Annotated in this window: 43 protein-coding genes, 4 tRNA genes and 1 pseudogene; 24 read left to right on the top strand and 24 right to left on the bottom strand. The window is 73.9% G+C overall.

Going from position 1 to position 53,529, the window contains the following annotated elements; all coding sequences use genetic code 11:
* A partial coding sequence (locus KSNIM_RS24325) for a hypothetical protein (RefSeq protein ID WP_263105274.1) occupies nucleotides 1-210 on the top strand: 210 nt, incomplete at its 5' end.
* Nucleotides 211-257: 47 nt separating this feature from the next.
* On the opposite strand, the gene KSNIM_RS24320 is transcribed toward KSNIM_RS24325, so the two are convergent.
* Entirely contained in the window at nucleotides 258-1,157 is a 900-nt protein-coding gene (locus tag KSNIM_RS24320; protein ID WP_263105273.1) for a spermidine synthase, read from the bottom strand.
* Between the two features lie 96 nt (nucleotides 1,158-1,253).
* Nucleotides 1,254-1,748 carry a hypothetical protein gene (locus KSNIM_RS24315; protein ID WP_263105272.1) on the bottom strand — a complete coding sequence of 165 codons (495 nt, stop codon included), beginning with the start codon at nucleotides 1,746-1,748 and terminating at the stop codon, nucleotides 1,254-1,256.
* A 316-nt stretch (nucleotides 1,749-2,064) separates the two neighbouring features.
* On the opposite strand from KSNIM_RS24315, the gene KSNIM_RS24310 reads away from it, so the two are divergent.
* Nucleotides 2,065-3,453, top strand: coding sequence for a tetratricopeptide repeat protein (locus tag KSNIM_RS24310; RefSeq protein ID WP_263105271.1), 1,389 nt, complete (start codon nucleotides 2,065-2,067; stop codon nucleotides 3,451-3,453).
* A gap of 34 nt (nucleotides 3,454-3,487) precedes the next feature.
* Here the strand turns inward: KSNIM_RS24310 and KSNIM_RS24305 are convergent, their stop codons facing one another.
* Complete coding sequence (locus tag KSNIM_RS24305; RefSeq protein ID WP_263105270.1) at nucleotides 3,488-4,126, bottom strand: histidine phosphatase family protein; 639 nt, start codon at nucleotides 4,124-4,126, stop codon at nucleotides 3,488-3,490.
* Nucleotides 4,127-4,313: 187 nt separating this feature from the next.
* Between KSNIM_RS24305 and KSNIM_RS24300 the strand changes: the two genes are divergently transcribed.
* From KSNIM_RS24300 to KSNIM_RS24270, 7 genes are all read left to right on the top strand, one after another.
* The gene (locus tag KSNIM_RS24300) at nucleotides 4,314-5,513 is read left to right on the top strand and encodes a hypothetical protein (protein ID WP_263105269.1); all 1,200 of its coding nucleotides are present in this window, start codon (nucleotides 4,314-4,316) and stop codon (nucleotides 5,511-5,513) included.
* A gap of 28 nt (nucleotides 5,514-5,541) precedes the next feature.
* Nucleotides 5,542-7,125, top strand: coding sequence for a hypothetical protein (locus KSNIM_RS24295; protein WP_263105268.1), 1,584 nt, complete (start codon nucleotides 5,542-5,544; stop codon nucleotides 7,123-7,125).
* 8 nt (nucleotides 7,126-7,133) lie between these two features.
* Nucleotides 7,134-8,486, top strand: coding sequence for an AAA family ATPase (locus tag KSNIM_RS24290; RefSeq protein ID WP_263105267.1), 1,353 nt, complete (start codon nucleotides 7,134-7,136; stop codon nucleotides 8,484-8,486).
* Nucleotides 8,487-8,643: 157 nt separating this feature from the next.
* A complete protein-coding gene (locus KSNIM_RS24285) occupies nucleotides 8,644-9,042 on the top strand; it encodes a hypothetical protein (protein ID WP_263105266.1) in 399 nt (132 codons plus the stop codon).
* Nucleotides 9,043-9,173: 131 nt separating this feature from the next.
* Nucleotides 9,174-9,770: a bifunctional DNA primase/polymerase gene (locus tag KSNIM_RS24280; protein ID WP_263105265.1), complete on the top strand. Its 597-nt coding sequence runs from the start codon at nucleotides 9,174-9,176 to the stop codon at nucleotides 9,768-9,770.
* 66 nt (nucleotides 9,771-9,836) lie between these two features.
* Nucleotides 9,837-9,910 (top strand) — tRNA-Lys (locus KSNIM_RS24275).
* Nucleotides 9,911-9,990: 80 nt separating this feature from the next.
* Nucleotides 9,991-10,332 (top strand): hypothetical protein, encoded by a 342-nt coding sequence (locus tag KSNIM_RS24270; protein ID WP_263105264.1) that lies wholly within the window; start codon nucleotides 9,991-9,993, stop codon nucleotides 10,330-10,332.
* A gap of 234 nt (nucleotides 10,333-10,566) precedes the next feature.
* Here KSNIM_RS24270 and pgi read toward each other — a convergent pair.
* Nucleotides 10,567-12,225: pseudogene (gene pgi / locus KSNIM_RS24265) on the bottom strand (glucose-6-phosphate isomerase); the annotation flags it as partial.
* Between the two features lie 139 nt (nucleotides 12,226-12,364).
* Nucleotides 12,365-13,945, bottom strand: a complete 1,581-nt coding sequence (locus KSNIM_RS24260) for a Na+/H+ antiporter (protein WP_263105263.1) — start codon at nucleotides 13,943-13,945, stop codon at nucleotides 12,365-12,367.
* 142 nt (nucleotides 13,946-14,087) lie between these two features.
* On the opposite strand from KSNIM_RS24260, the gene KSNIM_RS24255 reads away from it, so the two are divergent.
* From KSNIM_RS24255 to KSNIM_RS24245, 3 genes are all read left to right on the top strand, one after another.
* Nucleotides 14,088-14,798: an alcohol dehydrogenase catalytic domain-containing protein gene (locus tag KSNIM_RS24255; RefSeq protein WP_263105262.1), complete on the top strand. Its 711-nt coding sequence runs from the start codon at nucleotides 14,088-14,090 to the stop codon at nucleotides 14,796-14,798.
* A 40-nt stretch (nucleotides 14,799-14,838) separates the two neighbouring features.
* Nucleotides 14,839-15,411, top strand: coding sequence for a YdeI/OmpD-associated family protein (locus KSNIM_RS24250; protein ID WP_263105261.1), 573 nt, complete (start codon nucleotides 14,839-14,841; stop codon nucleotides 15,409-15,411).
* Nucleotides 15,412-15,475: 64 nt separating this feature from the next.
* Nucleotides 15,476-15,549: transfer RNA gene (locus tag KSNIM_RS24245), tRNA-Lys, on the top strand.
* Between the two features lie 110 nt (nucleotides 15,550-15,659).
* Here KSNIM_RS24245 and KSNIM_RS24240 read toward each other — a convergent pair.
* Nucleotides 15,660-16,619 carry an N-acetylglucosamine kinase gene (locus tag KSNIM_RS24240; RefSeq protein ID WP_263105260.1) on the bottom strand — a complete coding sequence of 320 codons (960 nt, stop codon included), beginning with the start codon at nucleotides 16,617-16,619 and terminating at the stop codon, nucleotides 15,660-15,662.
* 111 nt (nucleotides 16,620-16,730) lie between these two features.
* The gene (locus tag KSNIM_RS24235; protein ID WP_263105259.1) at nucleotides 16,731-18,407 is read right to left on the bottom strand and encodes a chitinase; all 1,677 of its coding nucleotides are present in this window, start codon (nucleotides 18,405-18,407) and stop codon (nucleotides 16,731-16,733) included.
* 247 nt (nucleotides 18,408-18,654) lie between these two features.
* Here KSNIM_RS24235 and KSNIM_RS24230 point away from each other — a divergent pair, with 247 nt between their 5' ends.
* Nucleotides 18,655-21,870, top strand: coding sequence for a S41 family peptidase (locus KSNIM_RS24230; RefSeq protein ID WP_263105258.1), 3,216 nt, complete (start codon nucleotides 18,655-18,657; stop codon nucleotides 21,868-21,870).
* 85 nt (nucleotides 21,871-21,955) lie between these two features.
* Here the strand turns inward: KSNIM_RS24230 and KSNIM_RS24225 are convergent, their stop codons facing one another.
* Both KSNIM_RS24225 and KSNIM_RS24220 read right to left on the bottom strand, forming a co-directional pair.
* Nucleotides 21,956-22,162: a hypothetical protein gene (locus KSNIM_RS24225; protein WP_263105257.1), complete on the bottom strand. Its 207-nt coding sequence runs from the start codon at nucleotides 22,160-22,162 to the stop codon at nucleotides 21,956-21,958.
* Between the two features lie 120 nt (nucleotides 22,163-22,282).
* On the bottom strand, nucleotides 22,283-24,334 hold the full coding sequence (locus KSNIM_RS24220) for a phosphocholine-specific phospholipase C (RefSeq protein ID WP_263105256.1): 2,052 nt from the start codon (nucleotides 24,332-24,334) through the stop codon (nucleotides 22,283-22,285).
* Between the two features lie 185 nt (nucleotides 24,335-24,519).
* On the opposite strand from KSNIM_RS24220, the gene KSNIM_RS24215 reads away from it, so the two are divergent.
* Nucleotides 24,520-25,176 carry an NAD(P)H-binding protein gene (locus KSNIM_RS24215; protein ID WP_263105255.1) on the top strand — a complete coding sequence of 219 codons (657 nt, stop codon included), beginning with the start codon at nucleotides 24,520-24,522 and terminating at the stop codon, nucleotides 25,174-25,176.
* 25 nt (nucleotides 25,177-25,201) lie between these two features.
* On the opposite strand, the gene KSNIM_RS24210 is transcribed toward KSNIM_RS24215, so the two are convergent.
* Nucleotides 25,202-25,852, bottom strand: a complete 651-nt coding sequence (locus KSNIM_RS24210) for a pentapeptide repeat-containing protein (RefSeq protein ID WP_263105254.1) — start codon at nucleotides 25,850-25,852, stop codon at nucleotides 25,202-25,204.
* Nucleotides 25,853-25,982: 130 nt separating this feature from the next.
* Nucleotides 25,983-27,206: a low temperature requirement protein A gene (locus KSNIM_RS24205; protein WP_263105253.1), complete on the bottom strand. Its 1,224-nt coding sequence runs from the start codon at nucleotides 27,204-27,206 to the stop codon at nucleotides 25,983-25,985.
* 476 nt (nucleotides 27,207-27,682) lie between these two features.
* On the opposite strand from KSNIM_RS24205, the gene KSNIM_RS24200 reads away from it, so the two are divergent.
* Nucleotides 27,683-27,756 (top strand) — tRNA-Lys (locus KSNIM_RS24200).
* A gap of 132 nt (nucleotides 27,757-27,888) precedes the next feature.
* Nucleotides 27,889-27,962: transfer RNA gene (locus KSNIM_RS24195), tRNA-Lys, on the top strand.
* 103 nt (nucleotides 27,963-28,065) lie between these two features.
* On the opposite strand, the gene KSNIM_RS24190 is transcribed toward KSNIM_RS24195, so the two are convergent.
* On the bottom strand, nucleotides 28,066-28,890 hold the full coding sequence (locus KSNIM_RS24190) for a hypothetical protein (RefSeq protein WP_263105252.1): 825 nt from the start codon (nucleotides 28,888-28,890) through the stop codon (nucleotides 28,066-28,068).
* A gap of 242 nt (nucleotides 28,891-29,132) precedes the next feature.
* Here KSNIM_RS24190 and KSNIM_RS24185 point away from each other — a divergent pair, with 242 nt between their 5' ends.
* Complete coding sequence (locus tag KSNIM_RS24185) at nucleotides 29,133-31,532, top strand: transglycosylase domain-containing protein (RefSeq protein ID WP_263105251.1); 2,400 nt, start codon at nucleotides 29,133-29,135, stop codon at nucleotides 31,530-31,532.
* A 180-nt stretch (nucleotides 31,533-31,712) separates the two neighbouring features.
* Nucleotides 31,713-32,786: an EamA family transporter gene (locus KSNIM_RS24180; protein WP_263105250.1), complete on the top strand. Its 1,074-nt coding sequence runs from the start codon at nucleotides 31,713-31,715 to the stop codon at nucleotides 32,784-32,786.
* A 64-nt stretch (nucleotides 32,787-32,850) separates the two neighbouring features.
* Here KSNIM_RS24180 and lepB read toward each other — a convergent pair whose 3' ends face one another.
* Together lepB and KSNIM_RS24170 are read right to left on the bottom strand one after the other, a co-directional pair.
* Nucleotides 32,851-33,645 (bottom strand): signal peptidase I, encoded by a 795-nt coding sequence (gene lepB / locus KSNIM_RS24175; protein ID WP_263105249.1) that lies wholly within the window; start codon nucleotides 33,643-33,645, stop codon nucleotides 32,851-32,853.
* Between the two features lie 261 nt (nucleotides 33,646-33,906).
* Complete coding sequence (locus KSNIM_RS24170) at nucleotides 33,907-34,281, bottom strand: chorismate mutase (protein ID WP_411543766.1); 375 nt, start codon at nucleotides 34,279-34,281, stop codon at nucleotides 33,907-33,909.
* A 259-nt stretch (nucleotides 34,282-34,540) separates the two neighbouring features.
* Between KSNIM_RS24170 and KSNIM_RS24165 the strand changes: the two genes are divergently transcribed.
* Both KSNIM_RS24165 and KSNIM_RS24160 read left to right on the top strand, forming a co-directional pair.
* A complete protein-coding gene (locus KSNIM_RS24165) occupies nucleotides 34,541-34,966 on the top strand; it encodes an OsmC family protein (protein ID WP_263105248.1) in 426 nt (141 codons plus the stop codon).
* A gap of 593 nt (nucleotides 34,967-35,559) precedes the next feature.
* The gene (locus KSNIM_RS24160) at nucleotides 35,560-37,935 is read left to right on the top strand and encodes a putative bifunctional diguanylate cyclase/phosphodiesterase (protein ID WP_263105247.1); all 2,376 of its coding nucleotides are present in this window, start codon (nucleotides 35,560-35,562) and stop codon (nucleotides 37,933-37,935) included.
* A gap of 58 nt (nucleotides 37,936-37,993) precedes the next feature.
* On the opposite strand, the gene KSNIM_RS24155 is transcribed toward KSNIM_RS24160, so the two are convergent.
* Nucleotides 37,994-39,091 (bottom strand): LLM class flavin-dependent oxidoreductase, encoded by a 1,098-nt coding sequence (locus KSNIM_RS24155; protein WP_263105246.1) that lies wholly within the window; start codon nucleotides 39,089-39,091, stop codon nucleotides 37,994-37,996.
* Between the two features lie 483 nt (nucleotides 39,092-39,574).
* Between KSNIM_RS24155 and KSNIM_RS24150 the strand changes: the two genes are divergently transcribed.
* Both KSNIM_RS24150 and KSNIM_RS24145 read left to right on the top strand, forming a co-directional pair.
* Nucleotides 39,575-40,174 carry a DedA family protein gene (locus KSNIM_RS24150; protein ID WP_263105245.1) on the top strand — a complete coding sequence of 200 codons (600 nt, stop codon included), beginning with the start codon at nucleotides 39,575-39,577 and terminating at the stop codon, nucleotides 40,172-40,174.
* A 423-nt stretch (nucleotides 40,175-40,597) separates the two neighbouring features.
* Nucleotides 40,598-41,863, top strand: coding sequence for a hypothetical protein (locus KSNIM_RS24145; protein ID WP_263105244.1), 1,266 nt, complete (start codon nucleotides 40,598-40,600; stop codon nucleotides 41,861-41,863).
* Between the two features lie 104 nt (nucleotides 41,864-41,967).
* Here KSNIM_RS24145 and KSNIM_RS24140 read toward each other — a convergent pair whose 3' ends face one another.
* The 6 genes from KSNIM_RS24140 to KSNIM_RS24115 form a co-directional block, all read right to left on the bottom strand.
* On the bottom strand, nucleotides 41,968-42,873 hold the full coding sequence (locus KSNIM_RS24140) for an alpha/beta fold hydrolase (RefSeq protein WP_263105243.1): 906 nt from the start codon (nucleotides 42,871-42,873) through the stop codon (nucleotides 41,968-41,970).
* Nucleotides 42,870-43,976 carry a branched-chain amino acid ABC transporter permease gene (locus KSNIM_RS24135; RefSeq protein WP_263108089.1) on the bottom strand — a complete coding sequence of 369 codons (1,107 nt, stop codon included), beginning with the start codon at nucleotides 43,974-43,976 and terminating at the stop codon, nucleotides 42,870-42,872. The genes KSNIM_RS24140 and KSNIM_RS24135 overlap by 4 nt, the downstream gene beginning before the upstream one ends.
* Nucleotides 43,977-44,083: 107 nt before the next feature.
* Complete coding sequence (locus tag KSNIM_RS24130) at nucleotides 44,084-44,950, bottom strand: branched-chain amino acid ABC transporter permease (protein ID WP_263105242.1); 867 nt, start codon at nucleotides 44,948-44,950, stop codon at nucleotides 44,084-44,086.
* Nucleotides 44,947-45,747: an ABC transporter ATP-binding protein gene (locus KSNIM_RS24125; RefSeq protein ID WP_263105241.1), complete on the bottom strand. Its 801-nt coding sequence runs from the start codon at nucleotides 45,745-45,747 to the stop codon at nucleotides 44,947-44,949. The genes KSNIM_RS24130 and KSNIM_RS24125 overlap by 4 nt, the downstream gene beginning before the upstream one ends.
* 50 nt (nucleotides 45,748-45,797) lie before the next feature.
* A complete protein-coding gene (locus tag KSNIM_RS24120) occupies nucleotides 45,798-46,559 on the bottom strand; it encodes an ABC transporter ATP-binding protein (protein WP_263105240.1) in 762 nt (253 codons plus the stop codon).
* A gap of 188 nt (nucleotides 46,560-46,747) precedes the next feature.
* Complete coding sequence (locus KSNIM_RS24115) at nucleotides 46,748-48,073, bottom strand: substrate-binding domain-containing protein (RefSeq protein ID WP_263105239.1); 1,326 nt, start codon at nucleotides 48,071-48,073, stop codon at nucleotides 46,748-46,750.
* A 546-nt stretch (nucleotides 48,074-48,619) separates the two neighbouring features.
* Between KSNIM_RS24115 and KSNIM_RS24110 the strand changes: the two genes are divergently transcribed.
* Both KSNIM_RS24110 and KSNIM_RS24105 read left to right on the top strand, forming a co-directional pair.
* Nucleotides 48,620-49,381, top strand: coding sequence for a CoA transferase subunit A (locus KSNIM_RS24110; RefSeq protein ID WP_263105238.1), 762 nt, complete (start codon nucleotides 48,620-48,622; stop codon nucleotides 49,379-49,381).
* 2 nt (nucleotides 49,382-49,383) lie between these two features.
* Nucleotides 49,384-50,172 (top strand): 3-oxoacid CoA-transferase subunit B, encoded by a 789-nt coding sequence (locus KSNIM_RS24105; protein ID WP_263105237.1) that lies wholly within the window; start codon nucleotides 49,384-49,386, stop codon nucleotides 50,170-50,172.
* Nucleotides 50,173-50,303: 131 nt separating this feature from the next.
* On the opposite strand, the gene KSNIM_RS24100 is transcribed toward KSNIM_RS24105, so the two are convergent.
* The 3 genes from KSNIM_RS24100 to KSNIM_RS24090 all read right to left on the bottom strand — a co-directional run bounded on the left by KSNIM_RS24100 (nucleotide 50,304) and on the right by KSNIM_RS24090 (nucleotide 53,308).
* Nucleotides 50,304-51,014, bottom strand: coding sequence for a uracil-DNA glycosylase (locus KSNIM_RS24100; protein ID WP_263105236.1), 711 nt, complete (start codon nucleotides 51,012-51,014; stop codon nucleotides 50,304-50,306).
* Nucleotides 51,015-51,185: 171 nt separating this feature from the next.
* Nucleotides 51,186-52,406: a low temperature requirement protein A gene (locus KSNIM_RS24095; protein ID WP_263105235.1), complete on the bottom strand. Its 1,221-nt coding sequence runs from the start codon at nucleotides 52,404-52,406 to the stop codon at nucleotides 51,186-51,188.
* Between the two features lie 122 nt (nucleotides 52,407-52,528).
* Complete coding sequence (locus KSNIM_RS24090; protein WP_030275764.1) at nucleotides 52,529-53,308, bottom strand: HAD-IIA family hydrolase; 780 nt, start codon at nucleotides 53,306-53,308, stop codon at nucleotides 52,529-52,531.
* Nucleotides 53,309-53,529 lie beyond the last annotated feature (221 nt).

Below are 53,529 nucleotides of genomic sequence, written 5' to 3'. Positions count from 1 at the left end.
CCTGCGGCACGGCCGGCAGCCGCCGCCGACGCCCGCGGGACCTCCGCCGAGCGGCCCCGGCCCGCCGCGGGCGAGGACGCCTTCGGTGCCGCGCCCACCGTCCGGGCCGAGGGCGCGGACGCCGTCGCGGTGGCCGTCCCGATCCTGGCGGGGCTGCTGCTCACCGCGCTCGCCACCTACAAGCACCGCGGACTGCCCAGCGGGCACTGACGGACGCGGGCACAAAAGGCCCCCAGGGTCCAGAGGGTGCGGCCGGATCAGTGGAAGACGCCCGGCGGGGGCGCCGGGGAGGGGACGGCCGAGGCGTCCGTGACCGCAGCGGCTCCGGCCGTGAAGTCGGTCAGGGCGCGACCGTGCTCGACCCGGCCCAGGGCCGCGTCCGAGGCGACCTTGCGGCCCAGCTCCTCCAACGGCAGCGGCGCCGTCCCGGCCACCAGGATCAGGTTCCCGAACCGGCGCCCGCGCAGCACCGCCGGGTCCGCCACCAGGCACACCTCCGGGAACACCGCCAGCAGGGTCGCGGTCTGGGCCCGGGCGAAGGCCAGTGACGAACCGTCGGTGAGGTTCACCACCAGCCGCCCGCCGGGGGCGAGCGCCCGGGCGGCGAGCGCGGCGAACTCCACGGTGGCGCAGTGCGCCGGCACCCGCGCGCCGGAGAACACGTCGGCGACGACCAGATCGGCGCCGCCCTCCGGGGCGCGCTCCAGCACCGCCCGGGCGTCCGCGCCGCGCACCTTGATCTGCCAGCCGCGCTCCAGCGGGAGTTCGGTGCGGACGAGCCCGGTCAGCGCGGTGTCGATCTCCGCCACCTGCTGACGGGAGCGCGGGCGGGTCACCGCCACGTACCGGGGCAGCGTGAGGGCGCCGCCGCCCAGGTGCAGGGCGGTGATCGGGCGGCCGGGCGGCGCGGCGAGGTCGATCAGGTGGCCGATCCGGCGCTGGTACTCGAAGCCGAGGTGGGTCGGGTCCGCCAGATCGACCAGGGACTGCGGGGCTCCGTCCAGCAGCAGCTGCCAGGCCCGCGGCCGGTCCCGGTCGGGCCGCAGCTCGGCCGTCCCGGAGTCCACCCGAACCGTCAGCGGCCCCTGCCGGTGGCTCCGCCCGTCCGCCCCCGTCGTCTCCGGCGCCGCCTCGGCTCTGCCCCTGCCACGTCCCATGCACCCATTATCGACGTGCACCTCCGGCTCGGGGCACGCCACCGGGGCGCGGGCGGCGCGGTGCACCACCGAAGCCGCCCCGCGCGTCGGCTCGCCTCAGAAGGGGCCGAGGCCGCCCGCGGTGAGGGTGCAGGCGGCTTCGCAGAGGGCCGAGCGCAGCACCCACGCGTCCGTCGGCCGGGCCAGCGCCTGCGGTCCCGCCGGTGCCATGATCCAGCGGGGGTCGGTGGCGGGCAGCAGGACAGCGCCGGGGCTGCAGGAGCTGCCGGGGAGGTGCCAGGCGCGTGAGGTGCCGGCGGGGACGAGGAAGGAGACGGCGGCGCCGCCGCGGCTCTGCAGGACGGCGCCGCAGGCACCGCGGAGCCGCAGGATGTCGACGGCCTCCAGCCCGTGCCGCACCGAAACGGTGACGGTGTCGTAGCCGACCCCGGCCGCGCCCCGGGCGGCCGGCTGCCCGGGGCGGGCGCCCGTGGTGCCGCCCCCGCCGGCCGACCGGGTGCCGTCCGTGCCCTCCGGCAGCAGGGCCGGGGCCACTCCGGCGGGCAGCCCGGGGACGCTCGGCCTGCGGTGCTGCGGTGCTCGGGCGGCCATTGGGGACCTCCTGTCGTCAGGTCGGACGCCCCGGCCCGATCGCGTGGGGGGACGGGATGCGGGGCTTCCACGTAACAGGACAACGCGGGGAGGGCACGCAAGGCCACGGGCGCGTCTACAGCAAGACATGGCATTTCATGGCAGAACCCGGCACCGCCGTACGGTTCGTCCGCATTTGCCCCACAGGGTTCCCCTCACTCGCCGCATCCGGTCGGTGACTGCCGGTACTGTCGTGGCGGCACCGAGCGGCCCCCCACCGGCCCTCAGGCGCGGCATTCGCCGCGGCGCCACCCTGCACGACTCTCGGAGCGCAGCCATGGCAGCCAGGAGTCCCGGCGGGCCCAGGCCCGAGCCGGCCGTCCCCAACACCGTGATGCGCGAGCTGCGCGGCGACCTCTCCCCCGGGGAGTTCGCCACCGCGGTGCGCCGGGCGGCACGGGAGATCGGCGAGCACGTGTCCTGTGACGCGCGCTACGTCGGCCGGGTCGAGTCGGGTGAGATCCGCTGCCCCAACTACGCCTACGAGCGGGTGTTCCGGCACATGTGGCCGGGCCGGTCGCTGGCCGACCTGGGCTTCGTGCCGCGGACGTCCCTCCGCGGCCGCCCGGTGGAGGCCGCGGCGCCGGCCGGGCCCGCTCCCGGCGTTCCGCACCACTGTGACGAGGAGAACGACGACGTGCACCGCCGTACGTTCCTGACCGGCGGTCCGACCGCCCTGGCGGCCGTGCTGGGCCTGGACGGCGCCGACCCGGCCGCCGCCTTCGCCGGGCCGTCCCCGCTGCCCGTGCCGGCGCCCCGTCGGGTGGGTACGGCCGAGATCGAGGGGGTCGAGCGGGCCGTCCGGGAGATCCGGCGGCTGGACGACGCGCAGGGCGCGGACGCCCTGTTCGAGCAGGCCGGGCAGTCGCTGCGCAGCGCGTACGTGCTGCTGAACGAGGGGCTGTACTCGGCCTCGGCGGAGCGCCGGCTGCAGTCGAGCGCCGGTGAACTGGCGATCTCGGTGGGCTGGTTGGCGCACGACTCGAACCGGCTCGCGGACGCCAGGTCGTTCTACTCGGAGGCGCTGGCCAGCGCGCGGATGGCGGGCGACGCGGCGCTGGAGGCGCACGTCTTCTGCAACAGCGCCTTCCTGGCCCGGGACGCCGGGCGGCCGCGGGAGGCACTGCGGGCGGCGCAGGCCGGGCAGGCGGCGGCGCGGGGGCTCGGGTCGGACCGGCTGCTGGCGCTGCTGGCGCTGCGCGAGGCCGGCGGCTGGGCGGTGCTGAGGGACCGTCCGTCCTGCGAGCGGGCGCTGGCGCGGGCGTCGGCGCTGTTCGAGCGGGGGCCGTCGGAGGCGGACCCGGAGTGGATGTCGTTCTTCGGCGACGCGGAGCTGGCCGGGCTGCAGGCGCAGTGCTGGTCCGCGCTGGGCGAGTGGGAGCTCGCCGGGCGGCGGGCGGAGCTGGCGATGGCCCTGCAGGAGCCGCAGTTCGTCCGCAACCGGGCGCTGTACACGGCGGAGCTGGCGCACGACCGGCTGGGCCTGGGCGACCTGGCGGGGGCGGCGGAGCACGGTTGCGCGGCGGTGGCGCTGCTCGGCGGAGTCCGCTCGGCGCGGATCCGGGCGATGCTCGCGGGCACCGCCGGGCGGCTGCGCGGGCACCGCGCGGTGCCGGAGGTGGCGGACTTCCTGGCCGTGTACGACGGTGCGATGGGGGCGGCCTGACGGTCCGTGCGGGACGGACCGTCAGGTGCGGCCGTCAGTCGAGGTGGCTGTGGTCGTTCCAGATCTCGACGGCGGGCAGGCCGTACTCCCAGGAGAGCACCGAGAGGGCGGCGGTGCCGAGCTTGAAGCGCTGGGCGTTCTCGGGCGCCAGGCCGAGCCAGCGCGCGGTGAGGATGCGCAGCAGGTGGCCGTGGGCGAAGAGCACCACGTCGCAGTCGGCGGCGTGCATGGTGGTGGTCTCGGGGTGCGGCACGCCGTGGGTGCCGCGGAGTTCGTCGAGGAAGCCGTCGACGCGGGCGGCGACCTCGGAGAGCTTCTCGCCGCCGGGCACGCCGTCGCGCCAGATCAGCCAGCCGGGCTGCTCGGTCTCGCGGATGTCGTGGCCGGTGCGGCCCTCGTACTGGCCGTAGTCCCACTCCATGAGCTCGGGGCGGTCGACGGCGCGGGCGCCGAAGCCGGAGAGTTCGGCGGTCTCGCGGGCGCGGGAGAGCGGGCTGGTGTAGACGACCGCGTCGGTGAGGCCGTTCCAGGGGTCGCGGGCGAGCCGCTTGCCGAGGGCGCGGGCCATCGCGCGGCCCTCCTCGGTGAGCGGCACGTCGGTGCGGCCGGTGTGCCGGCCGGTGGCCGACCAGGCGGTCTCGCCGTGGCGGACGAGCACGATGCGGGCGGGCATGGGTGGACTCCTCGCAGCAGGGTTCGCGGCGGCCTGCTCGCCATTGAGGGCCGGGTCACCATGATCCCGCACCCCGCGGCCACCCGCCGGTGGGGGCCTGCCGGGGCCGGTGCGGGACCGTCCAGGGCGGCCGATCCGGAGGTCCCGCCCCCGATTGTCGGTGGCGGATGCAACACTGGGCCGCACCATGAACGTCTCGCTCCTGGGGCAGTCAGAGCCGCTCGCGCAGCGGCTCTCCGAGCTGCGCGGCCGGGCGCCGCAGCGCAGTCTCGACGCCCGCGCCCTCGCCGCGCTCGCCGCCAATCCGGGCTGCCGCCGCCGCTCGCTGCTGGACGCCGCCGGCGTCGACAAGGGCGCCGTCGCCCGGCAGTTGGGGCGGCCGGCGCCGTTCGGCCAGTCCCCGTTCGCGCTCGCCCGCGGCAACGTCTTCGAGGCCCGGCTGAAGGACGACGGCTACGCGGCCCTGCTCGAACCGCTCCGCCGCCACCTCGGCCTGCCGGAGGAGAGCGGCACCGCGCTCGCCGTGCCGGACCTGCTGCGGCGTTCCTCGCCGGCCGTGCGCGCGGAGCGCACCCGGGAGGCGCTCGCCGAGGCGGCGGCCGACCCCTCGCTCTGGACCTTGCTGGACCACCCGATGCTCCGGCTGACGGTGGCCGGCAGCCCGGCCCACTTGGAGCCGGACGCGGTGCTGGTGCACGGCGGCCGCTGCACGGTGGTGGAGATCAAGTCCTTCCCGGTGCTGGACGGCTCCGCCGACCCGGCCAAGGTCGGCGCCGCGGCCCGCCAGGCGGCGGTGTACGTGCTGGCGCTGCAGGAGACGGCGGCGGCGCTCGCCGGGGTGCCGGCCGAGTCGGATCCGTACCGTGCGCAGGAGCTGCCCGGCAGTCCGTCGACGACGGTGCTGCTGGTCTGCCCGAAGGACTTCTCCAACCGGCCGACCGCGGCCGCGGTGGACGTCCGCCGCGAGCTCGCCACCACCCGGCGTCAGCTGTCCCGGATGACCGGCATCGGGCAGCTGGTGGCCGCCCTGCCGGAGGGCACCAGCTTCGACCTGGTGCCGGACGAGGGCGGAGCGCCGACCCGGCCGGCCGAGGAGCTGGCGGCGGCGGTGGGCTCCGTCCCTGCCGCGTACAGCCCGGACTGCCTCTCCACCTGCGAGCTGGGCTTCCACTGCCGTGCCCAGGCCCGCTGCTCGGACGCGGTGGACCAGCTCGGCCGCGGGGTGCGCGGCGAGCTCGGCTCGATCCGCACGGTCGGCGCGGCGCTGGCCGCCGCGCACGCGGGGCCGGGCGACGGGACGGCGGACGCGGAGGCCGACGAGGCCTCCGCCCGGCTGCGCTACGCGGCCGCGCTGCGCGCCGAGGCCCTCGGCCGGGCGGCCCGGTGAGCCGCGCGATCCGCCGGCGGTGGGGCCGGTGAGCCTGCTCTCCACGCTGGCCCGGCTGCAGGCCGTCCGCAGCGGGCGGGCCGAGCCGTTGGCCACGGTGCGCCACCGCCACCTGTCGGAGCGTCCGATGGTCGTGGTGCCGCTGGCCGCGGCGGGCGAGGCCGGTGCGCCGCTGGCGGTGATGCTGGGCACCGACCGGGAGGCTCCGCGGCTGCACATCGTGCCGCAGCCGCTCAACCGCGACCAGCGCTTCGACTTCCTGGCGCGCTTCGGCGCGGACCTGCTGCCGTACCTGGAGTCCTTCGCCGACGAGGTGGAGCACGTCGAGGGCACCGAGCGGGACGCCGGGACGGGCGAGCGGACCCCGGTGGTGCGGGAGCTGTGCGCCGACGCGCCGCAGCTGATCGTGCCGAACACCGGCTCGGTGCAGCACCTGGCGCTGATCGGCCGCTCCACGCGCTTCCGCCGTACCGCGGAGGACGCCGATCCCGGCCCCTACCCGGCACCCACCCAGGTGCCGCTGCTGGGCCGCTGGCTGACCCACCTCACCGATCGGGCGCAGGTGCCCGGGTCCAGCCTGCTGCTGCCGATGACGGCGCTGCTGTCCCGGCACTGGGCGACCGGGCAGAGCCACCTCGAGGACCAGCACCTGGCCGCCCTGCTGGCCTGGCACGTCCCGCCGGCCGGGCTGACCGGCGCGGAGGCCGCCGAGCGGGCGGAGAGCGAGCGGGACGCGCACGGGCAGCTGGTGCGGCCGTCGGCCGGTCCGGCCACCGACCCGAAGTTCGACGAGCTGGTGCTGGCGCCCGCGATCGCCCGGCACGACGCGGCGCTGGCCGCGGCCCGGGCGGCCGCCCCCGCCGACGCCGCGCGGGCGGAGCTGCTGGTCAAGCGGGCCGCCGAGCAGCTGCACGGCGTGCTGGAGCAGGTGCTGCTGCCCACCTGGGCGGACGTCTGGCAGGGGCTCGACCTGCTGCGGGCGCTGCCGGAGGGCGGGCACGTCGCGGAGCGCTGGGAGGGCGACCGCTGGTCGTTCACCGGCCACCGGGACCGGCTGGCCGCCGGCGAGCCGCCGCAGCCCAAGCAGGACGACGCGGTGACGGCCGCCCGCAAGCTGGCGCAGCGCGAGCGCGAGCAGGTCCGGCTGGAGGTGCAGGAGGCGCTGGACGATCCGCTGGCCATGGCCGAGCACCGGCTGGCCGGCGAGGCCTTCGCGGGCGAGGTGGTCGCGGTGGTGCCGGAGTACGACACCTCGGGCCGGTCGGCGAAGCCGCGGCCGCTGCTGGTGGTGCACACCGCGGACCGTCCGCATGCGGACGCCGGGCGGGAGGTGCACCGGGTCGGCGCGGCGACGCCGCAGCGCGGGGTGGTCGCGGGCTTCGACCCGGACGGGGGCACCGTCACGGTGCGGGTGGTGTCGGGGATGGGCCGGCGCAAGGAGCCGGAGCCGGGCAGCCTGCCGGAGGTCGGCGAGCGGGTGGTGTTCACGCTCTTCGAGCTGACGCCCCGCCAGTCGGCGCCGCTGCCGGACCCGGAGGACACCCCGTGGACGCACGGCGGCCCGCCCGGCGCCGCCCCGATGTCGGCGAGCAGTACGGAAGAGTGGGAATGACCGCGGGCATGACTGCCGATCAGGCGCCCGGCGCCGTGGCCGACGCCGCCGTGGCGGCCATCCTGGAGGCCTCGGTGCGGCCGGCACCGGGTGCGCCGCGCGGGGTGGTGGTGGACTCCCCGCCGGGTGCGGGCAAGTCGACGCTGGTGGTGCGTGCGGCGCGGGAGCTGGTGGCCTCCGGCGAACGGCTGATGATCGTCGCGCAGACCAACAGCCAGGTCGACGACCTGGTGGACCGGCTGGCCGCCAAGGGGCCGGACCTCAGCATCGGCCGACTGCACGCGGGCGACTCCCGCCCGGCGCCGGAGGCCCTGCGGCACGGCAACGTGACGGCCTCGGAGAAGGTCGCCGACCTGCTGGAGCACGACGTGGTGGTCTCCACCGCGGCGAAGTGGCAGTGGGTGCGCACCGAGGCGCCGTGGCGGCACGCGATCGTGGACGAGGCGTACCAGATGCGCTCGGACGCGCTGCTGGCGGTGGCCCGGCTGTTCGAGCGGGCGCTGTTCGTCGGCGACCCCGGCCAGCTGGACCCGTTCACCGTGGTTGGCACCGACCAGTGGGCGGGGTTGTCGTACGACCCGTCCAGCAGTGCGGTGGTGACGCTGCTGGCGCACAACCCGGCGATCCGGCCGCACCGGCTGCCGGTGTCCTGGCGGCTGCCGGCCTCGGCGGCGCCGCTGATCTCGGCGGCGTTCTACCCGTACACGCCGTTCCGTTCGGGTACCGGGCCGGGCGAGCGGCGGCTGGCGGCCGCCGTCCGGGCGGACGGTTCGCCGGTGGACGCGGCGATCGACGAGGCGGTGGAGAGCGGCTGGGCGCTGCTGGAGCTGCCCGCGCGGCACACGGTGCGGACGGACCCGCAGGCGGTGGCGGCGGTGGCGGCGGTGGTCCGGCGGCTGCTGGACCGCGGGCTGACGGCGCACTCCGAGCAGGGCTCCGCCCCGGTGGCGCCGGGCCGGATCGCGGTGGGCACCGCCCACCGGGACCAGGCGGCGGCCGTCCGGCAGGCGCTGGCCGCACTGGACGTGCCGGTGGACCCGGCGGCCGGTCCGGCGGTGACGGTGGACACCGCGAACCGGCTGCAGGGCCGCGAGTACGACGTGACGGTGGTGCTGCACCCGCTCTCCGGGCGGCCCGACGCGACGGCCTTCCACCTGGAGACCGGCCGGCTGTGCGTGCTGGCCTCGCGGCACCGGCACGCCTGCATCGTGGTGGCCCGGGCGGGGATCGCCGAGCTGCTCGACGAGCACCCGTCGACCGAACCGGTGCAGTTGGGAGTGGCGGTGAAGTTCCCGGACGGCTGGGAGGCCAACCACGCGGTGCTGGCGCACCTGGCCGCGCACCGTGTGCCGTTGTCCTGACGGCGGGCACCGGCCGGGTCGGGGGCGCGCCGCAGGTGACATGTGCGCCCCGACCGGGAATAGCGACCTGGTGCACACCGTTCCGCTACCGGCCGCCGCCGCGCGACAATGGACGACGGCCCTTTCCTGCCACCAGCGTCTCCGGAGGTGTCCGTCCATGCCCGATCCCCATGCGCAGGCGTCCGACCAGAGCGGTGTCCCCGCGCAGGCCGCCCCGGGCCAGGGCACCCCTGCACGTCGGTTGCGGCCGGCCCAGCTGCTCTTCGAGCCGCAGGCCGACGAGCCGGAGCAGGAGCGTTTCTTCGATCTGGAGTCCATCGACGATCCGGCCGAACTGCTGCGCCGCTCCACTGAGTTGGCCCTGGCCTTCCGGGCCGCCGCGGAGCGCGCCACCGACTTCCAGGCGATCGCCGCCGCGCAGCTCGCCGACACCCGCCGCTTCGACGCGCTGTCCCCGGCGGAGATCGCCGCCCGCGCGGACTGGACGCCCGACTACGCGGTGCGCATGGTCGAGTACGGTCGCGGCCTCCAGAAGCAGCGCAGCGCGGAACACTGAGCCGCCCCCCGGCGCGGCCGAACCGGGCCCCTGGCATATGCGGCCGGTAAGGGTACGCCGCGGTGCGGGGCGGTGTCCGGCGAACGCCGTTTTCCGCCCGTTCCGGCGGCGGCAAGGTCCACGCTGCTGGGGTGGACATCTGGACGTATCAATCCGTGGAGTACGTCACCGTCGCCGGCGAGGCCTGGCTGGCCTCCGCCAGCGAGTACCCGCGCTCCATGAGGGCCCTGTGGGAGGCGCGCCCCTGGGCATCCACCGTGCTGCCCTGCGGCCGCGCCTTCGACGTGATCAGCATGCCGTCGCTGTTCGGCCGCCGGGTGCTGGACGAACTGTGGTCCTCCGGCCCGGGCTGCGGCCCGGTCGCCGCCTTCCGCGGACGCACCCTGCTGTTCGTCCAGCCGGGCGCGGCGACCCGGCTGCGCACCCTGCTGGCCTGGGAGGAGTGGGCGCGCGACGTCCCGCCGCTGCTCTGCCACGGCAAGGGCGACGCGGTGACCGTGCCGCCGGTGCAGCGAATGGTGGACGCCCCGGACTCGCCCGGGCTGGGCGCGGGCCGCTGGATCGTCGCCCCGGACTCCCGCGAACCGTGGCTGCCGGGGGCGGCCGTGGTGCTGTGGGCCTGCGTCCGGGCGGCGCGGGGCGAGGCCCGCGCGACGGCCGCTCCGGCACTCCCCCGGGCCGCCGCGGAGGAGCCTGCCGGAGCGCTGCACCCGGCTCCGTCGGCCTGAGCCCGCCCGGCGGTATCCGATTTTGGCTCCGCCCCGGGCCGCTGCTAGAGTCTTCCACGTCAGCAGGCGCCGCTAGCTCAGTTGGTTAGAGCAGCTGACTCTTAATCAGCGGGTCCGGGGTTCGAGTCCCTGGCGGCGCACAGACGGTCGAAGGCCCTCCGCGAGAGCGGGGGGCCTTCGGCGTTCCGTGGTACGTCCACGACTGCTACCCTCGCGGTCCATGGCGCCCGACGATCCCGCGCACAGTACGCCGCCGGGCTGGGAGGAGTGGCTCCGCGCCGAGCTCGAGGGCCTGGAGGCGGCCGCGCTGCGCGCGCACCGGATCGCCGTGTGGCGCCACCGGGTGCTGGTGGCCCTGGCGGTGCTGGGCGGGGCGGCGCTGATCGTGCTGCTGGCGCTGGTCCCCCGCTCCGCCGAGCTCCGCCGCACCCCTGCACCGCCGGGCCCGGCGACCGCCACCGGATCGCCGCACACCTCGGCCGGGCCGACGTCGCCGCCCTCGGCCTGCTGCCCGTCGGACCTGCCGGGCGGCTGCCCGAACTGCTGGACGGCGGGTCGCTGACCGGTCGTCAGGAACTGATGCGTGTCTTCAAGGCGTGAGGGTGCCTCAGAGAGGCACGGGGAACTGCGCAATGCGGATGCGGGACACCGTGCGGAACAGGGGTGAGCCGGATTCGTCAGGAACGCCACTCCCGACCGGAGGTGCCCCCAACGCCCCTGGACCGACCGGCCAGCACCGGCAGAAACACGCCGCGGGGCCGCCCCGACCGGGACGGCCCCGCGGCCCGCGGGCNCAGCGGCCGCGCAGTGTCCGGTAGCGCGCGACGAGCTCGGCGGTGGAGCTGTCGAGCTTCTCGGTGCCCTCGCCGGTCAGCAGCACCGGCTCGATCCGCTTGGCCAGCACCTTGCCCAGTTCGACGCCCCACTGGTCGAAGGAGTCGATGTTCCAGATCGCGCCCTGGACGAACACCTTGTGCTCGTAGAGCGCGACCAGCTGGCCGAGCACCGACGGCGTGAGCTCGGCGGCCAGCACGGTGGTGGTGGGGTGGTTGCCGCGGAAGGTCTTGTGCGGCACCAGCTCGGCCGGTACGCCCTCGGCCGCGACCTCCTCGGCGGTCTTGCCGAAGGCCAGCGCCTGGGTCTGGGCGAAGAAGTTGGCCATCAGCAGGTCGTGCTGGGCGACCAGGCCGGGCGGCAGGCTCTCGACCGGCTTGGCGAAGCCGATGAAGTCGGCCGGGATCACCTTGGTGCCCTGGTGCAGCAGCTGGTAGTAGGCGTGCTGGCCGTTGGTGCCCGGGGTGCCCCAGACCACCGGACCGGTCTGCCAGGTCACCGGCCGGCCCTCGCGGTCCACGGACTTGCCGTTGGACTCCATGTCCAGCTGCTGCAGGTAGGCGGTGAACTTGGAGAGGTAGTGCGAGTAGGGCAGCACTGCGTGCGACTGCGCGTCGAAGAAGTTGTCGTACCAGACGCCGAGCAGGCCGAGCAGCAGCGGCACGTTCCGCTCCGGCGGGGCCGTGCGGAAGTGCTCGTCGACCAGGTGGAACCCGTCCAGCATCTCGCGGAACTGCTCCGGGCCGATGGCGATCATCAGCGAGAGGCCGATGGCGGAGTCGTAGGAGTAGCGGCCGCCCACCCAGTCCCAGAACTCGAACATGTTGGCGGTGTCGATGCCGAAGTCGGCGACGCCCTGCGCGTTGGTGGAGAGCGCGACGAAGTGCTTGGCGACCGCGTCGGTGCCCGCGCTCAGCTCGGAGAGCAGCCAGTTCTTCGCGGAGACGGCGTTGGTGACGGTCTCGATGGTGGTGAAGGTCTTCGACGCGACGATGAACAGCGTCTCGGCGGCGTCCACGCCGACTAGCGCCTCGTGCAGGTCGGCGCCGTCCACGTTGGAGACGAAGCGGACGTCGATGCCGCGGTCGGTGAAGGAGCGCAGCACCTCGTAGGCCATGGCCGGGCCCAGGTCGGAGCCGCCGATGCCGATGTTGACCACGGTGCGGATGCGCCTGCCGGTGTGGCCGGTCCACTCGCCGCTGCGGACGCGGTCGGCGAAGGCGGCCATCTTGTCGAGCACCGCGTGCACGGCGGGGACGACGTTCTCGCCGTCGACCTCGACCACGGCGTCGCGCGGGGCGCGCAGCGCGGTGTGCAGGACGGCGCGGTCCTCGGTGATGTTGATCTTCTCGCCGCGGAACATGGCGTCGCGCAGGGCGGCGACGCCGGTGGCCTCGGCGAGCTCCCGCAGCAGGGCGAGGGTCTCGTCGGTCACCAGCTGCTTGGAGTAGTCGACGTGCAGGTCGCCGACGGTCAGGGTGTACCGGCTGCCGCGCTCGGGGTCGGCCTCGAACAGCCCGCGCAGGTGCTGCTCGCCCAGCTCCTCGCGGTGCTTGGCCAGCGCGGCCCACTGGGGCGTGCGGTCCAGGGGGATGCGAGAGCCGGGACGGTTCTCCGACATCGGTTGCTCCTTGAATCATCCGGATGCGATACCTGCAGGGCCCGGCGGGAGGGTGCGCGAGGTCCGGCGGCAGCGTGGTGCTTGGCGCCGACTCCGTTGACGGCCTTGCCCGCGGCCAGCCTATCCCCGGGCGGCCCGCTCACTTGCGCGCCGAGCGGAGGTCGAGCTCGCGCAGGACCCGGTCGGCCATCTCGGGATCGCCGCCGGGTTCCCCACGGGCCGTCAGCACCTCCCGGCGGGAGGCGGCGATCATCTCCTGCTCGACCTCGGCCGCCTGCCGCCAGCGGGCGAGGCGGCGCTTGGCCTCGGCGGCCTCGTCCTCCTCGTACCGCTCGGGGTAGAGCCGGGCGAGCCGGTCGTGCTGGCGTTCGCGGAGGCGGTCGACGAGTTCGGCGGGCAGGCGGCGCTCCTCCTCCAGTTCCTCCAGCCGGTGCAGTCCCGCCTTCGCGGCCCGCCAGCGCAGGACCCGCAGCGCCTCGTCGTGGACGTCGGGGTGGTCGCGCAGCCCGAGCAGCCGCACCAGCCAGGGCAGCGAGAGTCCCTGCACCAGCAGGGTGAACAGCACCACGGAGAAGGCGACGAAGACGATCTCGCTGCGGGCGGGGAAGGGCCCGCCGCCGTGCACGGTGAGCGGCACCGCGAGGGCGAGCGCCACGGTGGCGACCCCGCGCATCCCGGACCACCAGAGCACCACCGTCTCGCGCCAGCTGATCGGGGTGTCCTCCTCGCCGTGGGTGAGCCGCTCGGAGATCCAGGCGGCGGGCAGCAGCCACAGCAGCCGGACGAGCACCACCGCGGCGATCACCCATGCGGTGTCGCCGAGCATGCCCCGCCAGCTGGAGCGGACGTCGGCCAGCACGGTGCTCAGCTCCAGGCCGATCAGGCCGAAGGCCACCCCGGTGATGAGGATCTCGACGATCTCCCAGAAGGCGTTGCCGACCAGCCGGAAGGACACGTCGTCCGCGTCGGCTGCCCGGTCGGCGAGATACAGCGCGCAGACCACCACGGCGAGCACGCCGGAGCCGTGCGCCTCCTCGGCGAGGGCGTAGGCGGCGAACGGGACGAGCAGGTTGAGCGCGACCTGCTGGGTGGGGTCGTCGAGTCGGCCGGCCAGCCAGGTGTTCAGCCAGCCCAGGGCGATCCCGAGGACGACGGCGACCACGGCGGACAGCACCAGGCGCAGGGCGGCGTCCGCCGTGGAGAAGTGGCCGCTGACCACCGCCTCGATGGCCAGCGAGTAGATGACGATCGCGGTGACGTCGTTGAACAGTCCCTCGCCTTCCAGCACCGCGACCAGGCGGCGCGGCAGGCCGACCGAGCCGGCCACCGCGACCGCCGCCACCGGGTCGGGCGGCGAGACGAGCGCGCCGAGCGCCACCGCTGCGGCCAGCGGAAGGCCGGGCACCCGCCACTGGAAGACGGCGGCCACCACGGTGGTGGTGGCGGCGACCAGGGCGACCGCCAGCAGCAGGATCGGCCGGATGTTGGCGCGGAAGTAGCGGACGGAGGAGCGCCGGGCCACCGCGAAGATCAGCGGCGGCAGCACCAGCGGCAGGATGAAGTCCGGGTCGACCCGCACGTCGGGGATCTGCGGGACGAGTGCCATGGCCAGGCCGAGCAGGGTCATCAGCACCGGCTGCGGCACGTGGATGCGGCGGGCCAGCGGCATCGTCACCACGGAGGCGAGCAGCACCAGGAACAGCAGCGACAGCTGGGCCACCCATCCACTCCCTGTGTCCGTACACCCCGGTGTCCGTGCGACATGCGGCCCCCTACCCCGCAGATCAGCATAAATGTGACAAAGCACCCGCCCGGCGCGGCTCGCCGGGTGCGGGGACGGGAGCGGAAACGGGAGGTCGCCGGTGCGGGCGCTGGAGTACCCGGGGCCCGGCGGTGCGGCCTGCACCGCGCGGACGGTCGAGGCGGTGGTGCCGCGACCGGGCCCCGGGCAGGTCCTCGTCCGGGTGGAGGCGGCCGGTCTGCCACCGGTCGGCGGTACGCCGGCCGGGGTGCCGGGCACCGAGTTCGCCGGGGTGGTGGTGCAGCTCGGCCCGGGCACGTACGGCCTGGAGGTCGGCGACGAGGTGCTCGGGCACTGCCCTTCCGGTGCGTGCGCCGAGTACGCCGCCGCGGACGCCGACCGGGTGGCCCACCGGCCCGCCGCGCTGCCCTGGGCCGAGGCGGCGCTGCTGCCGGTCACCGCCGCGGGCGTCCGGGAGCACGCCGCGCTGCGGGAGTCCGGCGCCGTGCCGATCGGCTACGGGGCGCAGCTGGCCGAGCGCGTCCGGGCGGCCGCCCCGCAGGGCGTGGACGCGGTGCTGGACGCCGTCGGCGCGGGCACGGCCCCGCTCTGGCCGGAGCTGGCGGGCGGCCCGGAACGGGTGGCCTCGCCGGTGCCGCCGGTCGGCCGGACGGTCGGCGCCGCCGAGTCCGCCGAGCTGGGCGAGATGGTGGAGCTGTGGGAGGAGGGCGCCTTCCGACTGGTGCCGGACACCGTCCTGGGACTGGAGGAGGCCGCCGCCCACCGGCCGCCGGGCGCCGGGACGCTCGCGGTGGTCGTCCCCCGGACCTGATCCCGTCTCATCTGTCGGTGCCCTGTGGTTCACTGCGGGCATGGCCGACTCGCAGGACACGCTCGCCTTCGACTCCGCCGAGGAGTTCGAGGCCTGGCTCGACGCGCACCACGACTCCTCCCCCGGGATCTGGCTGAAGCTCCGCAAGAAGGCCCCGGGCGTCACCTCGCTGGACTACGCCGGGGCGCTGGACGCCGCCCTGTGCTTCGGCTGGATCGACGGGCAGAAGCGCTCCTTCGACGACCGGTACTGGCTGCAGCGGTTCACGCCCCGCACGGCCCGCAGCCGGTGGTCCAAGATCAATCGGGCGAAGGCGGAGACGCTCGCCGCGCAGGGCCGGATGCGTCCGGCGGGCCTCGCCGAGGTCGAGCGGGCCCGGGCGGACGGCCGCTGGGAGGCCGCCTACGACAGCCCGCGCTCAGCGACCGTGCCGGAGGACCTGGCCGCGGCCCTGGCGGCCGTGCCCGCCGCGGCGGAGAACTTCACCGCACTGGACGGCGCCAACCGGTACTCGATCCTCCACCGGGTGCAGGAGGCCAAGCGGCCGGAGACCCGCGCCCGGCGGATCGAGAAGTTCGTGGCCATGCTGGCCGCCGGGGAGAAGCTGCACTGAACGGCAGGTGGATACGGATGTGCGTCCGACCTGCGGGAGCGTGTATGGTTGTCCACGTCAGCAGGCGCCGCTAGCTCAGTTGGTTAGAGCAGCTGACTCTTAATCAGCGGGTCCGGGGTTCGAGTCCCTGGCGGCGCACAGACGGTCGAAGGCCCCTCGCGGAAGCGGGGGGCCTTCGGCGTTCCCGGGACCGTTCCGGGGACGAAGGCCGCCCCTTGTGGCGCGCCCATGACCTCTGACGGCGCTCCCTACGTGCCGGAGGCGACCAGGGCTCGGTGGAGGTCCTCGGTGGCGGCCGTGCGGCCGAGGGTGCGGGCGGCGAGCCAGGCGGCGGCTCCGGCGGTGCTGCCAGCGGTGCGGACCTCGGCGGCGGGCCAGCGGGCGGCCACGCCCGTGCGGACGGCGTCGGCCAGCGGTGTGCCCGGGCCGAGCACCCCGCCGGCCAGCACCACCGGCCGGGCCGAACCGGCCGGGCGGACGGTGCCCAGGGTGGCCAGCAGATGGCCGGCCGCCTCGTCGACCAGCCGCTTCGCCTCGCTCTCCCCGGCGGCGGCCGCGTCCAGCACCAGTGGGGCGAGTCGGGCCAGCCGGACGGGCGGCTCGGCGTACACCGCGCCGAGCAGGGCGGCCCGCAGGCCGTCCCCGGAGGACCGTCCGGCGAGGGCCTCGGCTGCCGCCGCCGCGGTGCCGGTGAGCGGCCGGCCGGCGTCGACGGCGGCGAGCGCGAGGCGGACGGCCTCCCGGCCGAGCCACTGGCCGGAGCCGAGGTCGCCGAGCAGCCAGCCGTGGCCGTCGGCGAGCCGGACGGGGGTGTGGTCGCGGACCTCGGCGGCGACCGCGCCGGTGCCGCCGATCAGTACGGAGCCGTCCGGGCTGCCGGTGCCGGCGGTGTAGGCGAGCGCGAGGTCGCTGGTGGTGCGCGGGGTGACGGTGAGTCCGACCTCGGGCCAGAGGCCGTCGAGTCCGGGTTCGGCGACCAGGGCGCCGGCCAGGCCGACCACGCCGGCCGCGACCTCGGACGGGTCCAGGCCGGCGAGTGCGGCCCGCACGGTGGCGCCGACCGCCCTGGCGGCGGCGGCCCGGCCGTGCGCGACCGGGTTGGCTCCCTCGCCGCGGGCCCGGCCGAGGACGCGGCCGTGCAGATCGGCGACGACCGCCCGGCTGCCGGTGCCGCCGGCGTCGAGGCCGAGGACGAGCGGGCCGGTCATGGGCTCTCCCTGGTGGTGGTCGGGCTGCCCCCATGATCGGCCGCCGTTCCGGGAGGCGTCAACGACGCCGGGCCCGGGGCGGTGGCTCCGCCCCGGGCCCGGTGCCGAGGGTCAGCCGAAGTAGGCGTCGAAGTTCTTGGAGAACTCCTGCCCGCCGAAGCGGTCCCAGTTGATCGACCAGGTCATCAGGCCGCGCAGGTTCGGCTGCGCGCCGCTGCGCGGGACGTAGCTGCCGCAGTTGACCGTCCTGGTGAGGCAGTCCAGCGCCTTGTTGACCTCGGCCGGGGCGACGTAGCCGTTGCCGGCGTTGGTGGTGGCGGGCATGCCGATGGCGACCTGGGAGGCGGCCAGCGGGGGGAACACGTTCGCCGTGTTGCCGGCCACCGGGAAGCCCTTGAGAAGCATGTCGGTCATGGCGACGTGGAAGTCCGCCCCGCCCATCGAGTGGTACTGGTTGTCCAGGCCCATGATGGAGCCCGAGTTGTAGTCCTGGACGTGCAGCAGGGTCAGGTCGTTCCGCATGGCGTGGATGACCGGCAGGTAGGCGCCGGCCCGCGGGTCCTGGCCGCCCCAGGGGCCGGATCCGTAGTACTGGTAGCCGAGTTGGACGAAGAATGTCTCCGGGGCCATGGTCAGCACGAAGCCGGACCCGTACTTGGCCTTGAGCGTCTTCAGCGCCGAGATCAGGTTGACCACCACCGGGGTGGTGGGGTTCTTGAAGTCGGTGTCTCCGGTGTTCAGGGAGAGCGAGTGGCCCTCGAAGTCGATGTCGAGGCCGTCCAGGCCCCACTTGTCGATGATCGCGGAGACCGAGGAGACGAAGGCGTCACGGGCGGCCGTGGTGGTGAGCTGGACCTGGCCGTTCTGGCCGCCGATCGAGATCAGCACCTTCTTGCCCTGGGCGCGCTTGGCGGCGATGGCCGCCTTGAAGTCGGCGTCGGACTCCACGGTCGGGCACTCGGTGGCCGGGCAGCGGTTGAACCGGATGTCGCCGGAGGTCACCGAGGTGGGCTCGCCGAAGGACAGGTTGATGACGTCCCAGGAGGCCGGCACGTCCGCCATCCGGGTGTAGCCGGCGCCGTTGGCGAAGCTCGCGTGCAGGTAGCCGACGAGGGCATGCGCGGGCAGTCCCCCGCCGGGCGGCTGGGTGGTCGGCGGCTGGGAGGTGGGCGGCTGGGACGTCGGGGGCTGCGAGGTCGGCGGCTGCGAGGTCGGGGGCTGAGAGGTCGGCGGCTGGGAGGTGGGCGGCTGCGAGGGCGCGCCCGGGCCGTCCAGCGAGATGTCGTCGGCCCAGTAGGTGCCCTGGCCGTACCAGCCGTGGGTGAAGACGGTGGCGCTGGTCTGGCTCGCGCCGGTGGTGAAGCTGACGGTTAGCTTCTGGTAGGCGCCACCGGTGCTCGGCGTCCAGGTCGAGGCCCCGCCGTCGACGCCGAGGTAGACGTAGGCGCCCTTCACCCAGGCGCTGAGCGTGTAGGCGGTGTTGGGCGCGACCCCGACGGTCTGCGTGCACTGGGCGTTGTCGCTCGCCGAGGCGGCCCCGGCGAGGGCGTAACTGCCGGTGTGGGACTGGCCGGTGACGACGCTGCCGGTGCCGCCGGTGCAGCTGAACGGAGCGAGCGAACCACTCTCGAAGCCGCCGTTGGCCAGGAACTCGCCGGCGCTGGCGGAGTTGGCGAGGCCGACGGTCAGCGCGACGGCGCCGGCCGCGGCGACCGTCCAGGCGGTGACCGCGGCGAGCATGCGGCGGCCGGGCGGTGCGGCGTGGGAGGGTCTTGAGGTAGCGCGCATGTGGGGGATGCTCCTGCCGTGGGACAGCCGTGAGACATGGGGGTGTCCAGGCGCGGTGGGGGCCGGCCGGGCGTGCAGCCGCCGCGGCAGGAGGCGCCGCATTGGACTGGACCACTCTTGGACTAGACCACTGAAGCGGAATTCCCGCGGCCCTGTCAATGGAGTCGGCGCACCGTCAGGGCCCGTCGTCGCAGGCCGAGTAGGGCGGCGGGTTGCGCGGCCCCCCGGGCGGCCGAACCATGGAGAAGTGTCCGGATATCTCAGGTACCCCCACGTTCGCGGTGATCTGCTCACCTTCACCGCGGAGGACGACGTGTGGGTGGCACCGCTGCACCCGGACGGCAGCGTCGGACGCGCCTGGCGGGTGAGCTGCGACCGCGTCCGGGTCAGCCACCCCCGGCTCTCCCCCGACGGCCGCACCGTCGCCTGGACCAGCTGGCAGGCGCTCACGCCCGAGGTCTGGACGGCCCCCGTGGACGGCGGCGAGGCCGTCCGGCTCACCTTCTGGGGCAGCCACGACACCCGGGTCCGCGGCTGGCTGCCCAACGGCCAGGTCCTCGCCGTGACCTCGTACCACGAGCCCTTCGCCCACTACACCTGGGCGTACGCGCTGCCGCCGGACGGCGCCCCCGGCCGCCGGATGCCCTGGGGGCCGGTCAACGACGCCCAGGTCGGGCTGGAGCACACCGTGCTGCTGACCTCGGCCGCACCGCACGGCCCGGCCTCCTGGAAGCGCTACCGCGGCGGCGCCACCGGCCGGCTCTGGCTCGACCACGGCGAGCTGCTGCCCGGCCACACCGGGCACCTCGCCTCACCGATGCCGGTCGGCGAGCCGGACGACCCGCGGATCGCCTTCCTCTCCGACCACGAGGGCGTCGGCAACCTCTACTCCTGCCGCCCCGACGGCTCCGACCTGCGCCGGCACACCGATCACGCCTCCTACTACGCCCGCGAGGCGGCCTCGGACGGCACCCGGATCGTCTACCAGCACGCCGGCGACCTCTGGCTGCTGGACGGCCTGGACTCGCCCGCCCCGCACCGCCTCGACGTCCCGCTCGGCGGCGCCCGGGCCGGCCGCCGCCCGTACCAGGTGTCGGCGGCGCTGAACGTCAAGGACCTGGTCTGCGACCCGACCGGCCGGGCCGGCGTGGTCAACATCCGCGGCAGCCTGTACTGGCTCACCCACCGCGAGGGCCCGGCCCGGGTGCTCGCCGACACGCCGGGGGTGCGGACCCGGCTGCCGGTGCTGCCCGCCTTCGGCGGCCACGTCGCCTGGATCACCGACGCCGAGGGCGAGGACGCCGTCGAGATCGCCCCGCTGCCGTCCCGCGGCAGCGACGGCGGCCCGTCCCGCCGGATCGCCGCGGGCCGCATCGGACACGTCCAGGAGCTGTCCGCCGCCCCCGACGGCCGCCATCTCGCGGTGGCCACCTCGGACGGGCGGCTGCTGCTGGTCGCCACCGAGGGCGGGGACGTCCGCGAGGTGGCGTCCTCGCAGTTCGGGCCGGTCAGCAGCCCCGCCTTCTCCCCGGACTCGCAGTGGCTCACCTGGTCGCAGCCGGTCGCCGGGCGGTCGCTGCGGGCGATCCGGCTGACCCGGGTGGACACCGCCGAGCGGATCGTGGACGTCACCGGCGGCCGGTTCGAGGACGAGCACCCCGTCTTCACCCGGGACGGCCGCTTCCTGGTCTTCCTCTCCTGGCGCGGCTTCGACCCGGTGCACGACGTGCACACCGGCGACATGTCCTTCCCGCTCGGCTGCCGCCCGTACCTCGTCCCGCTCTCCGCGGAGACGCCGTCCCCGTTCGCCGCCCCGGTGGAGGGCCGCCCCGCGGTCGGGCTGGACCCGGACGAGGCCACCGGCGACGGCACCGTCACCGTCGACCAGGACGGCCTCACCAAGCGGCTGGTGCCCTTCCCGGTCACCGCGTCCAAGTACTCGGCGACCGCGCCCGTCCGCGGCGGGGTGCTCTGGCTGCGCTGGCCGATCTCCGGCGCCCTCGGCCAGACCTTCGCCAGCCCCACCGACACCTCCGGCAAGCCCTCGCTGGAGTACTTCGACCTGGCCCACGGCACCCGCTCGACCGTCGCCGACCAGCTGGACGGATTCTCGGTCTCCGGCGACGGCGGTTCCGTCCTGGTGTTCTCCGCCGGCGTGCTCAAGCTCCACCCGCTGCCGCTCGGCTCCCCGATCACCGTCGACCTGCGGCGGATCACCCACATCGTGCACCCCGCCGCCGAGTGGCGGCAGGCCTACCACGAGGCCGCCCGGATCGTCCGCGACCAGTTCTGGGACGAGGACATGTGCGGCCTGGACTGGCCCGAGCTGGTCGCCCAGTACGAGCCGCTGCTGGAGCGGATCGCCGGCCCCGACGACTTCGCCGACCTGCTGCGCGAGCTGCTCGGCGAACTCGGCACCTCGCACGCCTACGTCACGCCCTCGCGGCGCGGCGAGGGCCCGCAGCTGCTCCAGCAGCCGCTCGGCCTGCTCGGCGCGAACGCGCACCGCGACCCGGACGGCCGCTGGCTGGTCGACCGGATCCTGCCCGGGGAGTCCTCCGACCCGCGGGCCCGGGCGCCGCTGGCCGGCTTCGGCATCCAGAACGGCGACGAGCTGATCGCCGTCGACGGCCGGCCGCCGGACCCGGTGCGCGGCCCGGGCCCGCTGCTGGCCGGCACCGGCGGCACCACCGTCGAACTCACCCTGCGCTGCAAGGACTCCGGCCGGATCCGGCGGATCGCCGTCACCCCGCTCACCGACGAACGGCCGATCCGCTACCAGGACTGGGTGGTGAAACGCCGCAAGCTGGTCCGCGAACTCAGCGACGGCCGGTGCGGCTACCTGCACATCCCGGACCTCGGCGGATCCGGCTGGGCCCAGTTCAACCGCGACCTGCGCAGCGAGCTGGCCAAGCCGGCGCTGATCCTGGACGTCCGCGGCAACGCCGGCGGCAACGTCTCCGAACTCGTCCTGGAGAAGCTGAACCGCCGGGTGCTGGCCTGGGACTTCACCCGCGGACGGCACCCGGTGCGCTGGCCCAGGGACGCGCCGCGCGGCCCGCTGGTCGCCCTGGCCGACCACGCCACCAGCTCCGACGGCGATGTGATCATCGCCGCCATCAAGCTGCTCGGGCTCGGCCCGGTGGTCGGCACCCGCACCTGGGGCGGCGTGGTCGGGATGACCGGCCGGCACGTGCTCGGCGACGGCACCCAGATCTCGGTGCCCAAGAACGCGTCCTGGTTCACCGAGGGCATCGGCTGGTCGGTGGAGAACCACGGCGTCGAACCGGACGTGGAGGTGCTGCGCACCCCGCACAGCTGGGCCCGCGGCGAGCACACCGACCTGGCGGCCGCGGTCGAGCTGGTCATGGAGCGGCTGGCGGAGCACCCCGCGGCCGTGCCGCCGCCGGGCAGCACGCCCCGGCCCGACCTGCGGCGTCCGCCGCTGCCGCCGCGCAGCTGACGGGGCGCGGGACAGAGCGCACACGGAGGGGCACGGCCGGCGGCCGTGCCCCTCGGGTGCGGATCGGTGTTCGCGGTCGGGTCGGTCAGTCCCAGGGATCGCCCTCGGCGGTCATGTCGGCCGCCGCGCGGCGGTCGTCCTCCATCTGCTCGGCCTGGTGCTGGGCTTCCATGCGGCTCTTCTCGGCGGTGTCGCCGAAGGCGTCGGCGGCCTCGTCGTGGGCGAGCGCCGCGCGCCCGGCCGGGTCGCCCGACTCGTGCGCCTTGTGCCGGAACCTGTCGAAGATGCCCATGTCTTCCTCCTCGCGTGCAGTCCGACCCGGGCTCCCTCACTGTCACACTACGCCGCGGGGCATGCCACCGGGAGCGCCAGCACCGCAGGCGGCGGAACGGGCGGGTGTCCCCCGTTCGGCTCAGCCGGAGACGCTGGCGGCGCCGGTCTCCAGGTGGCCGGTGAACCGCTGCGACCAGGTCGGGTCCGAGTCCACCGTCACCGTGAAGTCGTACCAGCCGTTGTTGTAGGCCACCGCGTTGAAGAAGTCCGAGGCGGTGCCGCCGGCCGGGACGGTGTACGTCCACGGTCCGTCGGTGCGGTAGTTGGTGGAGGTGACGGTGAAGGTGACCGGCGCGGTGGCGGTGTTGGCGAAGGCGAACCAGAGCGCCAGCCTGCCGGTGGTCGGGGCGTTGGCGTACGAGGCGGTGACCGAGACCAGCTTGCCGGGCTTGGTGGCGTCGCCCTTGAAGCGGCGCAGGAAGCGGTTCGGGCCCACCACGCTCAGGTCGTACGGGCCGCCGCCGAAGCCGGTACCGCAGTTGAAGAAGTCGCTGGTGGAGCCGCCGCCGTCGACGGTGTACTGCCAGGGGCCGCCGCTGCGGTAGGCGTTGGCGTAGGCCGCGAGGTGCGCGGCCCCGGTGGCGCCCGGGTTGGCCATCGCGATCCACACCTTCATCACGCCGCCGGAGCCGAACTCCAGGTGGTCGAGGTTGGCGTTGGGCTGGTAGGGCAGCGCGCGCGCCGGGCGGGTGCCGGGCTCCTGCTGGGGCAGCTTGTTGTCGACCGGCGCCGGGTTGGGCAGCGGGCCGCAGGCAGCGAGGCCGATGGTGGCGTCGGTGTTGGGCAGCGCGGGCAGCCCGTACACCGGATTGGCGAAGTCGAACATGCCGGTGAGGTCGCCGCAGACCTTGCGCCGCCAGGCGCTGATGTTGGGGCAGGTGGCGGGCCTGCCGATGGCGGCCGTCCACCTCTCCAGGAAGCGCAGCACCGAGGTGTGGTCGGAGACCTCGGAGCTGACCCAGCCGCCGCGGGTCCACGGGGATATCGCGATCAGCGGGACACGGAAGCCGAGGCCGATGTTGGTGCCGTTGTAGAACTCGCCGGCGGTGCCGGCCGGGGCCGCCGGCGGCGGGACGTGGTCGAAGAAGCCGTCGTTCTCGTCGTAGTTGAGGAGGAGGACGGTGGAGTCGAAGACGTCCGGGTCCGCGTGGAGCGCGTCCATCACCATGTGCACGAAGTGCGCGCCGTCGGCCGGGGTGGCGTACGGGTGCTCGGAGGAGGCCTGGTCGGGGACGATCCAGGAGACCTGCGGCAGGGTGCCGGCCACCACGTCGGCGCGGATCGCGGCGGCGATGTCGTCCGGGGTCTTCCCGGTCTTCTTCGGGACGGATCCCATGCCCTTGACCGCCAGCGGGCTGCCGGCCGGGGCGGAGCTGAACTGGGTGAAGTAGGCGAGGGCGTTGTCACCGTAGTTGTCGGCGGCGTTCTGGTAGACCTTCCAGGTCACGCCGGCCGCCTCCAGCGCCTCGGCGTAGGTCTGCCAGCGCAGGCCGGACTCGTCGCCGCCGTCGTAGGCCGGGCCGCCCGCGGTGCCGGCCGGGTCGATCATGCCGGACCAGTGGTAGGTGCGGTTGGGGCCGGTGGCGCTCAGCACCGAGCAGAAGTACGCGTCGTTGACCGTCCAGTTGTCGGCCAGCGCGTAGTGGAAGGGGATGTCGGCGCGGGTCAGGTAGCCCAGCGTGCGGACGTTGCCCTTGGCGGAGACCCAGGAGTCGAGCTTGCCGCCGTTCCACGCCTTGTGCTGGTCGGACCAGGCGTGCGACAGGTCGCCGTTGCACTGGGCGAGGCGCTCCGGGTCCGCGCCGCCGGCCGGCTTGGTGGCGCTGAACTGCCACGGGTACTGGCGGCCCAGTCCGTTCGGCTGGTTGAAGACGCTGTAGCCGCCGGCGATCTGGACGGCGCTGCGGTCCGCGAAGCCCCGGACGCCCTTCAGCGTGCCGAAGTAGTGGTCGAAGCTGCGGTTCTCCTGCATCAGGATCACGATGTGCCGGGCGTCGGCGATCGTGCCGGTCGTGCTGAGGCCGGCCGCCGAGGCCCGGGTGGTGCCGCCCAGCGCGGTGGAGGCCACCGCGGCTCCCGCCGCGGCGCTCGCCGACAACGCCATGAATTTCCTGCGACTCAGCTCAGCCATCGGGCCGCCGTCCCTTCGGTGATGATGTCCGGTGATGTTGTATGAACACGTTGCCGTGCCATCGGTCGCGGAGAATCGTCACGCAGGGCGGGGCGCCATGGCCATGGCCGTGCCGGAAGTTTGACGGACTGTTCGCCGCCGCGTCGCCCGGCGGACGGACGGTGAACGGGGATAACGTGGTGGGCATGCGCATCGTCATCGCCGGTGGACACGGCCAGATCGCCCTCCACCTGGAACAGCTGCTGGCCGACCGCGGGGACACTCCGGTGGGACTCGTCCGGCGCGCCGAACACGCCGACGACCTGCGGCAGCGCGGCGCCGAACCGGTCCTCTTCGACCTGGAGGCCGGGGACGCGAAGACTCTCGCCGATGTCCTGGAGGGGGCCGATGCGGTGGTGTTCGCGGCCGGCGCCGGGCCGGGCAGCGGCGCCGCCCGCAAGGACACCGTCGACCGCGCGGCCGCCGTCCTGCTCGCCGACGCCGCCGAACTGGCACACGTCCGCCGCTACCTGATGATCTCCTCGATGGGCGCGGACGCCGCCGCACCGGACGGCCCGGACCCGGTGTTCGGCGCCTACCTGCGCGCCAAGGGCGCCGCCGACGACGACCTGCGGCGGCGCACCGCCCTGGACTGGACGGTGCTGCGGCCCGGCCCGCTCACCAACGCGCCGCCCACCGGCCTCGTCCGGCTCGGCGAGCACATCGAAAGCGGCCCGGTGCCGCGGGCGGACGTGGCGGCGGTGCTGGCCGCCCTGCTGACCGAGCCCGCACCGGCGGTCGGCCGGACGCTGGAGCTGACGTCGGGCGACCGCACGATCGCCGAGGCGCTCGCCGCGCTCTGAGCGTCCCGGCGCCCTGAGGGGCCGCTCAGTCCTTGACGGTGATGCCGAGGGCCTGGGCGAAGAGCGGGGCCAGATCGAACAACTGGCCGGTGTTCAGGACGGCACCGGAGAGGCCGAGGTGGGCGTCGGGCAGGCCCAGCGCGGCCGCTCCGCGCAGGTCCACCTTCGCCATCCGGGCGCCGGCGAACCGGACGCCGTCCAGGGTGGAGCCCGGCACCGACACCGAGGTCAGCTTCGCCTCGCCGAGGTCGACGTCGCGCAGCAGGCAGTCCTCGAAGACGACGTCCCGCAGGACGGCGCCGCGCAGGTTGACCGCCTCCAGCTTGCAGCCGCGCAGCACCACCCGGCGCAGCGCCGAGCCGTACCAGGAGATCCCGGCGAGCACCGAGCCGAGGAGCGTCGCGTCCTGCCACTCGCTCTCGGCGAGGTCGGTGCCGACCAGCCGGCAGCCCTGCAGCCAGACGTCGTTGAAGCGGGCATCGCGCAGACCGGTGCCGTCCAGCTCGACCCCGGTGAAGGCGCACTCCAGGAAGCCCGCGCCGAGCGCCCGGCCCTCGTACGTGCCGCCGTCGAAGTGCACCGTGTCGTAGCGCTCGTCGCCGTACAGCCGGCCGGTGTGCGGGCTCAGCAGCTCGGCGTACGGAAGGTCGGCGAGCTGCTCGGGAACGGCTGGCATGGCGGAAGGCCGATCTGTGCGGGGACGGACTGCTGGCGCCATCCTGGCAGCCGCCACCGACAGCCGCGGCGCCCGGCGGCCGGGCGGCCCGGGCGGCGGAGCACGGGGCCGAACCGCGCATCACGCCGCTTCAGGCGGGGCGGCGGTCGAGACGGCGGGACCGCAGGGCGATGCCGACGGCCACGGCGGCGGCGGCGACCAGGCCGGCCGCGAGGACGGCGTCGCGGCCGAGCGCGGTGCAGGCGAGCACGGCTACCGCGGCGGCCGGCAGCACCGTCTGCTCGGCACCCTGCTTGAAGTGCCGGGACTGCAGCAGCCAGACGGCGAACAGGTAGAGCGCGGCCGGCACGGTCACCGCCGCGGCGGCGGCGGCCGCCCCGATGTGCGCCCGGTGCACGGAGTACTCCACCGTCACCTCCAGACCGGCGCCGATCGCGGCCGCCGAGCCGAGCAGCAGGTAGTGCCCGTAGCCCCAGAGGAACGCCTGCCGGTTGGAGCGGAGCCGCCCGTGCACGGGTTCGGCGAAGTAGATCCACCAGGCGGCGAAGCAGAGAAGGACGCCGCCGGCGGCGATCGGCAGCAGGTCGTCGATCGCCTCGTGCTCGTCCAGCGCGGTCTGCACGGCGAGGGTGGCGGCGGCGACCGTCTCGCCGAGCACGATCAGGGTGAACAGGCCGTACCGCTCGGCGATGTGGTGCGGGTGCCAGGTCGTCTGCGCGCTGCGCTCGGCCAGCACCGGCACCGCCAGCTCGGCCAGGATGCCGAGTGGGATCACGTACGGGTAGGCGCCGTGCGGGACGAGCAGGATCAGCCCCCAGCCGATCTGGCAGAGGGTGATGCCGAGGGCGTAGCGCAGCGCGACGGTGCGGGCCGCGCCGGTCTCGCAGGCGGCAGCGCGCAGCCACTGGGTGACCATGGCGAAGCGCATCAGCACGTAGCCGACCACCGAGAGAACCAGGTCCTGGTCCTGGAACATCCGGGGCACCCCGGCCGCGAGCACCAGCACGCCGGTGATCTGCACCAGGGTGGTGAGGCGGTACGGGACGTCGTCGACGTCGTACGCGGAGGCGAACCAGGTGAAGTTCATCCAGGCCCACCAGATCGCGAAGAACACGAACAGGTAGCGCGCGACGCCGGTGGCGGCGTGACCCTCGGCGAGGGCGTGCGCGAGCTGCACCCCGACCTGGGCGACGGCGACCACGAAGCAGAGGTCGAAGAAGAGCTCCAGCGGCGTGGCGGTGCGGTGCGGTTCGCTGCGGGAGCGCGGGGCCATCCGCCGCACCGGACGGGTGTGCTGGAGGTGGGCGGGGGTGCCGGCCGCCGCGGTCGGCGGCCCGTCCGCTTCGCTGGTCATGGTGCCGCCTTCGGGGAGTCCGGACCGGGTTCTCCCCCGTGATCCTGGCATTCCCGCAGGCCGAGCGCACGCATCCGGGGAGACGGCACCTCCGCACGCTCCGCCGTCAACCCCCGGCTGACGCCGGAGTGCGCGAACCGGGTGACAGGACGGCGCGGCGCGGCGTGTGCCCGTCGAGGTGTCCCGTTCTCTCCCGGTTCGCCCGCTAGATTCCCTGGCGACTGGAACGACGACATGGGCGGTCTGCGGGCAACGCGGAAGGTCAAGGCGGAGGGCGGAACACGGGGGCGGTCTCTCCGCACGGCCCCGCGCGCCGCACCCGCCTCGTGATCACCGCGCTGCCTGCCGGCGCGCGGTCGCCGCTGCACGGTCGTCGCCGGGTGGCCGTCAGGGCGGCCGGCCGCGACACCTGGTGACCGGGCCGTCACGATTTCCGTTCCGCCCGCCGCGGCGTGTAGTGTTCCGCAGGTCAGCAGGCGCCGCTAGCTCAGTTGGTTAGAGCAGCTGACTCTTAATCAGCGGGTCCGGGGTTCGAGTCCCTGGCGGCGCACAGACGGTCGAAGGCCCCTCGCGGAAGCGAGGGGCCTTCGGCGTTCCCGGCACGGCCGCGGCCGCGGGCGGGGCCGGCTGCGGGTGGTGCGGGGCACCGCTGTGGACCGTGTATTGTTTTCCACGTCAGCAGGCGCCGCTAGCTCAGTTGGTTAGAGCAGCTGACTCTTAATCAGCGGGTCCGGGGTTCGAGTCCCTGGCGGCGCACAGACGGTCGAAGGCCCCTCGCGGAAGCGGGGGGCCTTCGGCGTTCCCGGCACGGCCGCCCGGCACTGCCCGGACCTGCGGGGAGTCCCCGGCACGGCACGGGTCAGCGGCGCAGCAGCCGGTGCAGGGAGTCCTTCACCGCGGCCGTGAAGGACTCGCGCTGCCCGTCCTCCAGGAGGTCGAGCGAGAGGTACGGGTTGAGGTCCTCCAGCTCGACCAGCAGCAGTTCCCCGTCGGCGGTGCGGCAGGCGTCGACGCGCTGGATGCCGTGGTCGATGGTGTTCCAGTCCACGAAGTGCCGGGCGAAGGCGAGGTCCGCCGGGCTCGGGCGGTACGGCGCGAGCTGCCAGCGGACGTCCTTGTCGGGCGTGTACAGGGCGTACTGGAACTCCCGGTCGACGAAGTAGAAGGACACCTCGTAGCGGAAGTCGATCCGGGGCTGGAGGAGCATCCCGCCGGCGGCGGCGATCGCGGCGATCCGGTCCGGGCCGACGATCTCCAGGCCGATGGAGTCGGCGCCGAGCTTCGGCTTGGCCACGTACGCCGCCACGTCGGGGAGGCGGTCCAGGTCGCCCGGGGCCTCCGCGGTCGGGATGACCGGGTGGCCGCCGGCCGACAGGTCGAGCAGGTACTGCTTCCCGGCCATGTCCGCACGGCCGGTCAGCTCGTTGAACACACGGGTGCCGCGCTGCAGCGCCTCGGCCCGGAAGGCGTCGTACTGCTCCTGGTAGTGCAGTACCGGGCCGCTGTTGCGCACCACGACGCCGTCGAAGGAGTCCATCAGACCGGCCGCATCCAGCGGGTGGCACAGGGCGACGGCGAAGTCGGTGCGCAGCGCGGCGGAGAGGTGGGTGTCCTCGTCTCCGTAGCGCCGGCCGCGGGCCGGGTAGGTGAGGTCGGTCACGTACAGGATGCTCGGGCGGGCCATGGTGCTCCTCGTGCGGGCGGGTCCGGGCACCCTACCTGCCCGTATGTGGCGGGGCTGCGGGCGAGGAGGGCGCCGCGGCGGCACCGGCGGGCCGGCGGGTCGGCCGCCGCGAGGTGAGGGAACGGTAAGGAAAAATGGGACATAAGTCCCTAACGGCTGACAAGTCGATCAGGCAGGGTGGGACGGTCCATGCCGTCCGACGGGTGAGCGACCTTTGCGGGGCTCGCAGGAAGGGAACTCCGGTGCCCCGTACTTCGCAGCAGAGCGGTTCCGGCGCGCCCCGCGGGCGGTGGTTCGGCCGCCGGACGACGCAGCGGCGCAGCGGCTGGCGGCGGCTGGTCCCGACCTGGCGGACCGCGCTGGCCGGCTCGGTGGCGGCGGTACTGTTCGCGGTCGGCCTGTTCGCGCTGGGGCTGACCCTGGTGCAGGTGCCGGACGCGCACGCCGCCGCGACGGCGCAGAGCAACACCTGGCTGTACTCCGACGGCACACTGATCGCCCGGACCGGGCAGACCAACCGGCAGAACGTGCCGCTCGACCGGATCTCCCCCGCCGCCCGGCACGCGGCGCTGGCCGCCGAGGACCGCAACTTCTACCACGAGGGCGCCGTCAACCTGCAGGGCCTGACCCGGGCCGCGTTCAACACCGCGACCGGCAAGGCCACCCAGGGCGGCTCGACGATCACCCAGCAGTACGTCAAGAACACCTACCTCAGCCAGAAGCAGAGCGTCACCCGCAAGGTGAAGGAGCTCTTCATCGCGATCAAGGTGGACGCGACCGAGAGCAAGGACGACGTCCTCGCCGGGTACCTGAACACCGCGTACTACGGCCGCGGCGCCTACGGCATCCAGGCCGCCGCGCAGGCCTACTTCGGCATCGACGCGGACCGGCTGGACGCCGCCCAGGGCGCCTACCTGGCGGCGCTGCTGAACGCGCCCAGCGCGTACGACGTCGCCACCGCCACCCCGCAGGGCAGGCAGAACGCGACGAACCGCTGGAACTACGTGCTGGACGGCATGGTGCAGGAGCACTGGCTGTCCGCCGAGCAGCGGGCGGCCACCGCCTTCCCCGAGGTGGAGCAGCCCAAGAGCGCACCCGGCCTCTCCGGGCAGGCCGGCTACCTGGTGGCCGCCGCCACCGACTACCTGACCTCGCAGCACGTCCTGAGCGACGCCCAGCTCGCCCAGGGCGGCTACACCGTCACCCTCAGCGTGGACGCCGAGCGGGAGCGGCAGCTGCGGGCCGCCGTGCGCAGCCAGCTCACCGACAACCTCGACCCTGCGAAGCGCAAGAAGGACGCCGACGCCCAGGCCGGCGCCGTCTCGCTGGACCCGAGGACCGGGGCGGTGCTCGCGCTGTACGGCGGCAGCGACGCCACCGAGCACTGGATCGACAACGCGACCCGGCAGGACTACCAGGCGGGCTCCACCTTCAAGGCGATCGCGCTGGCCGCAGCGCTGGACAGCGGGGCCCGCACCCAGGCCGGCCGCCGGATCACCGCCGACACCGTCTACGACGGCACCAGCGGGCGGTCCGTCCGCGGCGGCACCGGCACTCCGTACGCCCCGCCGAACGAGGGCGGCAAGGACTACGGGCAGATCACCCTCCAGCAGGCCACCGACTGGTCGGTCAACTCGGTCTACGCGCAGCTCGCGCAGGACACCGGGCTGGAGACCGTCCGGAGGACGGCCGTCGCGATGGGCCTGCCCGCCGACACCCCGGGGCTGGCCGCGGTGCCGTCCATCCCGCTCGGCGCGGCCACCCCCAGCGTGCTGCAGATGGCCGGGGCGTACGCGGCGCTCGACAACGACGGCAAGCAGATCACCCCGTGGCTGGTGAAGTCCGTCGGGGTGGAGGGCGAGCAGGTGCCGCTGCCGGCGCACAGCACCACCCAGGCGGTCAGCCCGGAGGCGGCCCGGGCCGCCACCGCCATGCTGCAGGGCGTCGTCGACGACCCGGGCGGCACCGGCTGGCGGGCGGGCGCCCTGAACCGGCCGGTCGCGGGCAAGACCGGCACCACGGACAACTCCCGGTCGGTCTGGTTCGTCGGCTACACGCCCGAGCTGGTGACGGCCGTCGGGCTGTTCGGCCAGGACCCGGCCACCGGGGCCCAGGTCACCCTGGACGGGGTCGGCGGTACCGGCGAGGCCGCGGGCGGCCGCTACCCGACGCTGATCTGGACCGCCTACATGAAGGCGGCGCTGGCCGGCGAGCCGGTCTCCGACTTCCCGGCGCCGAAGCAGGTGCGCACCCGGCCGGCCGAGCCGTCGCCGACCGGCAGCGCCTCCGCCTCCCCGTCCACCGCCCCGTCCTCGCCGGCCGCCAGTGCGCCGGCGGAGGACGCCGCCACCGAGCGGCCGGAGCGCCCCTGGGCGTCGAAAGGCGCCACCGTGCCGGGCGCGGGCCGCCCCGGCACCGGGGCCGGTTCCTCGGGCGGCGGGACGGACTCGGGCAGCACCGGCGGCGGGGGCGGCCTGTTCGGCTACGGCTCGGGCACCGGGACGGGGTCCGGCTCCGGCGGGACGGGGTCCGGTTCCGGGAGCGGCTCGGGCTCGGGCGGCTCGGGCTCGGGCGGCTCGGGCTCGGGCGGGACGACCGCCGGCAGCGGCGGGACGGGTACGACGACGGGCACCCGGGGGTAGCCCGGCCAGAGCGGCGGCGGGGGCGCCGGCCGGAGCGGCAGCGGGGGGCGCCCGGGCCGGCCAGGGGTGTCGTCCCAGGTCCCTCTGGGTGTCCCGGCGCCGACCGGGCCGGCGGCGCACAGGACCATGAAGTGAGATGGCGCCTTACCAAGTCCGTCCACGGGCTGGCACAATGCGTCGGTGCGCAGCTCCTCCCCCTCCCCGGCCCGCGGCATCGGCTCGCTCGGCCTCTCCCTGGCCCTGGTCTCGGCCTTCGCCTTCGGCGGCTCCGGCACCGCCGCGAAACCGCTGATCGAGGCCGGCCTCTCACCGCTGCACGTGGTGTGGCTGCGAGTGACCGGCGCCGCCGTGGTGCTGCTGCCGCTCGCGTACCGGCACCGGGACGCCGTCCGCCAGCGCCCCGGTCTGCTGCTCGGCTTCGGCCTGCTGGCCGTGGCGGGCGTGCAGGCCTGCTACTTCGCGGCGATCTCCCGCATCCCGGTCGGTGTCGCGCTGCTCATCGAGTACCTCGGGCCGCCGTTGCTGCTCGGGTACGTGAAGTTCGTGCAGCGCCGTCCCGTCTCGCGCGGCGCCGCGATCGGCGCCGGTGTCGCCGTCACCGGCCTGGCCTGCGTGGTCGAGGTCTGGAACGGGCTCGGCTTCGACGCGCTCGGCGTGGTCTTCGCCCTCGGCGCGGCCTGCTGCCAGGTCGGCTACTTCGTGCTCGCCGACGCCGGCCGCCGCGGCGAGAAACCGATCGACCCGATCGCCGTCAGCGCGTACGGCCTGCTCATCGGCGCCGTGGTGCTCACCGCCTTCACCCGGCCGTGGGAGGCGGACTGGAGCCTGCTCGGCGGCCGGGTCGCCATGAACGGCCACAGTCTGCCCGCGGTGCTGCCCGCCGCCTGGATGGTGCTGGTCGCCACGGTGCTCGCCTACCTGACCGGCGTGGTCGCCGTCCAGCACCTGTCCCCGCCGGTCGCGGGCGTGGTCGCCAATCTGGAGGCGGTGGTCGCGACCGTCCTCGCCTGGGTGCTGCTCGGCGAGCACCTCGGTGCACCGCAGCTGCTCGGCGGCCTGCTGGTGCTGGTGGGCGCCTTCGCAGCCCAGACCAGCAAGCCCGTCTCCGAACCGGAGCGGACGGTGGCCTCGGGCGGCCTGTCCGACCGGGTCGCCCGGACGGGCGAGGACGGGGACGGGGACGAGAAGGGAAACGGGGACGGGGGCGGGGACGTCCAGGACTCGCCGAAGGACGCCGTCCGGGGATCCGCCTGACCGTGCCGGTCCTGCCCGACCGAGCCTCGGCCCGGCCGGGCAGGTCCGCCCGGCCGGCCCGCCGTCAGCGGCCGGACCAGCCGAACCAGTCGACGTGTCCCAGCGGCCACACCACGGCGGCGGCCGGACCGACCACGTTCGCCACCGGCACGGCGCCGTCGCCCGGCCCGTCGCGGTGGTACCGGGAGTCCGCCGAGTTGCTGCGGTGGTCGCCCTCCACCCAGAGGTACCCCTGCGGCACGGTGACCGGGCCGAAGTCCAGCCCCGAGCAGGAGTCGTCGCCGGCGTGCAGGTACGGCTCCGCCACCGGGTGCCCGTCCACGCGCAGCACCGTCCCGGCGCACTGGACCGTCTGGCCGCCGGTCGCGATGACCCGCTTGACCAGGTAGTTGTCGTCCTTCGGCGGCAGCAGGCCGACGAAGCTCAGCACGGCGTCGAAGGCGCCGGGCAGGCTCCCCGAGGACTCGGGCTGGTTCGGCAGCCAGCTCCCGGGGTCGCGGAAGACCACCGGCTCGCCCGGCTTCGGCTCCCACCCGGTGAGCACCGCCAGCTTGTTGACCGCCACCCGGTCGTGGACCCGCAGCGTGTTCTCCATCGAGCCGGACGGGATGGTGAAGACCTGGAACAGACAGGTCTTGATCACCAGCGCCACCACCAGGCCGACGGCGGCCATCACCGGCAGCTCCACCCACCAGGGCCAGCGGCGCCGGGGACGGCGGCCACTGCCGCCGTTGGAGCCGGTGCCCGTGCTGGTGCCGGTGCCGTGGACGGCGGTCGTGCCGGTGGGACCGTCCGGGCGTCCGGAGGGCTCCGGGCCCGTCGACGGCTCCGCGCCGGGGGTGCCCACATAGCTGGTCATCTGCAGTGCCACCCTCCGCGCCATCGCTGGGCCGCGCCGGGCCCGGCGGGCCGGCTCGGCGACTGCCCCGCCGGTGGCTCGAGATCGCCGGTCGAAGAGAACAGCACGCTAGCGCCGTGCACCGCCCACGGGAAATCCCGTCTTTAGCCGCAGCCGACATCCGGACAGGGGTTCGGCGGAGCGGCTCGAGCGGAGCGGCTCTGCCGGGCGGCTCGTGCGGAGCAGTGGACAGGCAGCGGCACAGCGTGCGGCGGGCCCCGGTCAGGAACGGGCGATGGCCTCGTGGTGCCGGATCACCTCGGCGATGATGAAGTTCAGGAACTTCTCGGCGAAGACCGGGTCGAGGTGCGCACCGGCGGCCAGCTCGCGCAGGCGCGTGATCTGCTCCCGCTCCCGGGCGGGATCGGCTGCGGGCAGCTTGTGGTCGGCCTTCAGCCGGCCCACCCGCTGGGTCGCCTTGAAGCGCTCGGCCAGCATGTGGACGACGGCCGCATCGATGTTGTCGATGCTCTCGCGCAGGCTGGTCAGCTCGGCGCGGACCGCCTCGTCGACCTGCGCCATCGCCTCGGCGGCGTCCGCGGCGGCGACATCGGCGGCCACGGCGTCGGCGGCGGGGTCGGTGGGCTGATCGGTCATCGGATGATCGCTCCGGAGCTTGCTGGGCTGGACGGGCCCGGCGGCCGGAAACCGGCGCAGGCCTCGGCAAATCTAACAGGGGGCACCCCCTGAACTCCCACCGTTCGGACCAGTCGTCCACCATCCGGACATTGCGCCGGCCCAGCGTGGCGGGTGCGACGGAGCACCCGCTCGGGCGGACAATCGCCGCGTAGGCTGGGCGCGGCACCAACAGGACGTGACGACCCAGCAGTTCTCCCAGCACAGGAGGTACCTGATCGTGGCAACCACCCGTACCGCGCACACCGAGTGGGAAGGCAACCTGGTCCAGGGCAGCGGCCTGGTGACGTTCGACTCCTCCGGTATCGGGGACTACCCGGTGTCCTGGCCGGCCCGCGCCGAGGCCCCGAACGGGAAGACCAGCCCCGAGGAGCTCATCGCCGCCGCCCACTCCGCCTGCTTCTCGATGGCCCTCTCGCACGGCCTCAGCGGTGCCGGCACCCCGCCCACCAAGCTGGACACCCGGGCCGACGTCACCTTCCAGCCCGGCACCGGCATCACCGGCATCCACCTGACGGTCACCGGCCAGGTTCCCGGCCTCGACGAGGCGGGCTTCGTCAAGGCCGCCGAGGACGCCAAGGCCAACTGCCCCGTCAGCCAGGCCCTCACCGGCACCACGATCACCCTCACCGCGACCCTGGCCTGACCCGCGACACGCCGTGGGTGACAGCGCTCCCAAAATCGTCGGAACGCTCCCACGCCCCGACTCCGGGACGCCCACCGCCGGCGCACCGGGCATCGGTTCGTCCGGTCACACACCGGACGAGCAGGCCGTATGCGCACTCGCCCCCGTCCGCCGCCCTTCCGCGGCGGCCGGGGGCGATACCGTGTCCGCTCACGCGCCGTCAGAAAGCCGACGAATCACCCTGGCGGCGGTCGCCGCCGAATCTCCGTGACGCCTATGATCGGCGGCGGTGGCCCGACCCGAGGGGTTCGATCGAGGGGTTGGATCGGACGAGGGCGTGGACCGCCGTGGACACGGACAACTGCACTACGGCAGCCGTCCGGATCAGCGGGAGCAGCGGACGGGAGCATGCCGTGCCGGGGCGAAACGAGGGGGTCGACGCACACCGCACGGGTGTGCGGCCCGAGGAGTTGAACCGCGCGCGCCACGGCCGCCCCGAACCCCCGCTCGCGCCGCCCGGGCGCCCAGAGCAGCACACTGCGGAGCGGTCGGCCACCGGCGCGCAGGGCGTCCACGTCGGGCCGTCGGCGGCGCAGCCGGCGACCGAACCACCCGTGCCGGTCGAGCCGTTGCTCTCCTGTCCCACCTGCGCCGGGCCGGTCGGCGGCAGTACGGCGCGCCTGCTGGCCGCTCTCCGGGCGAGTGAATCCCGGTTCCGGGCGGCGTTCGCGGACGCGGGCATCGGGATGGCCCTGATCGACGCGGGCGACCGGATCATCGAGGCCAACCCCGCGTTCGCGGCGATGCTGGGCCGCGAGCCGTCCGACCTCGCCCGCACCCACATCCACGAGATCATCGAGCCCGAGGACACCCCGCGGCGCCTCTACCGCGACCTGGTGCACGGCAGGCGGGACCGCCTGCGGGTCGAGAAGCGGCTGAAGCACCGGGACGGCCGCTCGGTGTGGAGCAAGGTGACCCTCTCCCTGATCCGGGACGGCGCCGGGCATCCGCTCTACACCCTGGCCATGGTCGAGGACGTGACAGAGCAACGGCTCCTCGGCGACCGGCTCGCCTACCAGGCCCTGCACGATCCGCTGACCCGGCTACCGAACCGGACGCTCTTCTTCGAGCGGCTGGAGGCCGCGTTCCTCGCCGTCGGCGCCCGGACGGACCGCGGCCGGACGGAGCCCGGAACGGGTGCGGCGGCCGGCCAGGTACCGTCGGGCAGCGCCCGACCGGAAGGTGGCGGCACCACGGGCGGCGGCCTGCTCACCACGGCCGCGGCAGCGCTCAACGGCATGTCGGGTCCGCCGCTCAACCGCGTACCGGGACGCGCGCCGAACGGTGCCGCGGACCGGCCGGCGAACGGCACGCCGAACGGCACGGGGCCTGCGACGGGGCCGGCGACGGGGAAGACCGCCGGGTCGGGGACGGTGAAGGGCACCGGCGCTGCCGGGTCCGCCAACGGCTCCGGTACACCCGGGTCCGCCAACGGTTCGGCGAACGGCTCAGCCGGCGGCGCCGGGCAGGGCGTTGCGAACGGTGCTGCAAACAGTGCTGCAAACGGTGCAGCGACCGGCGGGGCGCCGGGTGGCGTTCAGACCGGAGGCGTTCACAGTGGAGGCGTTCAGACCGGAGGCATTCAGACCGGCCGGGTGAGCGCCGGCAAGGTGCAGGTCGGTGGAGTGCAGGCAGCGGACGGGGAGCGGCATCCCCGGATCGGGCTGTGCTACCTCGATCTCGACGGCTTCGCGGTGATCAACGAGACGCTCGGCCACCACGTCGGCGACCAGTTGCTGGTCGCGGTGGCGGGCCGGCTGGAGAACGGTTTCGCTCGGGGTGACCGGCAGCTCGTCGCCCGGCTCGGCGGTGACGAGTTCGCCGTCCTGATCACCGACAGCGAGGGCTCCGAGCAGCTCACCTCGCTCGCCGGCCGGCTGATCAAGGCGCTGGAGAAGCCGTTCGAGATCGGCGGCCACCGGCTGGCCGTCACCGCCTCGGTCGGCGTGGTGGAACGTCCGGTCGAGGGCACGTCCCCCACCGACCTGCTCAAGGACGCCGACTCCACGCTCTACTGGTCCAAGGCCGACGGCCGGGCGCGGTGGACGCTCTACGACCCGGCACGCGGCGCCCACCAGCTGACCCGACAACTGCTCTCCACCGCGCTGCGGCCGGCCTTGGAGCGCGGCGAGTTCATCGTCGAGTACCAGCCGCTGGTCGGGCTCTCGGACGGCCTGGTGCACGGCGCCGAGGCACTGGTCCGCTGGCGGCACCCGAGGTATGGCACCCTCTCCCCCGACCGCTTCATCCCGCTGGCCGAGGAGTCCGGCGCGATCGTGCCGCTCGGCAAGTGGGTGCTGGAGGAGTCCTGCAGACAGGCGAGACGCTGGCTGGCGGAGTTCCCGGACGCGGACACCTTCGTGAGCGTCAACCTGGCCGCCCGTCAGATCTGGGACTCCGACGTCGTCGCGGACGTGGCGGAGGTCCTCGATCGGACCGGTCTCCCCGCCGGACTCCTCCAGCTGGAAATCACCGAGAGCGCCCTGCTCGGCCCGGGCGGGCGCCCCATCCAGGCCCTCCAGGCCCTCGCCGACATGGGCATCAGGATCGCGATCGACGACTTCGGCACCGGCTACTCGAACCTCGCCTACCTCTCCCGGCTGCCGGTGCACGTCCTCAAGCTCGACGGCACCTTCGTCGAGGCCTTCCGCGACGCCGGCACGACCGGCCTCCCCGGCGGCCGCTCCGCCTCGCCCGACCCCGACGGCGCCCGCGCCCGGCGTACCGAGGCGGACGAGCAGATCGTCGGCGCCATGGTGCAGCTCGCCCACGCCCTCGGTCTGACCGTCACCGCCGAGGGCATCGAGAACGCCGCCCAGGCCGAACGGCTCCGGCTCACCGGCTGCGACACCGCCCAGGGCTGGTACTTCGCCAAGCCCGGCGACGCCGAGATCGTGGCGGACATGCTCCGGGAGTGCCTGCCCGACTGATCGGACGGCACCGCCACCGGTGGCCCCGGATCACCGGGCCTGGATCACCGGGTCCGGATCAGTGGTCGGCGGTCAGCCCATACGCCTCGGCGATCAGGCGGTACGAGCGGTGGCGGGCCTCGTGGCCGTGAATGTGCGAGGTGACCATGAGTTCGTCGGCGCCGACCCGCTTGCGGAGGATCTCCAGGCCGTCGGCCACCTGCCCCGGGGTGCCGAGGACGACGTTGCCGAGCCAGCTCGCCAGGAAATCCGCCTCCATCTCGGTGTAGGGGTGGGCCTCGGCCTCGTCCGGGGTGGGGATCAGCCCGGGGCGGCCCTGGCGGAGCCGGAGCATGGCGAGGCCTGCGGAGCGGGCCAGGCGCAGCGCCTCGGCCTTCCGGTCGGCGGCGACCGCGCTGACGCCGATCAGTGCGTACGGCTCGTCCAGGACGGCGGACGGCCGGAAGGTGCTGCGGTAGAGGTCCAGCGCCGGAACGGTGTTGGACGCGCTGAAGTGGTGGGCGAAGGCGAAGGGCAGGCCGAGCCGGCCGGCCAGGCGGGCGCTGAAGCCGGAGGAGCCGAGCAGCCAGATCGGCGGGCGGGCGTCGCTCTGCGGGACGGCACGCAGTCGCGCGTACGGGTGGCCGTCCGGGAAGTCCCCGTCGAGGAAGTGGGTGAGATCGGCCAACTGCTGCGGGAAGTCGTCGGCGCCGTCGGAGAGTCCGCGGCGCAGCGCCCGGGCGGTGGCCTGGTCGGTGCCGGGAGCCCGGCCGAGGCCGAGGTCGATCCGGCCGGGGTGCAGGGCCTCCAACAGGCCGAACTGTTCGGCGATGGTCAGCGGGGCGTGGTTGGGGAGCATCACCCCGCCGGAGCCGAGGCGCAGGGTGCGGGTGTGGGCGCCGAGGTGGGCGAGGAGCACCGCGGGGTTCGAGCTGGCGACGCCCGGCATGCCGTGGTGCTCGGCGACCCAGAAGCGGTGGTAGCCCCAGTCCTCGGCGGCCCTGGCCAGCTCGGTGGTGGCGGCGAGGGCGTCGGCCGGCGAGTGGCCCGCGCCGACGGTGGCCAGGTCGAGGATGGAGAGCGGGGCGGGCGCGGACCCGCGGGCGTGTCCGCGGACGGGGTCGGCTGCCGCCGCCTCCGCGTGGTTCTGTGTTCCACCTGTGTGCTCGCCGCTCATGCCGCCCGTCCTCCTGGTCGCTGCGGGTCCCTGGTCGCCGGTCGGACGACCGACGACGGGGGACAACCCTGATCCGGGCGGACGTGTTCCCTCGTTCCCGAACCGATCGAACGCCGGGGCGGGCAGCGGTGGCGACTTCATGCCAGCGCGGGAAGTCGCCAGTTCCTGATGTCGCGTCAGGTGCGACCATCGGGCAAAGTTGCTCATCAGTGCGGTGCATGCATCACCGCGCTCCTGACGAAGACCACCGGGCTGGACCAGCACCGATGGTCCCCGCGAGCCCCCGGAGCGGCACCCCGCCCCGGGGGCTCGTGCCATGTGTGCACGACGGGGGTGCCGAGATCCGCGGTGACGCCCACGCCGACCACAGGCCGGCCGTGAGCCGCGCCACACGGGGGGTGCTTCATGGCATGAAAGTTCGACTCGCTAGCGTTACTCCCTGCAGCACTGCTCTCCCCCGGGCGGTCTGGAGGGAGTTCGACCTTGGACGCCGCAGCCGTACTCGGCCCGTCATGGATATGCGCGCTGGCGCTCTGCGCCGTGCTCGGTGACGCCTTCCTTCCCTTCCTGCCGAGCGGGACGCTGGTGATCCTCGCGGTGCTCCGCACCTCCGAGGTGGACGGCGCACCCCTGCTGCTAGGTCTCGGGGTGGCCGTGGCCTCCTTCCTGGGCGACCTCCTGCTGCTGAACCTGGCCCGGCGCGGCGCTCCGGCCGTACGGCGGCGCCTGGCGCGGCGCCCCGAGCTGGCGACGAGCGTGGAGCGGATGCAGGCCAGCCTGGCGCAGCGCACCAGCCGGGCCGCGGCGGTCATCGTGATCATTGCCCGGTTCGTCCCGGCCGGCCGCACCGTCCTCGACCTCGCGGTCGGGCACTCGCCGGCCTCGTCGCGGGTCTTCCTCCGCTGGTCGGCTCTGGCGGCTGTGGTGTGGGCCGCGTACATCGTCAGCCTGGGCTGGCTCAACAGTCACTGGTTCGACACCGCCTGGCTGAGCCTGGCCGTGTCGTGCGCGGCCGCAACGCTCATCAGCGGCAGCATCGCCCGGGTCGTCCGGCGCCGGCGTCGGGCCGCGGCGGCCTGCTGACCGCTCGGGTCGCCGGCCACGTCCGGCCCGTTCGCCGCAAAGGACCTCTCTGACCTCGCGTCGGCCGCGCACGGGTCGTGCAGTCGCTGCGCGTGGGTCGTGTGCGGGCCACGCAGACCACCCGTGGGCCACCTGCGGGCAGCGCGCGGGCAGCGCGCGGGCAGCGCGCGGACAGCCGATCGACTGACCGCCCGTCCGACGATCTGTTTCAGGACCGCAACAGTCCGGTCGACAGCGGAGCCACCATGGGTATGACCTGCGTGATGGCGTGGGGGTGGACAGGCGCGCTGTATCGACCTGAGCGCTCATGACATCCTTGAGCAGGAATACAGATCAATTGTCCGATTATGTCGGCGCCGTCCGGATGCCTCCTGGGTGTCCGGACGTCTGCTGGGTGCGGGCACCACGCGGGTAGGGGAGACCATGAGCAGCATCTCGCGCAGGGCTGTGCTGAGTGCCGGGGCGGCCACCGCGGCACTGAGCGCTGTCGCCGCCTGTGGCAGCGGCGGCGGGGCGAACGGCAAGGGCTCGGGGCCCGGCGGCGGTTCCGGGGACGGAGCCGGCAGCACCTCGACGGCCAAACCCGTCAAGGGCACGCCGCTCGGGGACGGCTCGACCTCGGACACCGGCGCCCAGCCGAACCAGCCCAAGCCCGAAAAGCTCAAGCCCGGTGAGCAGCCGCCGCAGTTCGTGGTGTTCTCCTGGGACGGCGCAGGTGCCACGGACGACGGACAGTTCAGCCGCTTCCTGAAGATCGCGGAGGAGCACAAGGCGTCGATGACCTTCTTCCTCTCCGGCATCTACACGCTGCCGAAGGAGAAGTCGAGCCTCTACCACCCGCCGCGTCACCCCGTCGGCGCGTCGGACATCCCGTTCCTCTCCGCGAACGCCGTCCGCAACACCGTCAAGCTGATCAGCCAGGCCTGGCTGGCCGGCCACGAGATCGGCACCCACTTCAACGGCCACTTCTGCGCGCGGCAGCCCGACGACGGCAACGCCGTGAACAAGTGGACGCCGGAGGACTGGGAGAACGAGATCCAGCAGGCCGTGTCGTTCGTCACCCAGTGGAGGACGAACACCGGCTTCACCGACGTCGACCCGCTGCCCTTCGACTACAAGAAGGAGCTCATCGGCGGCCGCACGCCCTGCCTGCAGGGCCAGAAGGGCCTGCTGCCGACCGCGGCGAAGCTGGGCTGGAAGTACGACGCGAGTTCGCCCGGCGGTCTGCAGATCTGGCCGCAGAAGGTCCAGGACGGGAAGATCTGGGACTTCCCGCTGCAGGGCATCCCGTTCCCCGGGCACAGCTTCCAGGTGCTCTCCATGGACTACAACATCCTCGCCAACCAGTCGCACGGCTCGACCAAGGGCGACCCGTCGAAGCACGCGGAGTGGCGGGCCCAGGCCCGCGACGCCTACGTGGCGGGCTTCAACCGGGCCTACACCACCAACCGGGCGCCGCTGTTCATCGGCAACCACTTCGAGCAGTGGAACGGCGGCATCTACATGGACGCCGTGGAGGACACCATCAAGGAGATCGCCAGCAAGCCGGACGTCCGGCTGGTCTCCTTCCGGCAGTTGGTCGAGTGGCTGGAGGTCCAGGACCAGTCGACGCTGCGCAAGCTCCGCACCCTGGGCGTGGGCAAGGCGCCGACGGGTGGCTGGGGGAGCTTCCTGGGGACTGCGGGCTGAGCCGGCCCCTCCCCTGCCGATCTGCCGTTGCCGGCTGTCGGCCTGCCGTTGCCGGCTCGGGCCGTCCCTGACGGTTCCGAGCCGGCAACGGACTTCTCCGCAGGTCAGTCGGTTGCTGCGCCGTGCAGCAGCCGGTCGATCACGGCGTCGGCGCCGTCCGCCCCGCCGATGATCGAGTAGTGGTTGGTACCGGGGACGGCGGCGGCGGGGACGCGGGCTCCGTCCAGGCCGGCAGCCCCGAGTCGCGCAGCGTCGTAAAGTCCCTGCGGTTCGTCGAGCAGCCCGCGTTCGGCCCAGAGCAGTTCTGCGGGGCAGGGCAGTTGGTGGACGGCGGCAGCGGCCTCCTTGTCCAGCAGCACCTCACGGCCGTCCTGGTGGATGGCCTCGGGGACGCAGGAGGAGCGGAGTTCGGGCTCCGTCCCGATGAGGTCGCGCTGGGTGTAGGCGTCCATGCGGGCGGTCCAGCCGCCGGTGAAGGCGGGGTGGGCCTGCCAGAACTCCCGGTAGGCCTGCCGGTCCGGGAAGGTCATGGACAGCCGGGCGAGGGCGGGGCCGAGCACGGCCGCCAGCGCGTCGTCCTCGTGGACCCCGGCCGGCAGTGGGAAGCTCACGGCTCCGTCGACCAGCAGCACCCGGCTCACCAGCTCCGGGTGGCGCACGGCGGTGAGGGCGCAGACCCACGCCCCCATCGAGTGCCCCACCAACTGGACGGGGCCGAGGCCGAGGGTGCGGACGACGGCGGCCACGTCGTCCGCGTGGCGGGCGAGGCCGAACGGTCCGTCGACCGCGCGGCTGTCCGCCCGGCCCCGGAGGTCCGGCGCGACCAGGGTGAGCCGGCCGGACAGCCGGTCGGCGATCTCGCCCCAGGCCAGGGCGTTGGCGGTGATGCCGTGGACGGCCACCACCGCGGGTGCGTCCGGCACCCGGGCCGGCCAGCACAGGACGGCCAGGTCGCCTCCGGGCACGGGGACGGACAGTTCGTCGTGCACGGGTCCTCCGGAGATGCTCACGCTGCCTCATTTCCACGGATTCGAACAGGCAAGGCCGAGCCGGCGCGGGCGGCACGCAGACGGGCGGGCAGTCTAGCCAGGCCGCCCGGCAGGAGGTAGACCACGAGGACGAACAGGCCCCCGAGCAGGAAGAGCGGCTGGGAGAGCGGCACACGCAGCGCGGCGGGCAGGTCGGCCACCGCGGAGGAGTTGGCGAGGTCGCCGAGGCGGTGGCCGGCCCAGGTGTAGAGGAGGCCACCGAGCAGCGGACCCCAACGCGTGCCGGACCCGCCGAGCACCACCATGACCAGCAGGGCGAGGGTGGCGTCGGACGTCGCGGACTGCGGGGTCGCGCCGCCGGTCAGCAGCAGGTGGACGACCCCGCCGGCGCCTGCCAGGGCCCCGGCCACGACGAAGGCGATCAGCTTGTAGCCGTACGGCCGCAGGCCGAGGACCTCGACGCGCCGCTCGTTCTCCCTGATGCCGGCCCAGACCCGGCCGATCGGCGAGCCGACGGTGCAATGGACGATCGCGAGGGTGAGGACGAGGTACCCGAGGGCGATCCAGTAGAGGTTGGCGGTGTTGCCGATGCCGACCAGCGAGGACGGCAGCAGGTCGGCGGGGGCGGCGCGCCCCTCCTCACCGCCGGTGAGGCCACCCGGGTTGCGTTGGACGAGGATCGCCCCGGCCTGCGCGAAGGCGAGGGTGACCATGGAGAAGCCGATGCCGGTGACCCTGAGGCTGACCGCACCCAGCAGCAGGGCGAGCAGCGTGGCGCAGGCGATGCCGACGGCGGCGGCCGGCAGGAGGGGGAGGCGGAGTTCGAGCATGGCGAGGTCCGTGCAGTAGAGACCCGCGGCGAAGTAGAGGGCGTGGCCGAAGGAGAGCAGGCCCGTCCGGCCGAGGAGCAGGTCGTAACCGGTGGCCAGGGCCCCGTAGAGCAGGCACAGGGCGATCAGTTGGAGGCTGCCGGGGCTGCCGAGCGGCCCGTCGAGGAGCCCCGGAACGGGAAGCGCACTGTATGGGGCGACAAGGAACAGGATCAGCAGGGCGATCGGCCACCAGCGTAGTGCGCGACGGAGCGCAGTCGAGCCATCACCGAATGATTCACCTGTTCGAGGGATGGTGCGCCCCCGTCCGGTTGTTCCAGAATCTCCGTCAGAAGTACCGCCGGGCCCTGTGACTGTGACGCCCGTCGGGCTCTCGGTGCCCGTGATCGAGGATTTGGTGGTCACGCGAGCCTCCCGGTGAGTCCGCGGGGCCGTACGAGGAGAAGTACGGCGAGGAGTACGACGACGGAGAGATCGCCCAGCCCGGCGGCGGTGTAGTAATTGGCGAACTGCTGGACGAGGCCGACTGCGGCCGATGCGACGGCGGCACCGGTGACCGAGCCCATGCCGCCCATGACGACCACGACGAAGGCGAAGATCAGAAGACCGGTGCCCTGACCGGGGTTGACCGAACCGAAGTAGAGACCGGCGAGCGCGCCGCCGAGCGCGGCGGCGGCTCCGCCGATGGCGAAGACCAGGGTGAACGCGCGACGCACATCGATACCGAGGGCCGTGACCATGGCGCGGTCCTCGACACCGGCCCGGACGACGAGGCCGTACCGGGTCCGGCTCAGGAAGAGCCGCAGCAGCACCAGGACCACGAGGGCAGCGCCCATCAGGACGAAGCGGTTGACGGGAACGACCGCACCGAGCAGCGAGACGGTGCCGGCGAGTGCGGCCGGCGGTTGGAAGGGACGGGCGTCGGCGCCCCAGATGCCCATGATCAGGGCGGGCAGCGCCAGGCCGACGCCGACGGTGGCCAGGATCTGGTCACGAGGGCGACTGTAGAGGGGCCTGATCACGGCCAGTTCGAGCAGAACGGAGGCAGCGGTACCCGTCACGGTGCCGAACAGCACGGCCCACCAGAAGCCGGCCCCCGCCTCGGCGGAGGCCCACCAGGCCGCGTAGGCGCCCACCGACAGCAGGGCTCCGTGGGCGAAGTTGAGCACGTCCATCAGACCGAAGATCAGCGACAGCCCGGAGGCCACCAGGAAGTAGAGAGCGCCCAGACCCAGACCCGTACAGACGAGGAGGACGACGGTGTTCATGTGGAGGTCACCTCCGTAACGGATTCGACGGGACGGGCCGGGCCATCGGCCCCGGTCTGCTCGGCGGCGGCAGAAGCGCGCCTGCTGCCGACCCCGAGCAGCCGGCGCGAGGCCTCCTCGTCCGCCAGCAGTTCGGCGGTGTCGCCCTGGTGGACGGTTCGGCCGTCCGCGAGGACGGTGCAGCGGCCGGCCAGCCGCCGCACCAGTGCGAGGTTCTGCTCGACCAGCAGGATCGGCACCCGTTCCGCCGCTCGGGCCAGCACCTCGGCCACCTCCGAGACGATCTTCGGGGCCAGCCCCTTCGTGGGCTCGTCGGCGATGATCAGACGGTTGCGGTTGAGCAGGGTGCGGCCGATCGCCACCATCTGCTGCTGGCCCCCGGAGAGCGTCCCGGCCGCCTGTCGGGAGCGCTTCCGCAGTTCCGGGAAGAGCTCGTGGACCAGGTCGTAGGCGGGCTCGGCATCGCGCTCGGCCAGCCGGAGGTTCTCGGCGACGGTGAGACCGGCGAAGATGCCGCGGTCCTCCGGGGCGTAGCCGATGCCCTGCCGGACCACCAGGTGCGTCGGCAGGACGGCCAGTTCGACGCCGCCGAACAGGAGGCTGCCCGTTCGTGGCACCAGGCCCATGATCGCTTTGGCGGTGGTGGTCTTGCCCGCGCCGTTGCGGCCGAGCAGGGCGGTCACACCCGTGGGAGCGACGTCGAGGTCCACGCCGTGCAGGATGTGCAGACCGTCGATGACCACCCGCAGGTCCCGCACCGCGAGGAGCGGCGCCGGCGCCTCAGCGGCGCCAGGCACCTGTCCGTTCGCTGCTGCCTTCCGATCCTGCGTCAGAGAGGAGTCGTCCGTCACAGCGCCTCACCCAGGTAGGCCTGCTGCACGGTGGGATCCGCCATCACGGCGGCAGGCGTGTCCAGTGCCAGGAGGGTGCCGTGGTGCATCACGGCGAGCCGGTCGGCGAGGCCGAGCAGGACATCCATGTGGTGTTCCACCATCAGCACCGTCCGGCCCGACTCCCGGTGCACCGAGCGGATCAGTTCGGTGAGGGCGGGCACCTCCTCCGCGCTGACGCCGGCCATCGGTTCGTCGAGCAGGATCAGCCGGGGCTCCGCGACCAGCAGCACGGCCAGTTCGAGCTTGCGCTTCTCTCCGTGCGAGAGGGCGTTCGCCAGGGTGTCCGCCCGGTGCCCGAGGTCGGTGCGCTCCAACGTCTCGGCGACCTGCGTCGTGTACCGGTCGGCCCGGCGCCAGAACCGGTACGAGGCGGCCGGTCCGGCGGCGGCCTGCGCGGCCAGCCGTACGTGCTCGGCAACCGTCATCCCACCCCACAGTGAGGAGGTCTGGAACGTCCGCCCGATCCCGCGCCGGGCCCGTGCGTGCACGGGCTGGTCCGTGATGTCCGACCCGTCCAGCTCCAGCCTGCCGTGGCTCGCCGGGTAGATCCCGGAGATCAGGTTGAAGAGGGAGGTCTTGCCCGCACCGTTGGGTCCGATGAAGGCGACGAACTCGCCCTCCCCCACGGTGAAGGAGACGTCCTCCACGATCGGCGCCCCCCGGACCGACCAGCCGAGCCCCGCCAGCCGCAGGACCGGGGCCTGGCTCCGCCCCACGGCCGCACTCCCGCCCACCGGTTCCGGGATACCCACCGAGCCGCCGGCCGCGGCCGGTCCGGGGACGCCCACCGAGCCGCCGGCCACGGCCGGTGCCGAAACGCCCACCGAACTGCCGGCCCCCGACGGTCCGGCGCCGGCGGCGGGCTGCCCCGGGCCGGGCCGGGATGCGGATGGCTGCTTCACGATCAGCCCACCATCGCGAGAACGGGCGGCGCCACCTGCTCGGCGGGGAGGACCTTCTCCACGGTGGGCTTGGCGGCGGCCCCCGTACCGGTCAGGCGCACCTGGAACATCGGCTGCAGCAGGGCGTGGTCCTCGGCGCGAACGGTGAGATGGCCCTTCACACCGTCGAAGCTCCACCCCTCCAGCGCCTTCACCAGTGCGGCGGTGTCGTCGGCGGAGCCCTTGTTGGCCTCGATCGCGTGGACCACCATCTGAGCGGCGGTGAAGCCGTCGGGAGTGAAGATGTCCGGCTTGCTGCCGCCCTTGACGACGGACTCGGTCATCGCCTTCTCGATGTCCGTCCCGGCCGCACCGGCGAAGTAGTGGTTCAGGAAGGAGATCTTCTCGCCCGCAGCTCCGAAGAGCGGGTACGAGGCGGCGAGGTCGAGGCCGGTGACCACGCGGGTGGAGGAGAAGACGTCCTGCTGGTTGAGCGAGGTCCACAGGGCGGCGGCGGTCTCACCGGCCCAGGCGACGAACAGCAGGTCGGGCTTGGCGGCCTTGGCCTGGGTGGCGAACGGGGTCAGGTCGGTCGCGCTGGGCGGGGCGAGGACGGCGTCGACCGTGGCGCCCTCCTTGCCGAGGACGGCCTTCACGGCGGCCACGTTCGCCTGCCCGAAGGCGCTGTCCTGGGCGAGCACCGTCACCTTCTTGCCCTTGGCGTCCCCCACGAACGAGGCCGCGGTCAGGGTGTCCTGGTATGACTGGCGGCCGGAGCGGAAGGTGTACTTGTTGAGCGCGGTGACCTTGTCGGCGGCGGCCGGGCCGCTGATGAAGAGCACCTTGTTCTGCGCGGCGAAGGGCGCCACCTGCAGGGCCACGCCGGAGGCGGTGGAGCCGGCGAGGATCTTGTAGCCCTTGCCGATCAACTCTTTGGCGCCGGACACCGCCTTGGCGGGGTCGCCTGCGTCGTCCTGCTCGACGAACTCGATCGGGTGGCCGTCCACCGCGCCGGTGCCCTTGGTCGCGTAGTCGAGGCCCGCCTTGAAGCCCTCCAGGTACTGCTTGCCGTACGCGGCGAGCGGGCCGGTCTTGGAGTAGAGCAGGCCGACCTTGACCGGGCTCGACGCCCCGGCGCCGCTCCCGCTCGCGGTGTCCGTCCCCGCCGTGCCGGCCTTGGCGCAGCCGACCGCCAGCACACTGCACGCTGCCAGGACGGCGACCCGGCGTCCGAGGCGCCGCGAGCCGCCCGAGACTCCGCGCGCTCCGGAAGCAGCCGTGGACGCGGCCGGGGACGCGGCCGGGGCTGCACCGAGGGATCTGACGCGGAGAAGTGCTGAGTTGCGCATGGCGGCCGGCTCCTGGGGGATCGCTTCGGGGTGGATGCCGGAACCGTAGGAGTGCGGCCGGTCCGGGGACATATGGCCGCACGACGCACCGACCGCCTCGGCTGTGTGGCCCTCAGCCATGTCGGAGCGCCGCGGGGCGACCCGTGTGGCGCGACCCCATGGGCGGCGCGCACCGAATGTCGGGCACCGCCATGGAAGGGACCGCGTCCCGGGGCGAGTGTGGAGGAGCCCGACCGGCCCCGGCAGGTCCGCCGACCACGCCGAACCACCGTCAGCACCCGCTCCCGCGCGGCCTGACCACCCATCCCGAAGGACCGGGCGAACCGCGTGTCCCGACGGGTCTGCCGACCAGGCGCTCGCCCACCCTTCTGTCGATCCGCGAGCCTCCGATCGACGGGCCGCCCGGTCCGTCGGTCGGGCACCCGGCCATCCGTTGGGTCGGGCACCCGGCCACCGGACACCCGGCCGTACGACCTCGGACAGCAGCAGCCCCACACCCACACCCACACCCCCGCGTCCACCCCCGCCCCCCAGTGAGGTGACCCCTTGGACAAGGTCCTTGACTCCCCCGACCGCGCGGTCGAGGACATCCCGGACGGAGCGACTCTCGCCGTCGGCGGATTCGGCCTCTGCGGCATCCCGAGCACCCTGCTGGGCGCGCTCGCGGCGGCCGGCACGTCCGGGCTGCGCATCGTCTCCAACAACTGCGGCGTCGACGACTGGGGCCTCGGCCTGCTGCTGCGCGCGGGCCGGATCGCCCGGATGACGTCCTCGTACGTCGGCGAGAACAAGGAGTTCGCCCGGCAGTACCTGAGTGGTGAGCTGGAGGTCGAGCTGACCCCACAGGGCACGCTGGCCGAGCGGCTGCGCGCCGGGGGTGCCGGCATCCCCGCCTTCTACACCCCGGCAGGCGCGGGCACGCAGGTCGAGGAAGGGGGTCTGCCCTGGCGGTACGCCGTCGACGGCTCGGTGGCGGTCGCCTCGCCCGCGAAGGAGGTCCGCGAGTTCGGCGGCCGACGCTACCTGTTGGAGGAGGCGATCACCGCGGACTTCGCGCTGGTCAGGGCCGAGGTGGCCGACCGCCACGGCAACTGCGTCTTCCACGCGGCCGCCCGCAACTTCAATCCGCTGTGCGCCACCGCCGGGCGGGTCACCGTGGTCGAGGCCGATCTGATCGTCGAACCGGGCGAGCTCCCGCCGGACGCGGTGCACCTGCCGGGTGTCTACGTCGACCGGGTCGTCGCCGCCGATCCCGCGGACCGCCGGATCGAGCGCCGCACCGTCCGCCCGATTGCCCAGGAGGCCTGACCATGCCCGCTCCGCACCACCAGAACCGGCACCAGAACCAGCACCAGAAGCAGGACCAGGACCGCCGCACCCCACCGGACGCGGCACCGCTCGCCCGCACGGGCGGGCTCGACCCCCGGGACGCGCTCGCCGCCCGGGCCGCCCGGGAGCTGCGCGACGGACAGTACGTGAACCTGGGGATCGGCCTGCCGACCCTGATCCCCAATCACCTCCCGCCCGGCGTGCACGTCGTGCTGCACTCGGAGAACGGGATCCTCGGCGTGGGGCCGTACCCGCAGGAGGGCACCGAGCACCCGGACCTGATCAACGCGGGCAAGGAGACGGTGACGGTCGAGGCCGGCGCCTCCTACTTCGACTCGGCCTTCTCGTTCGGCATGATCCGGGCGGGCCGGATCGACGTGTCCGTTCTCGGCGCGATGCAGGTGTCCGCCTCGGGCGACCTGGCGAACTGGATGATCCCCGGCAAGATGGTCAAGGGCATGGGCGGCGCCATGGACCTCGTGCACGGCGCACGCCGGCTGATCGTGGTGATGGAGCACACCGCCAAGGACGGTACACCGAAGATCGTCGACGAGCTGTCGCTCCCGGCCACCGGCCGGGGCGTGGTGCACCGGATCGTCACCGACCTCGCCGTGCTCGACGTCACCCCGCACGGCCTGGTGCTGATGGAGGTGGCCGCCGGCCGTACGGTCGAGGAGGTCCGCGCCGCCACCGAGCCGCCGCTGCGCCTCTCCCCCGGGCTCGCAGCCGACACGCGGGTCACCGCCGGTACCCCCACCGCCCTGGTCTGAGCCCCGCAGCCACAGCCGCCCCGAGCGCCGGGCCCCTGGACCCGCGGCAACAACCGGTACCACCCTCGAAGACGCGGAAGGCCGGCCGCTCGCTGCCCTCACAGCGTACGGCCGGCCCTCCCGTACGCCGGTCAGTCGTTCAGGTTCGGGATCGTCCAGTCGATCGCCTCGGCGCCGAAGCCCTCCAGCGCGGCGTTGATCTGCGAGAACGGCTTGCTGCCGAAGAAGAGCTTCGCGGACAGCGGCGACGGGTGCGCACCCTGCACGACGACGTGGCGGGTGGTGTCGATCAGCGGCAGCTTCTTCTTCGCGTAGTTGCCCCACAGCACGAAGACGCAGGGCTCCTCGCGCTCGCTGACGGCCTTGATCACCGCGTCGGTGAACTTCTCCCAGCCCTTGGCCTTGTGCGAGTTCGGCTCGTGCGCACGCACCGTCAGCACCGCGTTGAGCAGCAGGACGCCCTGCTCCGCCCAGTGCATCAGGTAGCCGTTGTCGGGGGCGGGGATGCCGAGGTCGGCGTCCATCTCCTTGAAGATGTTGCGCAGCGACGGCGGGGTCTTGGTGCCCGGCAGGACGGAGAAGCTCATGCCGTGGGCCTGGCCGTCGTCGTGGTACGGGTCCTGACCGAGGACCAGCACGCGGACCTTGTCGTACGGGGTCGCCGCCAGCGCGGAGAACTCCTGCCCGCTCGGCGGGAAGACCTGGTGCTCGGCGCGCTCGCCGGCCACGAAAGCGGCCAGCTGTGCGAAGTACGGCTTGCCGACCTCGTCCGCGAGCACGTCCTGCCAGGACTCGGGCAGCTCGAAACCGGCGTCCACGGCCGCCTCAGCCAGATCCGTCACGACAAACCTCCCACCGACCGCGCCGCACTGCGCAGCGGTCGCCTCCGACGTACGACTTCCTACGACCCTGAACGCTACACACCCGGACCGACAACCCGCTCCGCCCGCCCGCCTCCCCGCCGGATCCCCGGTGGATCGACCGGGAATCCACACCGGTCACGCCGCAGGGTGCTAAGCCTCGGCCTCCGCTCGAAGGCCGGCCCGGCGTACCCGCACGTGCTCGACCCCGTTGAGTCCGACGAGCACGACCGCCAGTGCGGTCAGGGCGGTGAGGGCCGGCAGGTCCGGCATGAGCGGCAGCAGGACGAGGACGAGGACCGCGGCCACCAGTCGGGTCGGCGAGACCTTGCCGAACATCATCCAGCGCGTGTAGCTGAACGACAGCAGGTAGAGCACGCAGCCGCCGTACAGTAGCGCGACGGTACCGAGCCCGAGCGCGTGGGCCGGTTCGGCGACGGTCTCGCCGAAGCCGACCGCGACGGCGATGACACCGGCGATCAGCACTAGGTGGCCGTACGAGAACACCCAGCGGATCATGTCGCGGCGGGAGGCCGCCGTCTCCACGGCGAACCGCATGGCGTCCGAGGCGAAGCCGAAGTAGAGCCACCACAGGGCGCAGGAGATGGCGAAGGCGACTGCCACCGACAGCAGTTGACCGGTGTGCAGGCGGGAGTCGGCGACCGGTCCGCCAATGCCCACGATGGACTCGCCGAGCGCCACGAGCAGGAAGAGCCCGAAGCGCTCCGGCAGATGGCCGGGGTGGTAGTTCACGACGGCCAGGCGGCGGCGGAAGACCAGTGGTGCGGCCAGGTCGCAGCAGGCGCCGGCGGCCCACAGGGTGGTCCGGGCGGGGCCGTCCACCGTGCCGCCGAGGAGCATCAGCGGGCCGCTGACGGCGACCCCGACGCCGTACGGGCCGGTCCAGGCCCCGCGGATGCCGCGGACCAGCCACAGCAGGACCAGCCGGGCGGCCCAGTAGCCGGCGCCGAAGAGCAGTCCGCGGGCCCCGTAGGCGCCGGGCAGGGCGAGGGCCATGAACAGGCCGCAGAGGCCGACGCCGAAGATCCCGATCCGGTCGCGCGGGGTGTCGACGTCGCGGATGTTGGCCTGCACGGTCGTCCCGACCCAGCACCAGTACACGGGCGCGAAGGCCACCAGCGCCCGGCCCGCCCCGGCCCAGTCGTGGTGGTGGTGCAGCAGCTGGGACACCTGGGTCACGGCGAAGACGAAGACCAGGTCGAAGTAGAGCTCCGCCCAGGTCACCCGCTTCTCGTCCACCCCTCCCGACGTCTCCGCCACGTCCCGCGAACCCGAGGCGTCCACCACCCCGGACACCACTTCCGCCGCCACCCCGGACACCACGCCCGAGTCGGCCGGCTCCTCCTGTTCCATCCGCGGTCTTCCCACTCCTGTTGCCCGTTCCACTGCTCCCCCTCGGGCTCGAACGACACCGCCGCCGCGGCGCCGGCCCGAGAAGGCCCGCCCGCGGCGGCGGTGCGACTGCTGAATCCGGTCTAGATCTCGTCGATCAGGTCGGCGATCGACTTCACGACGCGCGTCGGCCGGTACGGGAACCGCTCGACGTCGGCCGGTGAGGTGAGGCCGGTCAGGACGAGGATCGTCTCCATGCCGGCCTCCATGCCGGACACCACGTCGGTGTCCATCCGGTCGCCGATCATCGCGGCGGTCTCCGAGTGTGCCCCGGCGGTGTTGAGCGCCTCACGCATCATCAGCGGGTTGGGCTTGCCGACGAAGTACGGTTCGACGCCCGTCGCCTTGGTGATGAGTGCGGCGACGGAGCCGGTGGCCGGCAGCACGCCCTCGGTGGACGGGCCGGTCTCGTCCGGGTTGGTGCAGATGAACCGGGCACCGCCGTTGATCAGCCGGATCGCCTTGGTGAGCGCCTCGAAGCTGTAGGTGCGGGTCTCGCCGAGCACCACGTAGTCCGGGTCCTTGTCGGTCAGCACGTAGCCGGCCTGGTAGAGCGCGGTGGTGAGACCGGCCTCGCCGATCACGTACGCGGTGCCGCCGGGCCGCTGGCTCTTGAGGAACTTGGCGGTGGCGAGGGCGGAGGTCCAGATGCACTCCTCCGGTACCTCGAGGCCCATGCCGGCGAGGCGGGCGCTGAGGTCGCGCGGGGTGTAGATCGAGTTGTTGGTGAGCACCAGGAACGGCTTGCCGGACTCCCGGAGGCGGCGGAGGAACTCCTCCGCGCCGGGGATCGGCGTGCCCTCATGGATGAGGACGCCGTCCATGTCGGTCAGCCAGGACTCGATGGGCTTGCGGTCTGCCACGTGCGTGTCTCCCGAGGTCGTGCGGTGGTCGTACGGAACTGCACCCCTCCGCCCGGCGCCCGCTGCGGGACTTCCGCGACGTGTGGGGGTCCTACTGGCTGCCCCAACGCGACCAGCCTAATCCGCACACCTGCCCGGCGGGGAGCACGTTTCGACCAGCGGACTCCACTCCGGCCGCCGCACCTCCCCCGGCGCCGCATCGCCCGCCCGGCCGCGCGCCC

The organism is Kitasatospora sp. DSM 101779 (assembly GCF_025655475.1).
Lineage (GTDB): Bacteria > Actinomycetota > Actinomycetes > Streptomycetales > Streptomycetaceae > Kitasatospora.
Note: the sequence above shows the minus strand (reverse complement) of the source record. Positions and strands in the feature narration are given on the sequence as shown.

Bases quoted from the DNA above. Each gene is read 5' to 3' on its own strand.
- KSNIM_RS24320 (WP_263105273.1), bottom strand. From the start codon at position 1,157: ATGGGACGTGGCAGGGGCAGAGCCGAGGCGGCGCCGGAGACGACGGGG.
- KSNIM_RS24315 (WP_263105272.1), bottom strand. From the start codon at position 1,748: ATGGCCGCCCGAGCACCGCAGCACCGCAGGCCGAGCGTCCCCGGGCTG.
- KSNIM_RS24310 (WP_263105271.1), top strand. From the start codon at position 2,065: ATGGCAGCCAGGAGTCCCGGCGGGCCCAGGCCCGAGCCGGCCGTCCCC.
- KSNIM_RS24305 (WP_263105270.1), bottom strand. From the start codon at position 4,126: ATGCCCGCCCGCATCGTGCTCGTCCGCCACGGCGAGACCGCCTGGTCG.
- KSNIM_RS24300 (WP_263105269.1), top strand. From the start codon at position 4,314: ATGAACGTCTCGCTCCTGGGGCAGTCAGAGCCGCTCGCGCAGCGGCTC.
- KSNIM_RS24290 (WP_263105267.1), top strand. From the start codon at position 7,134: ATGACTGCCGATCAGGCGCCCGGCGCCGTGGCCGACGCCGCCGTGGCG.
- KSNIM_RS24285 (WP_263105266.1), top strand. From the start codon at position 8,644: ATGCCCGATCCCCATGCGCAGGCGTCCGACCAGAGCGGTGTCCCCGCG.
- KSNIM_RS24270 (WP_263105264.1), top strand. From the start codon at position 9,991: ATGGCGCCCGACGATCCCGCGCACAGTACGCCGCCGGGCTGGGAGGAG.
- KSNIM_RS24250 (WP_263105261.1), top strand. From the start codon at position 14,839: ATGGCCGACTCGCAGGACACGCTCGCCTTCGACTCCGCCGAGGAGTTC.
- KSNIM_RS24240 (WP_263105260.1), bottom strand. From the start codon at position 16,619: ATGACCGGCCCGCTCGTCCTCGGCCTCGACGCCGGCGGCACCGGCAGC.
- KSNIM_RS24235 (WP_263105259.1), bottom strand. From the start codon at position 18,407: ATGCGCGCTACCTCAAGACCCTCCCACGCCGCACCGCCCGGCCGCCGC.
- KSNIM_RS24225 (WP_263105257.1), bottom strand. From the start codon at position 22,162: ATGGGCATCTTCGACAGGTTCCGGCACAAGGCGCACGAGTCGGGCGAC.
- KSNIM_RS24220 (WP_263105256.1), bottom strand. From the start codon at position 24,334: ATGGCTGAGCTGAGTCGCAGGAAATTCATGGCGTTGTCGGCGAGCGCC.
- KSNIM_RS24215 (WP_263105255.1), top strand. From the start codon at position 24,520: ATGCGCATCGTCATCGCCGGTGGACACGGCCAGATCGCCCTCCACCTG.
- KSNIM_RS24210 (WP_263105254.1), bottom strand. From the start codon at position 25,852: ATGCCAGCCGTTCCCGAGCAGCTCGCCGACCTTCCGTACGCCGAGCTG.
- KSNIM_RS24205 (WP_263105253.1), bottom strand. From the start codon at position 27,206: ATGACCAGCGAAGCGGACGGGCCGCCGACCGCGGCGGCCGGCACCCCC.
- KSNIM_RS24190 (WP_263105252.1), bottom strand. From the start codon at position 28,890: ATGGCCCGCCCGAGCATCCTGTACGTGACCGACCTCACCTACCCGGCC.
- lepB (WP_263105249.1), bottom strand. From the start codon at position 33,645: ATGACCAGCTATGTGGGCACCCCCGGCGCGGAGCCGTCGACGGGCCCG.
- KSNIM_RS24170 (WP_411543766.1), bottom strand. From the start codon at position 34,281: ATGACCGATCAGCCCACCGACCCCGCCGCCGACGCCGTGGCCGCCGAT.
- KSNIM_RS24155 (WP_263105246.1), bottom strand. From the start codon at position 39,091: ATGAGCGGCGAGCACACAGGTGGAACACAGAACCACGCGGAGGCGGCG.
- KSNIM_RS24145 (WP_263105244.1), top strand. From the start codon at position 40,598: ATGAGCAGCATCTCGCGCAGGGCTGTGCTGAGTGCCGGGGCGGCCACC.
- KSNIM_RS24130 (WP_263105242.1), bottom strand. From the start codon at position 44,950: ATGAACACCGTCGTCCTCCTCGTCTGTACGGGTCTGGGTCTGGGCGCT.
- KSNIM_RS24115 (WP_263105239.1), bottom strand. From the start codon at position 48,073: ATGCGCAACTCAGCACTTCTCCGCGTCAGATCCCTCGGTGCAGCCCCG.
- KSNIM_RS24105 (WP_263105237.1), top strand. From the start codon at position 49,384: ATGCCCGCTCCGCACCACCAGAACCGGCACCAGAACCAGCACCAGAAG.
- KSNIM_RS24095 (WP_263105235.1), bottom strand. From the start codon at position 52,406: ATGGAACAGGAGGAGCCGGCCGACTCGGGCGTGGTGTCCGGGGTGGCG.